This is a genomic window from Longivirga aurantiaca (genome assembly GCF_042660085.1).
Classification (GTDB): Bacteria; Actinomycetota; Actinomycetes; order S36-B12; family CAIYMF01; genus Longivirga; species Longivirga aurantiaca.
The window spans coordinates 1,657,808-1,702,375 of sequence record NZ_JBHSTI010000008.1; the positions used below are offsets into that span (position 1 = coordinate 1,657,808).

Here is a 44,568-nt window from a genome sequence, read left to right on the forward strand (position 1 = left end):
TCGGTGCCGCGGGTGGGGGAAGCACATCGCGAGAGTTACACCGGGGACGTTCTGGATCGAACGCTAGGACCGCGCGGGTGCCGGGTCAACGCAGGACGCCGCGACACGCCGGTAGGACCTGTCCCAGACCGCAACCCTCACGTGGAGGTCGAGGGTTTGCCAGGCTCCCGCGCGGGTTCAGCCCTGCTCGGGAGCCGCGTTGCCGCCGAGGAAGTCGTCCGGCGAGATCTCGTCGAGGAAGGCCCGGAACTTCTCGACCTCGTCCTCCTGCTCGTCCGGCACGGCGATGCCGGCGGCCTCCAGCACGGCCTCGGCGCCGTAGATCGGCGTCCCCGTGCGCAGCGCCAGGGCGATCGCGTCGGACGGGCGGGCGCTCACCTCGACCCCGCCCTCGAAGGCGAGGACCGCGAAGAAGACGCCGTCGGTGAGCTCGGTGATGCGCACCTCGGAGAGGGTGTGGCCGAGCGACGACACGACGTCCCGCAGCAGGTCGTGGGTCAGCGGCCGGGCGGGCACGACCCCCTGCTGGGCGAACGCGATGGCAGTGGCCTCGACCGCGCCGATCCAGATGGGCAGGTAGCGCTCGCCCTCGACCTCGCGCAGCAGCACGATCGGCTGGTTCGACGGCATCTCGACCCGGACACCCACGACGTCCATCTGGCGCATGGAGCCAGCCTAGCCGCGGCAGGGGCTGACGCGACCCGGCCGTCCGAGTGGGCGTGCCGGCAGGCTAGCGGCGGAGCTCGGTCGCGAGACCGGCCTTGACCAGCGAGGCGTGCAGCCGCACCGAGAGGGCGGCGAGCTCGCGGATGGCGTCGTCGGCGCGCTGCTGGCTCTCCGGGTCGCGCTGGCGCAGCATGGGCGTGACGACCTGCTCGACCAGGCCCACCTCGCGGTCGGCCGCCACCTTGAACGTGCGCAGGTGCCGCGGCTCGATGCCGAACGCCGCCATCTCGGCCACGGTGCTCGCGATCACGAGGGTGTCGCCGTCGTAGTGCTGGCCGCGCTTGGTGATGAGGCCGTAGCCCTCGAGCTGCTCGAGCAGGGAGTCGGTCAGGCCGCTCGCCTCGAGCAGCTCGCCGCGCGAGAGGCGCACATCGGCGTTGCCCCGGAACGAGTCGGCGTTCGGCATGCCGTCGGTCGACACCAGCGCCCGCGGCACGCGCGGACCGTCGGCGCTCGACGCCGGCGGCTCGAGGCCGCGGTCGATCGCCTCGAGGTGCTCGCGGATGACCTTCAGCGGCAGGTACTGGTCGCGCTGGCAGGCGAGGACGTAGCGCAGCCGCTCGACGTCGGCATGGCTGAACTTGCGGTAGCCGCTCGCGGTGCGCTGCGGCGCGATGAGCCCCTCGCCCTCGAGGAAGCGGATCTTGGAGATCGTGACGTCGGGGAAGTCCGGGCGCAGCACCTCGAGGACGTCGCCGATGCCCATGAGGCCGCGCGAGACCGCGCTGGGGACCGCGCTCATGACGACTCCCCCGCCGCCTCGAGGAAGACGAAGCGGTACTTGCCGATCTGCACCTCGTCGCCGCCCGAGAGCAGCTGGCGGTCGATGCGTCGTCGGTTGACGTAGCTGCCGTTCAGGGAGCCGGAGTCGGCGAGCTCCCACGTGCCGTCGACGGCGTGCAGCTCGGCGTGCCGGCGCGAGACGGTGACGTCGTCGAGGAACAGGTCGCAGTCGGGCGCACGGCCGAGCACCACGGTGCCCAGAGCCGGGTCGAGATCGAAGCGGGCGCCCTCCTGGGGGCCGCGCAGGACGACGAGGACCGCGTGCCCGCGGCCGAGGCCGCCGACGCTGGTGGGGTCGACGGTGGGCAGGGGTGCGCTGTCGCCCTCGGAGGCGACGCGGACGCCGAGGACTCCGGTCTGGAACGCGGCCTCGGGGCCCGGGGCCAGCTCTGCTCCGCACGAGGCGCAGAAGTGGTCGAGGTCCTCCGCCAGGTGACCGCACCTGGGGCACTGCCGGCTCATAGCCCGCCTCCACTCGACCGCACTGCCGAACGAGAAGCCCTCGACATCGCGTCGAGGGTCGGGAGCGAGACTACGGACCCGCGTGCAGCAGGGTCAACAGGCCGAACCCTCGACCTCAGGTCAAGGGTTCGGCCTGGACGGTGCTGAGCGGACGGCTCCGGTCAGGAGCCGGTGAGGGCGACGTACCCGGCGGCGTCGAGCAGGTCGTCGAGCGAGGTCCCCTCGGCGACCCGGACCTCGGCGAGCCATCCGGCGCCGTAGGGGTCGGAGTTGATGGTCTCGGGGCTGGTCTCGACGGCGTCGTTGCATGCCACGACGGTGCCCGAGACCGGTGCGTAGATGTCCGAGACGCTCTTGGTCGACTCGACCTCGCCGCACGGCTCCCCCGCGCTGACGTCGGCGCCGACGGTGGGCAACGTGACGAAGACGATGTCGCCGAGCGCGTCCTGCGCGTGGTCGGTGATGCCGAAGCGCACGGTGCCGTCCGCGGTCAGGTCGACCCACTCGTGCTCGCGGGTGTAGCGCAGGTTCTCGGGGGTCTGGCCGGCCATGCGGGGGGCTCCTTCGGTGAGGTCACGAGCCGCTGGGGCTCGGTGCGGGGCGAGCGTATTGCGGGGTCGAGACGGGCTGCAACGCGCGGACCACGACCTCGGTCTCCTGGACCACGTCGATGCTGCCGCCGGCGGTGCGCACGGTGTCGGCCACACCACCCGGGATCTCGAGCGCCGTGGCGAGGGTCGCGGCGTCACCGATCACCTGCAGCCGGTACGGCGAGGTCAGCACCGTGCCGGACACGGACACCCCGGACGGGTCGTCCTCGAACCAGGTCGAGGCCACCACGCGGACGTCGCCGATCTGGATCGCCTCGGCGCCCGCGTCGCGCAGCTCCTGCACGGCGTCGAGCAGGACCGCCGAGGTGATCGCCCCCCCGCCGTCCTGCAACGTCACCCGGATGCCCGTGCCGACCGCGGGCACCGTGCCCGCCAGGATCGCGAGGGCGTCCGCCCGCGCCCGCGAGGCAGCGAGGCGCTGCTCCTCGCTGCCCGACAGCAGCCGGTCGCGGGCGGCCTCGAGGGCTCGCTGCTCGGCCTGCAGCCGGATCTGCCGCTCGGTGAGGTCGTCGAGCACGCGGACGACCTCGTCCTCGCGAGCCGTGGCCAGCAGACCGGTCTGGGCGGAGGCCTGGGTGGCCGCGACGCCGGCGAAGCCGAGACCGACGAACAGGAGGCCGATGACGAGCTGCTGCACCGTCGCACGCGGGGCCAGCGCGGTGCGCAGCCGTGCGCGGGCGGTCTGCTCCTCCCGGCCTTCGGCGTCGGTCGCGGGCGGGGTGCTCTCGTCGCTCATCCGGTGTCAGGCCTTCAGCAGACGGCGGCGGATGGCGGCAACGTTGGCGAAGATGCGCATCGCCAGGACGACCACGACTCCCGTCGAGATCTGCGCACCGACGCCGAGCTGGTCGCCGAGGAAGACCAGGAGCGCCGCCACCACGACGTTCGACAGGAACGAGATCACGAACACCCGGTCGTCGAACACGCCGTCGAGGAGGGCGCGCGCGGCGCCGAAGACGGCGTCGAGCGCCGCGACGACGGCGATGGGCAGGTACGGCTGCATCCAGAGCGGCACGTCCGGCTGGAGGATCACGCCGAGGATGATGCCGACGAGCAGACCGACTGCGGCGATCACGATCCTGCCTCCTTGCTCGTGCCGGCGTCCGGGTCGGCCCCGGCGCTCGCCGACGACCCTGCCACGGTATCCGCGCCGAGGCTCGGCACCCGCGCACGCACCGGGAGCAGCGCCGTCGAGGCGGGCAGGGTCAGGGACGTCGCCTGCTCGAACGAGAGCTTGACCCCGAACTGCTGCACGACGTCGTCGAGCTCGTTCCCCGACGTGGTCCGCGGGAACGCGACGGCGAGCGCGGCGCCGTCCCCGATCGCCTCGACCCGGTACGGCGGCAGCAGCGGGCGGAAGTCGACCAGGATCGCCGCGCCGGCCGAGCGGATGGCGGTGGTCGAGGTGAGCCTCACCCCGTTGACGGCGATCGCCTCGGCGCCCGAGGCCCACAGCGCGTTCACGGCGTTCTGCACGTCCGTGTCGAGGACGCGACCTGGGTCGTCGGTGGCGGCAGGATCCGTGCCGTCCGCGGAGTCGAGGACGACGACGAGCCCGGGGCCCTGGACGGCGGTGTACCCCGTCGCTGCCTCCAGCGAGCCGATCCGCTCGGCCAGGGCCGCGCCCTCGTCGGACTGCGCGAGGAGCACCTCCTGGGCCGCCGCGAGATCAGCACGCGTCCTTGCGATGTCCGCCTCGAGGGCTGCGATCTCCTCCTGGGTGCGGGCGACTCGGTCCACGAGGACCTGACGCGCCTTCTCCGCCTCGGGGGCAACGGCCTGACGCTGGACGACCGCGAGGGCGAGGACGCCCGCGACCGCTGCGCAGGTGAGGACGAACGCCACCCGCGTGGTCCTGGCCGGTCGGGCGCCGCGGTGCCGACGCGCGGCCTCGGCGTACTCCTCCGCGGCGTCGTCCCTGACCAGCTCGGTCAGGAGCGCCATCGAGGCTGCGGGGTCGCGCGGTGCCGGCATCAGCGATGCCGCAGGATGCGCCGCGCCTGCTCGATGTAGAGCAGGCCCGCCCACCAGTAGAGGACGGTGCCCCAGATCGCGAACGCCCAACCGGCGACGCGGGCGACGTCGTGGAAGTCGATGCCGGCGGCGTCCGCTCCGTCCCCGAGCAGGAGCAGCGGGAAGGCGTAGAGCAGGTTGAACGTGGCCGCCTTGCCCAGGAAGTGCACGGGCAGACCGGTGATGCCCCGGCGCTTCAACGCCGCGAGGTACAGCCCGACGACCAGGTCGCGCGACAGCAGCAGGATCACGAGCCACCACGGCACGATGCCGCGGATGGCGAGCCCGATGAGCGTCGCGGCGATGTACAGACGGTCGGCGAGCGGGTCGAGCAGCTGGCCGAGGCGGCTGATCGAGTGGGTGGCGCGGGCGATCTTGCCGTCGAGCCAGTCGGTGAAGCCGGCGACCAGGAGGACGACCAGCGCCCACCCGTCGGCCTGCGGCACCAGGATCAGCCAGAGGAACAGCGGGACACCGAGGAGCCGTAGGAACGACAAGGCGTTGGGCACGGTGAGGATCCGGTCGGTCTGGACCTCCGTCTCCTGCACGTCCATGCCGCGACCCTAACCGCCCGAGGGGTCGCCCGGAGCCGCCGCGCCCGGCAGCACCGTGTCGCCCGCCGGGGCCGCGTGCGCACCGACGGGACCGGGTGCCCGGCTGCGGCGGGCCGCGAGCATCAGGCCCACTGCAAGGCAGAGCAGCACGATGCCGGCACCGCCGAGGACGAGCGCCGCAGGCCAGGCGCGGTCGACCTCGAGCGTCACATTGAGGTCCACGTCCACCCCCGGTGTCGCGTCGGCGCGCATGAGCACGACCGTCGCGCCCTCAGGGATGCGCGCCGTGAGCACCGCTGGCGCGCCCTCGTCCTGTCGCAGCCAGAACTGCTGGGAGGACGGCGGTGGCGGCTGCTGGGTCCCCGGAACCTGGCGGGTCGTGGTCGCTCCCCCGCTGGTCAGCTCCGCAACCACGTCGTACGGGGCACCGGCCAGGTAGATGTCGAGATCGGTGCCGGCCGCGGCACCGAGGAAGACAGGTGAGCCGTCGGCGGACCGGGCGGAGAGGGTGAGCACCCCTACCCCCTCGGGCACCGGGAGCCCCACCGCGTCGATCTGGAGGCCGTCCACGAGGAGGGCCACACCCGTCGCGCTGGCGCGGGTGGGCGTGGTGGACACGGTGCCGTCCGGGCCGAACGCCATCCCGACGACGATCCCGCCTGCGAGCAGTGCGCCACCCACGACGGCGGCCGCGACCCCCGACACGACGAACCCTGCACGTGCCACGTCGTCACGGTATCCCCGACGGGGCGACGACGACCCCGCGCCACGACGCGGACCGCCCGCGCGCACCGGGGACGCGGCATGATCGGCACGTGACCGACCAGGAGCCGCTGACCCTCGCGGCGCTCAAGCTGCAATGGATCGACGTGCTCTACGACCTAGAGGCGAACCACCGCACAGCCTGGCTGGCGCTGTTCGACGGCCGGCTCGCCTCGCTGGAGGACGACGTGCTGGTGCTCGACTTCGTCGATGCCACGAAGATGGCCGGCGTCCACGGGTACGAGCGCGGCTCCAAGCCCTCGTTCCTCGAGGCGATGAGCGATTCGATCGAACGTGTCACCGGCCGCCGCATCACCGTGACCACCACGCGCGACGTGTGAGCCGGGACGCCGGCGGGGGGAAGGTCCGGCGTCGAGGCAACCTCGGGCGCCCTCCGCACCGTCTCTGCTGCGAAGGCGGATCTCACCGGAGGCAGGGATGACGACGGACCACGACGCGGAGTTCACCGCGTGGGTGGAGCGCACGGCCGCGTCGTTGCGCGGCACGGCGTACCTGATGTGCGGCGACTGGCACGCGGCTGACGACGTGGTGCAGGACGCGCTCGTGCGGGTGTACGAGCGTTGGCACCGGATCAGGCCGGAGGCCGCGACGTCGTACGCACGACGGGTCGTCGCGACAGCCACGATCGACCGCGCCCGGCGGCCGTGGCGGCGCGAGGTGTCCAGCGACGTCCTGCCCGAGGTGACCGCGCTGCGGGAGGACGAGACGCCGTACGACGTCGTCGGCGCCCTCGCGCAGCTGCCGCCGCGCCAGCGCGCCGTGCTGGTGCTGCGGTTCTTCGACGATCTCGACGTGACCGAGACCGCACGGCTGCTCGGGATCACGCCCGGCACCGTCAAGAGCGCGACATCGCGCGGGCTCGACAGCCTGCGAATTCTGATGCGAACGCCCGTGCACGCGGGCCTGTCCGAGGAGACACCATGAGCGAGAACGACATCCGCACCCTGATGGGTTCGGCCGCGAGCGATGCCCCCGCCCGCGACTTCAGCACGCCCGTGATCGCCTCCGCCGCGGCGGCGCGCACCCGTCGCCGCCGTGCCTGGTACGGCGTCGGCGCCCTCGGTGCCGCGGCGACCGTGACCGTCGTCGCCACGGTCTCGATGGGGCTGCTGGGCAACGACGGCCCGGGAGCGCCGGTCGCGATCGGCACGCCGTCGTCGTCCGCCCCGGCCATCGACCCCGGTGCGATCTCGCTGCCGACGAGCCTGCCGCTCGGCGAGCTCGTCGGTGTCGTCGACAGCGAGCTGCCGTCAGGAACGGCCGTCGGCGAGCTCGGCGTCGACGCCGCGTTCACTCCCGACGGTGCGATCACGCTGCCCCTGACCACGGGCTCCGGCGCTGCAGAGCTCGCGATCACCGCGACCGCAGCGGGATGCAGCGCCGAGTCGGCCGCCCTCGACGCCGCGACGCTGGACGCCATCTCGGCCGCGGTCTGCACCGCGGCGGCGCAGTACCCCAGCCAGCCCGGCACCGTGGTCGACGGCGGGAGCATCGACCCCGCCGCCTGACGAGCTCGCGACGAAGGGCCGGGCGGATTCCAATCCGCCCGGCCCTTCGCTCCGAACGAGGGTTGACCGCACGTCGTCGGGACGCGCGGCAGTCTCACCTCGGAGCCTCCTGTGAGCCCAACCCCCCTGCGCCGTCGTCGGCGCCTGCTCGCCCTGTCCGGCGCTCTCGCCGCCTCCTCGCTCGTGGTGGGTGCAGCAGTCGGACTCGGTTCGTCCACCGCCTCGAGCCACCGCGAGGCCCCCCTGATCTCGGGGACGCCCAAGCTCGACAACACCGACGTCTACGCGTTCGTGAGCCCGGACAAGCCGGACACCGCGACGATCGTCGCCAACTTCAACCCGTTCGAGGACCCCGCCGGCGGCCCGAACTTCTACTCGTTCGACCCGAAGGCCAAGTACTACGTCAACATCGACCTCAACGGCGACTCGAACGCAGACCTCGTCTACAGCTGGCGATTCAAGACCACGGTCCGCAACCCCGGGACGTTCCTCTACAACACGGGCCCGGTCACCCGGCTCGGGGACGCCGACCTGAACGTGGTCCAGAACTACGACCTCGTCGAGTGGAAGCGCGGCGTCGGCACCCGCGTCGTCGCCAAGGGCCTCTACACGGCGCCCGCCAACGTCGGCACCGCGTCGATGCCCGACTACGCCTCGCTGCGCACCCAGGCCGCATACACGCGCAACGGCGTCACCACGTTCGCCGGCCAGGCCGATGACCCGTTCGCCCTCGACCTGCGCGTCTTCAACCTGCTGTACGGCGGCAACCTGAGCGAGGTCGGCAACGACTCGCTCAAGGGCTACAACGTCCAGTCGATCGCCCTCCAGCTGCCGGTGTCCCAGCTCGGTGGCAAGAAGAACATCATCGGCATCTGGTCCTCGACCAAGAAGGCGACCGCGACAGGCACGTACGTCCAGGTGTCGCGCCTCGGCATGCCCCTCGTCAACGAGGTCGTCATCCCGCTCAAGGACAAGGACCGGTTCAACGCGTCCAAGCCGTCGAGCGACGTGCAGTTCCTGCCCTACGTCGTGAAGCCCGAGCTGCCCAAGCTGCTCAACGCCGTGTACGGCCTCCCGGTGCCCAAGGAGCCGCGCAACGACCTCGTGCAGGTGTTCCTGACCGGCGTCCCCGGCCTCAACCAGCCGAAGAACGTGAAGGCCGCGGAGATGCTGCGCCTCAACCTCACGCCCTTCACCGGTCAGACCTTCAGCAGGCTCGGTGTCATCGGCGGCGACCTCAACGGCTTCCCGAACGGTCGACGCCTCGCTGACGACGTCCTCGACATCGGTCTCCAGGTCGTGGCCGGCGAGCTCGTGGGCATGCCGAACGACCTCGGTGACGGCGTCGATGCCAACGACGTGGCGTTCACCAGCACGTTCCCGTACGTCGCCCTCCCCCACAGCGGCTCGACCGTCCGCTGACCAGTGCGGGGCCCCGGCAGCCGCCGGGGCCCCGCGCCGCACCCGTTCCGTACCAGCCCCGGGAGACGCGCCGTGACGACCACCGACCTCCAGCCCCTCGCACCGCCCGAGCCCGCGCGACGCGGCCGTCGGCGCGTCGCCGCCGTGCTCGTGGGCGCCGTCGCCGTCGCCGGTCTCGTCGGCGCCGGCTCGCTGCTGCCTGCACCGTCCGCACCGACCCCGACGGCCCAGGCGCCGTCGGGCCCGACGACCACCGTCGAGGGCCTCGCGGCCTATCTGCAGTCGGTGCCCGCGGACTGGCACGGCTGGTCGAGCCTCGGAGGGCTGCAGCTCGAGCGCGCCCGCTCGACCGGATCGCCGGAGTGGTACGGACGCGCGGAGCAGTCGTTCCGCAGGTCCCTCCAGATCCACCCCGACGACAACCCGCCCGCCCTCGCCGGTCTCGCCGCCGTCGACGCCGCGAGGCATGACTTCGCCGCCGCCGAGTCGGGCGCTCGTGCGGCACTGGCCGTCAATCCGCTCGATGCCACGGCGCAGGCGATCCTCGTCGACTCGCTCACCGAGCTCGGCCGGTACGACGAGTCGCTGGCCGCGGCCCAGCGCCTCGACGGCACGCACCCCGGGCTCTCGTCGTACACACGCCTGGCGTACCAGGAGGAGCTGCGCGGCGATGTGGCAGAGGCGCTCTCGCTCCTCGCCCTCGCTGCTGACGATGCCGCCACCCCGTCGCAGGCCGCCTTCGCCCGCTACCAGGAGGGCCTGCTCGCGCTGCAGACCGGCGACGTCGCGCGCGCCGAGCGTTCGTACGCCGCTGGGGCCGCGGCAGCGCCGGACGACCTGTCCCTTCTGCATCTGCGGGCTCGGATCGCGGCGGCCCAGGGGCGCGGCGCCATGGCCGCCGACCTCTACCGCGCGCTCGTGCAGAGGCGGCCGACCGCGGCGCTCGCGGTCGAGGCGGCCGACGTGCTGACCGGGGCGGCCGACGCCCGGGAGAGGGCCGACCTGATCGCCCTCGCGCAGGCGCAGCTCGCCGTTAACCGTGCGAACGGTGTGGAGCCCGAGCCGTCCGACATCGTGCTGGAGGCGACGTACGGCGATCCTGCCGCTGCCCTGCGGATGGCGGAGTCGCTGTGGTCGAGGCAGCAGGGCGTCTACGCGGCCGACGCCTACGCGGTGGCGCTGCACGCCGTCGGCCGCGACGCCGAGGCGCTGCGGTACGCCGATCGCGCCCTGTCCCTCGGGACGACCACCCCCTCGCTGCATGCGCACCGCGACGCCATCCGCGCAGCGCTGCCCGGCGGTGCGGCATGAGGACCCGTCGCGCCGTGGTCGCCGCGCTGCTCGTCCCCGTGGCCGTCGTGCTCGCTGCGCCCACGGCGTCGGCGCACCCGCTCGGCAACCTGTCGGTCAACACGTACGACGGCGTCGTCGTCGCGCCCGACGGTGTCCGCGTCGATCACGTCGAGGACGTGGCCGAGGTGCCCGCGGTCGCGGCGCTGCGGGCGGCCGACACGGATGTCGATGGGGCCACCTCGCCCACCGAGCTCGGCGCCTGGGCCGGAAGCCGTTGCGCTGCAGCCGCTTCGCGGATCCGCGTGGCCTCCGACGGCACGCCCCTCGTCCTCACCGTCCGCACAGCCTCCGCCACGACTGCGGCCGGCCAGGCCGGGCTCGCCACCGTCCGCGTCGAGTGCGACCTCGGCGCCGACCTCCGCGTGGCCGCACGTACCGCCGTCACCGTGGACGTCGCCCCTCCGACGGATCTCGGGTGGCGCGAGATCACGGTCGCCGGCGACGGCACCACCGTGGTGTCCGCCGACGTCCCGTCGGCCAGCGTGAGCGGGCGGCTGACGTCGTACCCAGGCGACCTCACGACCTCGCCCGACGAGCGCAGCGCGACGGCCAGCGTCGAGCCGGGCGGTCCGCGCCTCGCGGCTCCTGCAGCGACTGGCCCCCTCGGCGTGGTCGCCCGCGGCGTCGACGGAGTCACTGCAGCAGTCGAGGGCCTGGCCACCCGGTCGGGCCCGGTCGCGCTGCTGCTGCTGCTGCTCGGCGGCCTGGTCCTCGGCGCGCTGCACGCGCTCGCCCCCGGCCACGGCAAGACGGTCGTCGCCCTCGCAGCGCTGGCCGGCCGCGGGGCACGTCGGCGCGAGCTGGCTCGGGCGGCGGGGACCCTCGGCGCGAGCATCACGGTCGCGCACACCGGGAGCGTGGTGCTCGTCGGCGTCGCGCTCACCGCCTTCGGGGCGGTCGTACCCGCAGCGCTCTTCCCCGCGCTCGCCGTGGTGGCAGGCATGATCGTCGTGGCGGTCGGCATCGGTCTGCTGCGCGGTCGCAGCGGCGCCCACGTGCACGGTCCCGGCGGCCACACCCACGACCACGACCCCGACCACGAGGCTCACGGTCACGGGTATCACCACGGGCACGACGCCCCGCTGCCGCACTCCCCCGCGCCCCGGCAGGAGGCCGCGCTCTCGCGCACCGCGGTGCTGGCCGTCACCGGCACGGCGCCGGTCGTGACCGCGCACGACCACGACCATGCGCACAGTGACCACGACCACGACCATGCGCACGATCGTGCGCACGACCATGCGCACAGTGACCACGCGGAGCACGACACGGGCACCCGGCGCCGCACGCTCGTGGCCCTCGGCGCGGTCGGCGGTCTCACCCCGAGCCCCACCGCGCTCGTCGTCCTGCTCGGCACCCTCGCCGTGGGGCGGCCCGTGGCGGGCCTGCTCGCGGTCCTCGCCTTCGGGATCGGCATGGCCCTGACGCTGGTCGGTGCCGGGCTGCTGGCCGTCGTGCTGGGCCGGCGCGCTGCGAGCCTCGCGGTCGCGCGCGGGTTGCCGCTCCGGTGGCTGGCGCTGCTGCCGCGGCTCGCGGGCGCGGCCGTCGTCTGCGCCGGAGCGTTCCTCGCGCTCCGCGGCGTCCTCGACCTCCTGGCCTGATCGGTCAGCCGATCCGGAGGACCGTGAGGTTGTCGCGCGCGTCCTTGCGGTCGTCGGCGACGGCGATGAGGCCGTCACCGAGGAAGGCCAGGCCCTCGGGCTTGCGGACCTTCTTCGGCAGGGGAAGCGCAGCGGTCACCGACACCGGTTCGCCCGGCTCGAGGGGCAGCACGAGCTGTGCGAGGCACCGACCCTGGTCCGACAGCACCCACACACCGCCGTCGTGGTCGGGCGCGAGGTCGCTCAGGTCGGTGAGGGCGTCGGTGCCGACGCCGGTCCACGGCCACCAGGCAAGCGCGACCAGGTCGTCGTCATCCGCCGGGGGTGTCCAGCCCTCGTCGTGGGAGAGCAGAGTCCCGGCCGAGACTCCTTGGGGCACATGGCCTCTCGGGCCGAACTCCACGAGCCCGGCAGGCTTCTTCTCCTTCGCGACGAGGAGGTGACCGTCGCGCAGCAGCAGGACGCCCTCCCCGCGAGAAGCGTCCGCCTTCGACCAGCTCGCGTGCAGGTCGACGACCGTGCTCGTGTCGAGGCGGAAGCGCGACACGATCCGGCGCTGTGCGAGATCGACACCGCCGACCATGGACGTCCCCTCGGTGAGCACCCACACACGGCCCGCGCCGTCGAGAGCCAGGGCCTCGAGCTGGGTCGCCCGCTCCTCGTACCCGGGCCGCGCGCCGACGTCGTCCGCAGTCACGACCTCGAACTCGCCGGGCACTCCGTCGACCACCGTCGTGACCGCGAAGGCGACCCGGTCGTCGCCCAGGGCGAGCAGCAGGATGCCGCCGTCGGTACGCCGTGCCGTCAGCCCTGACACCTCGGGCAGGGGCACCGAGTGGGTCGCGATCCGCTCCATGCACGCATCGTGGCCCACCAGGGGGGATCGTGGCGGCCCTCCGGGACGTTGACCCTCCGTGGACCCCTTCGCTGCACCGCACGGAACCCCGCTCCAGCGCTACGAAAGGGCCAGCCGCCGGCCGCTGGTCGCCGCGGCGATCGCCTTCGTGGTCGCGTACGCGCTGCCCGTGCTCCTGCCCGCCATGCCCCGGATGGACGCCGACCTCCTCGACCTGCTGGGTGCGCTCCTGTGGGCGCTGTTCCTCGTCGACCTGGGCGTCCGCGCGGTGCTGTCCGGCCGCCCGGGCCGCTGGCTCCTTCGGCACCCGATCGACGTCGTCCTCGTCCTGCTGCCGGCGCTGCGGCCGCTGCGCGAGCTGCGCGGCCTGACCGCCGACGCGTACACCTCGGGGACTCGTGCCGCGGTCGGGCGCGCGCTCGCCGCCGCGCTCGTGGGTGTCGCCTACCTCATGCTGGTCGGCGCCGTGGCTGTGCTCGACGCCGAGCGGTCGGCCGCGTCGTCGCACATCACGTCCTTCGGCGACGCCCTCTGGTGGGCAGCGGTGACGGTCACGACGGTCGGGTACGGCGACACCTACCCCGTCACGGTCGTCGGACGGCTCGTGGCTTTCGCTCTGATGCTCGTCGGGATAAGCCTGTTGGGCGTGCTCACGGCGTCGGTCGCCGCCTGGTTCGTCGGCCGCACCCGTGAGGTCGAGAACGAGGTGCTGGTCGAGCTCCGCGCTCTGCGCACCGAGGTGGCCGACCTCCGGGCGGCAGTGGACCGCGCCTCATCCGCGAGCTGACGGCGGAGGTCAGAGCGTGTCGAGGGCGTTGGCTGCGATGCGGTCCGCGATCCCGCTACGCATCAGGGCCGCGGCCGCGCTGTCCGGCTTGCGCGCCGCCTCAGCCGCGAAGCACGCCGAGAACTCAGGCCCGATACCGAGCCGCGGGTAGCGCGCGACCACCTCGGTGCGCAGCTCGTCCGGCCACCAGGACGTGTTGCGGCCGCTGATATCGAGGCCGGTGGCGATCTCGAGGAGGTGGCCCTCGGGGTCCGCCTCGGGATCGACCGAGTCCCACATGTGCCGCTCGATGATCTCGGCGGCGCGTACGCCGCGCTCGGGCGCCCACCCGGCTCCGGCCGCGAAGACGCGGGCCACGTCGCCCCCCGCACGCTCGAACGGGACCGCATGGCTGTCGAACGAGGCCACGAGCCCGATGTCGTGCAGCATCGCCGAGACGTAGAGCAGCTCGGCGTCGTAGGCGATGCCGTGCACGTCGCCGTACGCCGCCGCCCAGAGGAACGAGCGAACACTGTGATTCGCGAGCGCGGGCGATGCGAAGGTCGTGACCACCCAGAGGGCACGGTCGGCGGCGTCTGTGGCGGGGCGGGCGAGGTCGTCGAGGCGCATGCCTCGATGCTCGCAGCCCGTGCGGCGCCCTCCCACCCGCATGCGGACATGGACGGAAGGGTTCGCGCCAGGTGCGCATCGGCGGACGATCGTGGCGCCACGTGCTCAGCCCGAGACGCGGCGGAGCCCGACGTCGGTCAGCGCGTGCGAGCTCCGTGCCGATCCCCAGGGCTGACAGGATCCGTCGCAGCGGAGCGCCAGGTGCGACAGCGGGCGCCTTCGGCGCGGCGGTCGAGCCGCGCGCGAAGAACTCCTCCCAAATCAGAGGGAGCCCGACAGACGATGAAGGCCGGCCGCAAGCGGCCGGCCTTCATCGTCTGTCGGGCTGACAGGATTTGAACCTGCGACCCCTTGACCCCCAGTCAAGTGCGCTACCAAGCTGCGCTACAGCCCGAACTCCGACCGCGAGGATCACCCGCGATCGGCCCACGAAGGTTACCCCACGTGGTGCGTGCCGATGAAACCGGCCACGTGCGTGCCGTCAGCTCCGGCGACGCTTCTCGCGGACGCGCAGGTTGACGCGCACCGGGGTCCCGTCGAAACCGAACTCCTCGCGCAGGCGTCGCTCGATGAAGCGGCGGTAGCCGGCCTCGAGGAAGCCCGTCGTGAAGAGCACGAACGTGGGCGGCTTGGTGGTCGCCTGGGTGCCGAAGAGGATGCGCGGCTGCTTGCCCCCGCGCACCGGGTGCGGGTGCGACTGCACGAGGGTCGCGAGGAACGCGTTGAGCCGCGAGGTCGGCACGCGCGTCTCCCAGCCCTCGAGGGCCTTGTGCAGAGCGGGTACGAGCTTGTCGGTGTGGCGTCCGGTCCGGGCGCTGATGTTGACGCGCGGCGCCCACGAGACCTGGTGCAGGTCGCGCTCGATCTCGCGCTCGAGGTACTTCCGGCGCTCGTCGTCCATCAGGTCCCACTTGTTGAACGCGAGCACCAGTGCGCGTCCGCTCTCGACCACCATCGAGAGGATGCGGGTGTCCTGCTCCGCCATGGGCTGGTCCGCCTCGAGGAGGACGACGGCCACCTCGGCCTTGTCGAGCGCCGCCTTCGTACGCAGCGACGCGTAGTACTCGTGACCGCTCGCCTCGTGCACCCGCTTGCGGATGCCGGCGGTGTCGACGAAACGCCATGTGGTGCCGGCGATCTCGACGAGCTCGTCGACGGGGTCGACCGTGGTGCCGGCGACGGAGTCGACCACGACCCGCTGCTCGCCCGCGAGCTGGTTGAGCAGGCTCGACTTGCCCACGTTGGGCTTGCCGAGCAGCGCGATGCGGCGCGGTCCTCGCGGCTCGGCGACGCGTGAGCCCTCATCGGGCAGGATCGCGATGAGGTTGTCGAGCATGTCTCCCATGCCGCGGCCCTGCAGCGAGGAGACAGCCTGCGGCTCGCCCAGCCCGAGCGACCAGAGCATGGCCGCGTCGGCCTCGCCGCGGCTGTCGTCGACCTTGTTCGCGATGAGCAGCACGGGCTTCTTGGTTCCGCGCAGCACCTTCACGACGTCCTCGTCCGCATCGGTCGCGCCGACCGTCGCGTCGAGCACGAACATGACGGCGTCCGCCTCGTTCATGGCGCGCTCCGCCTGCGCGGCTACCTGCGCGGCCATGCCCTTGGCCTCGCGCTCCCAGCCGCCGGTGTCGACGAGGAGGAACCGGTGGCCCGACCACTCCGCCTTGTAGGTCACGCGGTCGCGCGTGACGCCGGGGACGTCCTCCACCACGGCCTCGCGCCGACCGATGATCCGGTTGACCAGGGTCGACTTCCCGACGTTCGGCCGGCCGACGACCGCGACCACGGGCAGGAGCTCGTCGTCCTCGTCGTCGAAGAATCCGTCGTCGTCGAGGTCGAAGCCGAGCGCCGCGAGCGTCTCGGCGCTGATCTGCTCGTCGTCGCCGAGGTCGCCGAGGTCAGGCACGTCGACGCCGTCGAGGTCGTCGACGACGATCACCTCGTCGGAGTCCCAGGCAGCATCGTCGGCGTCGTAGCCGACGCCCTCGTCGAGGGGTCCGGGCTGGTCGTCGGGGGTCACGCGGTGCTCCGGTGGTCTGAGGCGGTGTCGGGCAGGGGTCCGGGGAGGTCCTGCCCCGTACGGCGAACGGCGTTCTGGACGTGGTCGGAGAGCGTCTGCCTGAGGCGCTCCCCGGATCGGGCGAGGACCGCCCGGCGGCGGGCGTCCCCCTCGACGCGGATGTCGACGGGCTCCCCGAAGACGACGTCGAGAGGTGAACGCAGCCGGGGCAGCGCATCCTTCCCGGTTCCGGCGGGCCGTGCCCCGAGGATCGCGACCGGGACGACGAGCGCCCCGGTGCGGGCCGCGAGGTAGGCCGCGCCGTGCTTGAGGTGCCGTGCGTCACCCGCACCGCGGTGCACCTCGGGGAAGACCCCGACGACGCCGGCGTCCGCGAGGACGGCGACCGCCTCGAGCAGCGCCGACCGGTCGGGTCCGTCGTACTCGATGCGGATCTGGCTCGTGGCGCGCATGAGGCGGTCGATCGGTGGCACGAAGATCTCGCTCTTGACCAGGACGTGCACCGGGCGCGGACTCGCCGCTGCCAGCAGCAGTCCGTCGAGGAACGCCGTGTGGTTGGCGGCGAGGATCACGGGACCGTCGACCGGGACGTGGTGCGCACCGGCGACGCGCAGCTTCCACATCCGGGTGACGAGCGCGGCCAGGTTGCGCCCGGTCGCCGCACCCGAGGTCGGGAGCCCCACCGGAGCCCGGTCGGTGGTCATGCGCCCATCCGCTCGCGGGCGAGGCCCACCACGGCGGCGACGACCTCGGCGAGCCCGAGGTGGGTCGCATCCACCACGACCGCGTCCTCCGCCTGGGTGGTCGGCGATGCCGCGCGGCTGGCGTCGGCCGCGTCGCGGCGCGCCAGGTCGGCGGCGATCGATTCGGACGACGTCACGTGCGCGCGGCCCGCAGCTGCGTCCTCGGCCGCGCGTCGGGCGGCTCGGACGCCGGGGTCTGCGACGAGCCACACCTTGAGGTCGGCGTCGGGGAGCACGACCGCGCCGATGTCACGGCCCTCGACCACGATGCCCTGCTCGACGGCGAGCGCGCTGCGCACGGCACCGCGCTGGAGGTCCACCAGCAGCGCACGTACCTCGGGGACCGCTGCCACCGCCGACACTGCCGAGGTGACCGACTGCTCACGGATGGCCCGGGAGACGTCGACGCCGTCGACCCGGATCCAGGACTCGTCCGGGTCGGTCGACCACTCGAGCGAGGCGGAGCAGGCGGCCGAGGCGACCGCAGCGGGGTCCGAGGCCGGCACGCCGTCGCGCAGCACGGCCCAGGTGATCGCGCGGTACATGGCGCCGGTGTCGAGATAGCGCAGGCCGAGCTCGCGGGCGACCCCGCGCGACACGCTGGACTTGCCCGAGCCCGACGGGCCGTCGACCGCGATGACCGCCGTCGCGGTGCTGGGCGTGCGGGGGTCCATGCAGGGTCCTTCGTCCGGGGTGCTCGGCGGGCCGACGAGCAGCAGGTCGAGCCTACGGCCCGCAGAGGCGCACCCCGGCCACGTCGGCGGCTCGGTCGACGTGACCTGCGCCCTCTCCCGTCGATGCGGCGATGTGTCGCCGTGTCGACAATGCAGCCGATCGGCGCGCTCGTCCACGACCCGTGCCGCATGTCGACAAAACCACCTGCCGATACGGCGTCAGGAGAGGCAACAGTGCAGGTCAGAGGCGTGCGACCGCGCTCAGAAGCGGACGTCCCAGCCCGTCGTCCGCAGACCGTCGGCAAGGCTCGACGCCGACTCGGGCGACACCTCGAGCTCCACCAGCCCTGTCGGACGGCCCTGGGCGTGCTCGATCCGCACGTCCTCGAGGTTGACCCCCGTGGCGCCCGCGTCGGCGAACAGCCGCCCGAGCTCGCCCGGGCGGTCGGCGACCGAGACCGCGACGACGGCCCAGGTGACGGGTGCAGCGCCGTGCTTGCCCGGCACGCGCCGGTGACCGACGACGCCTGCCTCGAGGGACGTCCGCACCGCTGCCGCGCCCGCCTCCCCCGCCCGCAGCCCGTCCCGCACCGCCGCCAGGCGGTCGATGAGCGAGTCGAGCGCACCAGCCACCGGCTCGGCGTTGCTGGCGAGGATCTCGGCCCACAGGCCGGGGTCGGAGGCTGCGAGGCGGGTGACATCGCGCAGGCCCTGGCCGGAGAGCCGTACGCCGGTGTCGCCGAGGTCCGCCAGCCCTGCGGCCACCGTGGAGGCGACCACCTGCGGCGTGTGCGAGGTGAGCGCCACCGCACGGTCGTGCTCATCGGGCGAGGTGATCACCGGCACCGCTCCCAGGGACTCCACCAGGGCGGCGACCTGCCGCGTGCGTGTGAGGTCCGTGGCCGCGGACGGCGTCAGCGCCCACACCCGGTCGGCGAACAGATCGGCCCGCGCTGCCGCCGGACCGGACACCTCGCGCCCAGCCATGGGATGCCCAGGGACGAATCGAGCGATCGCGGACGCATCCAGCCCTGAAGTCTCGATCTCCCGCTGAAGTCTAGCCTTGGTGCTCACCACGTCACTCACTGTCGCGTTGACAGTGCTTCGAAGTACCTCGATTACGACTGACGGCGCCGCGGCGGGCGGGACGGCCACGATCACCAGGGCCGGCTCCCCCGCAGCGGGCCGTGGCAGCCCCGCGCCCCGCTCCACGGCGACGCTCAGCGCCTCCGGGTCGCGGTCCTGGAGCCAGACCTCCGTCCCCCGCTCGCGCAGAGCGAGCGCCACCGACGCGCCGATGAGCCCCGTCCCGATCACCAGCACCGGGCCAGCCGTAGAGGTGGGCGCGTCGCCCGGCACCGGGACCACACCGGTCACTGGGCGAGGTCCTGGCGCAGCGCCTCGGCGCCGCGCAGGTAGACGTGGACCACCTCGGACCGCGGCACGTCCATCTCGGCGTGCGCCATCACGCGCACGACCCGGGACAGCGCGCCGGGTACGGCGATCTCCTGGGCGCAGATGAGCGGCACGTCCCCGAGCCCGATCCCCCGCGCTGCGGCCGCCGGGAACATGCAGACCAGGTCCGGCGTGGAGGTGAAGATCACCGAGATCAGATCGGCCCGGTCCAGCCCGTTGCGCTCGAGCAGGGCACTCACCAGCTCGACGACCGCGTCGGTCATCTCGGCCGGGTCGTCGGCAGACAGGCGGGTGGCGCCACGCAGCGCTCGGACGGACACGGTGGACCCCTTTCGGTCGACGGCTCACCTTAGCGATCCAGCGATCACTCTCCTTGATGACTCACCGATGAGCCGCCCCATCGCTTCAGCCATCAGTCGTTGGAGCGACCTGCCATTTTAGCCTTTTGTCGATCTAACGTCTTCTCAGCAATGCGACTTGGCGATCCATCACCAGGAGCCGGATCCAGCACCGCGTGCGCGGAAGCGACTGCTCCCCCGTCGGCATCGCCCTGGTCGTCGGCCGGTGCCGGCCCGTCCTGGCCCACGGGCGCGCTGCTGAGCTCGACCTGGCCCCCTGACCTGGGCAGATAGTGGCAACGCCGGCAGGGAGCTCGGACCCATGCTGAGGGCTGATAGCGTTTTGTCGACATGCTAGGGAATGCGACCGTAGGGGTCACAGTCGACTTGTCGTCAACGGAGAAGATGCCGGGCAGACCGATTTGTCGACGAAGCGTTCTAGCGGTTGCTCGCTCGGTCGATGCAGCGTCGATCGGCCCTCGGGGCCGCTAGAGCCCGACGGCGGCGTAGAGCTCGCCGACCTCCTGGATCGACAGCGTGCGCACCTTGCCCGAGCGCAGATCGCCGAGACCGATCGGACCGACCTTGACCCGGACCAGCCCCTCGACGGGGTGCCCGACCTCCTTGAGGAGGCGTCGGACGATGTGCTTGCGACCCTCGTGCAGCACCAGCTCGACGAGGCTCCGGCCGGGGGCGGAGGTGACGATCCGGAACCGGTCCACGCGCACGATGCCGTCCTCGAGCTCGACTCCGTCGCGGAGCCGACGGCCGAGGTCGCGCGGGATGGTCCCCCGCACCTGGGCGAGGTAGGTCTTGGTGACGCCGTGCGAGGGGTGGGCGAGCCGCTGGGCGAGGTCGCCGTCGTTGGTCAGGAGGAGCAGACCCTCGGTGTCGGCGTCGAGACGGCCGACGTGGAAGAGCCGCTCCTTGCGCCCCTTCAGGTAGTCCCCTACGCAGGGCCGGCCGCGGTCGTCGCTCATGGTGGAGTGCACGCCACGCGGCTTGTTGAGCGCGAGCACGACGTGCCCGGGGGCCGTGGGGATGCGCATCCCGTCGACCTTGATGACCGCGCTCGAGGGGTCCACGCGCAGGCCCTGCTCGAGCACGATCCGGCCGTCGACCTCGACCCGGCCTTCGTCGATCATCTCCTCGCACGCGCGCCGGCTACCGATCCCGGCCGCGGCCAGGACCTTCTGCAGACGGACACCCGTCTCGGACGACGCTTGGGGGCTCACAGTCTCAACCTCAACTTCACATTTCGTCGGCTAGTGCATCAAGTAGTTCAATGTCCGGCAGGTAGTCAGCCACCGGGGGCAACTCTGCCAGGTCGGTGATCCCCAGCCGCTCGAGGAACAGGTCCGTGGTCCGGTACAGGATCGCCTGGCTCGTCGGGTCGTGCCCCGCCTCGCCGATGAGCCCCCGGCTCGTGAGCGTGCGGATGACGCCGTCGACGTTCACCCCGCGCACGGCGGAGATGCGCGCCCGGCTGACGGGCTGCCGGTACGCGACCACGGCGAGGGTCTCCAGGGCGGCCTGGGTGAGCTTGGCCTGCTGCCCGTCACGCACGAACCGCTCCACGACCTCGGAGCAGTCCGCGCGCGTGTAGAACCGCCAGCCGCCGGCGACCTCGCGCAGGTCGAACCCCCGGCCCGCCTCGGCATAGCCGGCGGACAGGCTCCGGACGGCCTCCTCGACCTCGGCGGTGGTGCGCCGGACGATCGTGGCGAGCGTCGGGATGTCCAGGGGCTCGTCGGTCACGAGGAGCACGGCCTCGAGGGCGGCGTCGAGAGTGGGGGCTCCCAGGGTGTCGCTCGGCTGGTCGTCCTCGTCGGTGCCGTCCGGCTCCGACGCCTCGTCGGCGTCCGCCGCGGGGCGCTCGGAGGCGCGTGCGGGCGCCTCTGCGGCCTCCGGGGGCGTCGGGGCGTCCTCGGACGTCGTCGCGGCCTCCAGCGCCTCCACGGGGGGCTGCTGGGCCTGCTCGGTCACGTCGGGGTCGGTCACGCGTCGGCCTCCGGGCTCCTGTGCTGGTCGATCGGGTCCGCGTCCTCGTCGTCGCCGAGCACGACGCCCGAGATGTCTGCGATGTCCTGGTCTGTGACCTCGGCCGCGGCCTCGGGCTCGGGCTCCGCGACCGGGCTGCCCTCGTACTCCTCGGCCGCCACGGCCACCTCGCCGTCGGCGGGCCCCGTCCACCGGATGTGGAGCTCCCCGAGGGGGTCGACCTGGTCGAACGCGACCGATCCCTCGCGATAGAGCTCGAGCAGGGCCAGGAAGCGCGCCACCACGAGCAGCGTGGTGTCGCAGTCGGCGGTGAGGTGCCGGAAGGTCTGCGAGGGGTTCCGGCGCAGCCGGTCCACGAGCACCGCGGCCTGCTCACGCACGCTCACGCGCGGGGCATGGATGTGCGATATGCCAACGGACGCAACCGGTTTCGGTGCAAGCGCCCGAGCCGCAAGCGCAGCGAACTCGGCCGGGCCGAGACCGATCAGCACCTCGGGTAGGAGGTCGGAGTACTCAGGGTCGAGGCCGGCCGTGCGGGGGCGGCGGCGTGCTCCCGTGCGGAGCATCTCCCCCAGCAGCTCGGAGACGTCGCGGAAAGCCCTGTACTGCAGCAGCCGCGCGAAGAGCAGGTCACGGGCCTCGAGCAGGGCGAGGTCCTCCTCGTCCTCGACCTCGCCGGACGGGAGCAGCCGAGCGGCCTTGAGGTCGAGCAGAGTCGCGGCCACGACGAGGAACTCGGTGGCCTCGTCGAGGTCCCACTCGGGCCCACGGGCCCGGATGTGCGCGAGGAAGTCGTCGATCACGGTGTGCAGCGCGAGCACCGTGACGTCGAGCTTGTGCTTGGCGATCAACGAGAGCAGGAGGTCGAACGGGCCCTCGAACTCGTCGAGCCGCACCGAGAAGCTGTCGCTGGGCTCCGCCGGCGGGGCGTCCGGGGGGCCGCTGACCTCGCCGTCGGGGCCCTGGTCCTGCGTCATCACGACGTCGTCGCCGGGCACCGCACCCGTGGCGGGGGCGGCCCCGGTCGGGTCGGAGGCGAGGACGTCGATCACGCGCGGAAACCTACCTTCCGCAGCGCAGCGCGGCTGCTCGCCCGACGGTGACCGTCCGGCGCGTCGCTCCGGGACGACGGCCGCCCGGCCGGTCAGCGGGTTCCCGCACTCCGGCCGATGAATCGCTGTGTCGACAGATCGATGACCTCTGACCTGCGACGACGCAGGTCAGAGGTCATCGGGGTCGCGTTCAGAGACCGCGCAGGCGACGGACGAGGATGCTCTCGTCGCCCTTGGCCTCCAGGTCGGCGATCACCACGGCCACCGCCTCCCGCACGATCCGGCCGCGGTCCACGGCCATGCCGTGCTGGGCTCGCAGGGCGAGCTTGGCCTGCTCGAGGGCGACGAGCTCCTCCGGCGAGACGTAGACGGTGATCTTCTCCTCGTGCCGCTCGCGACCCGTCGGGCGCAGATCGCCCGGACGCTGGCGGCGCTTGGGCGTCGTGCGCACCCGGGTCGGGGTGCCGGCGACCGTCGCGCCGGCAGGTGCGACCTCAGCGGCCTGCGACCGGGTCTCGGCGGGCGTCGGCGCCAGGGCCACGACGGCAGGTGCCGGGTCGGCCGAGGAGTCGGTGTCCGGCTCGGGCGCCGGTGCGTCCGACGTACGGCGGAACAGCTCGTCCGCCCCGGGCAGCGTCGCGCGTCGGCTCATGGTGCCAGCACCTCCCTCGCGAGCTGGCGGTACGCCGCGGCGCCCGTCGAGCTCGATGCGTACGTCGTGATGGGCTCGCCCGCGACGGTCGTCTCGGGGAATCGGACCGTGCGGGCGATGACCGTGTGGAACACCTTGTCGTCGAACGCCTCGACAACCCGGGCCAGGACCTCGCGGCTGTGCAAGGTGCGGCTGTCGTACATCGTGGCTAGAATTCCCTCAACCTCAAGTCGAGGGTTAATCCGTTCCTGGACGCGGTAGATGGTGTCCATGAGCAGGGCTACACCGCGCAGGGCGAAGAACTCGCACTCCAGCGGGATGATCACGCCGTCGGCCGCGGCCAGCGCGTTGACCGTCAGCAGGCCCAGGGAGGGCTGGCAGTCGATCAGGACGATGTCGTACTCCCCCAGCACCGGCGCGAGCACGCGGGCGAGGGTCTGCTCCCGGGCGACCTCCGAGACCAGCTGCACCTCGGCGGCGGACAGGTCGATGTTGCCCGGCAGCAGGTCCAGGCCGGCGACGGAGGTCTTGAGCAGGACGTCCTCGATGGCCACGTCGCGCTGCATGAGCAGGTTGTAGACGGTGAGGTCGAGCTCGTGCGGGTTGACCCCGAGCCCGACCGAGAGCGCCCCCTGCGGGTCGAAGTCGACGACCAGGACCCGACGGCCCGCCTCGGCGAGCGCGGCCCCGAGGTTGATCGTGGTGGTGGTCTTGCCCACGCCGCCCTTCTGGTTGCACAGGGCGATGACGCGTGCGGGTCCGTGCGACTCCAGCACCGGCGGCTCGGGGAACACCTGCTTGGGCCGCAGCGTCGCGTCGAGCTCGACGGGCTCGGTGCCGGCGGCCGGGAGACCTGGCGTCGGGCTGTCGTCCGCGGGAGCCGGGTCCGGCTCGGCCGCGTTTGTCGACATAGTCACAAGCAGACTCGTCTCTGTCGCGATAGAAATCCTGATCGCCTTGGCGATGGAGCGTCACCCTAGGCGCGTCCGCGCGCCGGAGGCAAGACGCGGGCGTGACCGGTCAGCCGTCCGGGGGCATCCGGGCGCGGGCGAGCGCCGCGAAACCGCAGGTCAGAGGCCTGTCAGGACCGAGCGCGGGGATGCGCGAGCGCGTAGACCTCGCGCAGCCTGTCGACCGTCACCAGGGTGTAGATCTGGGTCGTCGTCACCGAGGCGTGCCCCAGGAGCTCCTGCACCACGCGCACGTCGGCCCCGCCGTCGAGCAGGTGCGTGGCGAAGCTGTGCCGCAGCGTGTGCGGCGAGACGTCCGCGGTGACCCCCGCGCGCTCGACCGCCGCGGCGAGCACCGTCCAGGCGCTCTGCCGCGTGAGCCGGCCCCCGCGGGCGTTGAGGAACAGCGCCGGGCTGCCCGTGCCGGCAGCCACGAGCACCGGACGGCCGCGCACGAGATAGGCCTCCACGGCTGCGACCGCCATCCGCCCGACGGGCACGAGGCGCTCCTTGGAGCCCTTCCCGCGCAGCAGCACAGAGGCGGAGTCGAGGTCGAGGTCGTCGACGTCGAGGCCGATCGCCTCGGAGATGCGCGCACCGGTGCCGTACAGCACCTCGAGCAGCGCCCGGTCGCGCAGCTCGCGGGCCGCGCCCTCTCCCCCGGCGGCGGCGAGGATGGCCTCGATCTCGGCGACCGAGATGGCCTTGGGCAGCTTGCGGGTCTGGCTGGGCGGCCGCACCTCCTTGCCCGGGTCCGAGGTGGTGAGGCCCTCCCGCGCGGCGAACCGGTGGAAGCCGCGCACGGCAACCACCGTGCGGCCCGCGCTCGAGGCGGCCAGGGGCCTGTGCTCGGCGTCGCCGGCTCGGAGCGCGAGGAGGAAGTCGCTGATGTCGGTCTCGGTCACCTGGTCGGGCTCGGTGATCCCGCGGGACGACGTCCAGGCGAGGTAGCGGGCGAGGTCGCGGCGGTAGGCGACCAGCGAGTTGGGGGCGAGACCGCGCTCCACCGCCAGGTGGTCGAGGTAGAGGGTGACGGCGCGGGCGAGGGCGGACGGCCGGGCCGGGGCCGCCTCGGTGACGTCGCCGACGGACTCACCGCCGTCCTGCTGGTCGCTCACATCACGACCGTACCTGACATAACGGACGACGGGCCGCGACCACCCGTCCCCAGTGCGCGGCGGTGCGCGTGTCGTCCACATCGCGAACGGGCCCGAGCGTGGCCCGGTCGCAGCCTCCGGTCACGGTCCTCGCCACACCCCGACCCGAGGAGACCCCGTGAGCGACGCCCCTACACCGGACTCACCCGCCTGCCGTGCACCCCGACGACTGCGGCGCCCGCTGCTGATCGCCTCGGCCCTCGCCGCCGCCTTCCTCGTCACCATCGACGCGGCGTCGTTCGCCGCGACCGGCTCGGGCCTCGTCCTCGGCAGGGTCAACACCGCGTCTGCACCCACGACCATCAGCAACGACGGCGCCGGCCCCGCCCTGCGGCTGACGACGTCGAGCAGCACCTCGGCGCCGTTCGCCACCAACGCCACCGGCAAGGTCGTCAACCTCCACGCGGACAAGCTCGACGGCATGGACGCCGCCGCCCTCGTCGCCGCCGCTCGGACGGCGGTGGACGCCGCGAAGCTCCAGGGCCGCACCGCGGCCGAGATCGCCGCTTTGGCGCCGGTGCCGCGCTTCACCTTCGTGCGCACCAGCATCCGCCAGACCTCGAACCCGGGATGGCTGCCCGGAGCGCTGTCGTCGGACGGTGCTGCTCCGGGCACGTACCGCCTCACCGGAACGCTCATGGTGCCGTGCTCCCCCAGCAGCGCCTCGGGCTACCTGCTGGCACTTGCGGTCGTACGAAGCGCGATCGACGTGGACCCGGTCATCCTGCAGCGTCCGGTTGCCGCGACGCTCTGCGGCAAGCCCATCCCGATCGCCGAGACCGTCACGATGGACTCGGGCGCGCGGCTGCTGCTGCGGGTGCACGACATCGACGCCGGCGACCTCGTGAGCCTGCCGCTCTCCTTCGATCTGCGCGCCGTGCCCATCGGAGCAGCGCTCTGAGCGGCGATGCGCGACGGGCCGGCTCCCGTGAGGGAGCCGGCCCGTCGTCGGGCGTGATGCGGGTCAGGCGAGGACCGACTCCAGCGTGGTGGCGGGGAGGTCGGGGAACGCCTCGGCCACGGCGCCGTAGGTGATCTGGCCGGCGTGGGTGTTGAGGCCGAGCGCGAGCGACGTGTCGTCCGCCAGCGCCTTCTTCCAGCCCTTGTTCGCGAGCGCCACGGCGTACGGCAGCGTCACGTTGGTGAGCGCGTACGTCGAGGTGTTCGGCACCGCACCCGGCATGTTCGCGACGCAGTAGAAGACCGAGTTGTGCACGGCGTACGTCGGGTCCGCGTGCGTGGTGGGGCGCGAGTCCTCGAAGCAGCCGCCCTGGTCGATGGCGATGTCGACGAGGACCGATCCCGGCTTCATCCGCGACACGAGCTCGTTGCTGATGAGCTTGGGGGCCTTGGCGCCGGGGACGAGCACCGCGCCGATGACCAGGTCGGCGTCGAGGACGGCGCGCTCGATCTCGAACGAGTTCGACGCGATCGTCTGCACGTGACCCTGGTAGATCGCGTCCATCTGGCGGAGGCGGGCGATGTTGAGGTCGAGCAGGAGCACCTCGGCCTGCATGCCGAGCGCGATCGCCGCGGCGTTCTGGCCGGAGACGCCACCACCGAGGACGACGACCTTCGCGGCGTAGGTGCCGGACACGCCGCCCATGAGCACGCCACGGCCGCCGTTGGCGCGCATGAGCGCGTGGGCACCGACCTGCGGGGCGAGCCGGCCGGCCACCTCGGACATCGGCGCGAGCAGCGGCAGCGAGCGGTCGGGCAGCTCGACGGTCTCGTAGGCGATCGCGGTGACGCCGTTGTTGATGAGCGCCTCGGTGCAGGCGCGGCCCGCGGCGAGGTGCAGGTAGGTGAAGAGGGTCTGGCCCGAGCGCATGCGGTGGTACTCCTCCGCGACGGGCTCCTTCACCTTGAGGATGAGGTCGCCGGTCGCCCAGACGTCGTCCGCCGTGGGGAGGATGGTCGCGCCCGCGGCGACGTACTCGTCGTCGGTGATCGAGGAGCCGACACCTGCGTCGTGCTCGATGTAGACCTCGTGGCCGTTCTTCACGAGCTCGAACACGCCGGCCGGGGTGATGGCCACGCGGTACTCGTGGTTCTTGACCTCGCGGGGGATTCCGACCTTCACGACATGCCTCCGATGCGCTGATTGCTCCTGCGGAGGATGATGAAGCCAGAGCCGCAACTCGGGTAGTTCGGGTGCAGTTCGTTCGGTACATTACGTCCATGCCCGAACCACGTTCGAAGAAGCCGGTCAAGCGCCCCACACCCTCGAATCCGGTGCAGAAGCCTCTCGACGCCGTCGACCGGGAGATCCTCTCCGAGCTCGTCCGCGAGGGGCGCCTGCCCAACAACGTGCTCGCCGAGCGCCTCGGCATCGCGCCCTCGACCTGCCTCATGCGCACCCAGAACCTCGTGAAGAGGGGCGTGATCCGCGGTTTCCGGGCCGACGTCGACCACGCGAAGGTCGGCGCGGGTCTGCAGGCGATGGTGTCGGTTCGGGTGCGACCCGGCGCGCGGGGGGCGCTGCTCGAGTTCGGCAAGCGCCTCGCGCACGAGCCCGGCGTGCTCAACGTCTACTTCGTCGCCGGGGCGTTCGACTTCCTCGTGCACGTGGCAGCGTCGGACTCCGAGGGCCTGCGCGACTTCGTCACCCAGAACCTGTCGGCGCGGCCGGAGACGGAGTCGACCCAGACCAGCCTGGTGTTCGAGCACTTCCCCGGCGCGGGGATCCCGCTGTAGCTCAGGAGGAGCGGTAGATCCGGGCGCGGCCTGATCCGGCGACCCGCTCCCGCGCGGGCCACGCGGCGTCGGCCGCGCGCAGCGTCGACCAGCCGGCCGAGCGCGCCGCGAGCGCGGCAAGGGTGGCCGCGACCGTCAGCGGTGCGGTGAGCCGACCGGCGAGCACCGCGAGCACAGCCTCCTCGAGCGGCACCCACGCGACCGGCAGGTCGCGCTCCTCGCCGTCCCCCGGCGGTCGGCCGCCCGGCGCGGGCGCGAGGTCGCGCGCGAGGTAGCACCGGATCGTCTCGCTCGATCCGCCCGGCGAGTTCTCCAGATCCACGAGCACGTCCCAGCGCGCGGCGACGAGCCCCGCCTCCTCGACGAGCTCTCGGGCGGCGCCCGCCTGCGGCGACTCGTCGGCGACGTCGAGCAGCCCGGCGACCGGCTCCCACAGCGACATGCCGACGGGGTGGCGGTACTGCCGGATGAGGAGCACGCGGTCGTGGTCGTCGAGGGCGAGGACGCCGACGGCGCCCGGGTGCTGCACGAACTCGCGACGGACGGTCTGCCCGTCACCGAGGTCGACGGTGTCGCGGCGCAGGTCCCACACCATCCCGGCGTGGATCAGCTCGGTCTCGAGGAGGGCGCGCTCGTCGACCTCGTCGGTCAGCGACGACGGGTCGCCCGGCCACGTCGGCGGCAGGACGTACGGGGCCTCGCTCACGCCGTCAGACGTTGACGTCGGTGAGCGACACCGTGACGCCGCGACGTGCGTTCGCCGCAGCGATGAGTCCGCGGAACAGCGGGTGCGCCTTGGTCGGGCGCGAACGCAGCTCGGGGTGGGCCTGGGTCGCGACGTAGTACGGGTGCGCCTCGCGCGGGAGCTCGACGAACTCCACGAGGCGCCCATCGGGCGAGGTGCCGGAGAACCAGAGCCCGGCCTCCTCGAGCTGGCCGCGGAAGTCGTTGTTGACCTCGTACCGGTGCCGATGGCGCTCGTCGATGTACGGCTCGCCGTACACCTCGCGCACGATCGATCCGTCCGCGAGCTTGGCCGGGTAGAGACCGAGGCGCATCGTGCCGCCCATATCGCGCTCGCCGGCCACGACGTCGCGCTGGTCGGCCATCGTGGAGATCACCGGGTACGGCGTGGCCTCGTCGAACTCGGTCGAGCCGGCGTTCTCGAGGCCGCACATCGTGCGCGCGTACTCGATCACCATGCACTGCAGGCCGAGGCAGAGGCCGAGGGTCGGGATGCCGCGCTCGCGCGTGAAGCGCAGCGCCGCGAGCTTGCCCTCGATGCCGCGCACTCCGAAGCCGCCCGGCACGCACACGGCGTCGACGTCGCCGAGCAGGCGCTCGGCGCCTTCCGGGGTGACGCAGTCGTCCGAGGTGACCCAGCGGATGTTCACGCGGGTGTCGTTGGCGAAGCCGCCGGCGCGCAGCGCCTCGGTGACCGAGAGGTAGGCGTCCGGCAGGTCGACGTACTTGCCGACGAGCGCGACCGTCACCTCGTGAGCGGGGTGGTGCACGCGGCGCAGCAGCTGGTCCCACGCGGTCCAGTCGACGTCGCGGAACGGCAGGTCGAGGCGGCGCACGACGTAGGCGTCGAGTCCCTCGCTGTGCAGCACCTTCGGGATGTCGTAGATGCTCGGCGCGTCGACCGCGGCCACGACGGCCTCGACGTCGACGTCGCACATGAGCGAGATCTTGCGCTTGATGCTCGCCGGCACCTCGCGGTCGGCGCGCAGCACGATCGCGTCGGGCTGGATACCGATGTTGCGCAGCGCGGCGACGGAGTGCTGGGTCGGCTTGGTCTTCAGCTCGCCCGACGGCCCGATGTAGGGCAGCAGCGAGACGTGCAGGAAGAAGACGTTGTCGCGGCCGATCTCGTGCCGGATCTGACGGATCGCCTCGAGGAACGGAAGCGACTCGATGTCGCCGACCGTGCCGCCGACCTCGGTGATGACGACGTCGACCTCGGGCCCGGCCATCCGGCGGATGCGCGACTTGATCTCGTTGGTGATGTGCGGGATCACCTGCACCGTGTCGCCGAGGTACTCGCCGCGGCGCTCCTTGGCGATGACCTGCGAGTAGACCTGGCCCGTCGTCACGTTGGCCGACCCGTGCAGGTCGACGTCGAGGAAGCGCTCGTAGTGGCCGACGTCCAGGTCGGTCTCGGCGCCGTCGTTCGTGACGAACACCTCGCCGTGCTGGAACGGGTTCATCGTGCCCGGATCGACGTTGAGGTACGGATCCAGCTTCTGCATCGTCACGCGGAGACCGCGCGACTTCAGAAGGTTCCCGAGCGAGGAGGCCGTGAGGCCCTTGCCGAGAGAGGAGGCGACGCCGCCGGTGACGAAGAGGTGCTTAGTCGTGTGGCCCACGGGGGTCCAGGCTATCAGGGGGCCGCCGACGGTCCGACCGTCTCCGGGACCGACGGCGTGTCTGCGCCCGGAACGGTCGCGGGGAGCGCGTCGGGGGCCGGGGTGGACGTGCCCGTTGGGGTCGGTGTGACGGATGTGCCGGTCGGAGCGGGTGACGCGGAGGTCGTCGTCGGACCGGGCGTCGGCGAGTCGGCGTGTCGGCGTGTCGGCGAGCATCCCGCCGACCTGCAGCGTCGCCCGCGCGCAGTACCGCGCCATGTACGGCGTGACGGTCCGCGGCATGCGACGAGCGCGCGGGCGGGACGACCGAGCATCCGCCGAGCTACGAGACGGCGGGGCGGTCGGTCATGCGCCGTCCGGTGCATGGTGGGGCTAGACCCGGGCGAGCTCCTCGCGCAGGACCGAGAGGCCCACCGATCCCAGCGCCAGCGCCCGCATGTGCCAGGCCTTGAGGTCGAACGACTCCCCTGCTGCGGCCTGGGCGTCTGCGCGCGCGGCGAGCCACTCACGCTCCCCGACCTTGTAGCAGATGGCCTGGCCGGGCAGCCCGAGATAGCGGTCGATCTCGCTGGCCGCGAAGGCCGGCGTCTGCAGGCCGCGCACCCGCAGGAAGTCGCGTGCGATGTCGGCGTCCCAGACCCGGCCGCGCGGATCGGCGGCCAGGCCCTCGACGAGCACCGGGTCGATGTCGGCGGGGATCGCGAGGCCCAGGTGCAGGCCGATGTCGATCACCACGCGGGCGGCGCGCAGCGCCTGGTTGGAGAGGTAGCCCAGCTCGGTCGCGGCCTCGGAGAAGTAGCCGAGCTCGTCCATGAGCCGCTCGGCGTACAGCGCCCAGCCCTCGCCGTTGCCGGAGATGAACTCCATCCGCTGGAACCGCGAGAGCCGGTCGGTCTGGGTCTTCACGTAGCCGAGCTGCAGGTGGTGGCCCGGAACGGCCTCGTGGTACCAGACCGACAGGAGCCACCACTTCCGGAACGAGGTGTCGACCACCGGCAGCCAGGTGCGGCCAGGGCGGCTGAAGTCCTCGCTCGGTGCGGTGTAGTACGGCGCTGCCGCGGCGCCGGCGGGCGCCAGCATCGCCTCGCACCGCAGCATCTGGTCGGGGATGTCGAAGTACGTGCCGTTGAACGACGCGGTCGTCCCGTCGGTGACCTGCTGCAGCCAGGCGCGGGCGTCCTCGGCGCCCTCGATCGTCCACTCGGGGTCGGCGTCGAGGCGTTCCATCGCCTCGAACGGGGTCACCCCGCCGTAGAGGCGGGCGGCGCAGTCGTTCATGCGCCGGGTGATCTCGGCGAGGTCGGCCCAGCCCCAGGCGTACGTCTCCTGCGGGTCGATGTCGGTGCCGCTGTAGACGCGCGCCATCGTGCGGTAGACGTCGGCACCGACGCCGTCCTCGTCGACCGCGGCGTCGGCGTACGTGCCGCGCATCCAGTCGGCGAGGTCGGCGTACGCCGCCGTGGCGGCGGCTGCGGACGCCTCGAGCCGCGCGCGCAGCGCGTCGTCGTCGCCGGCGTAGCCCGCGACGTAGGTGCCGAACCAGGGCGTGGGCTCCGTGCCGGCCGAGGCCTCCCTCCCGGCGCACACCGCCGCCATCTGCGCCGCCCCGAGCACCTGCCGGCGCGCGGGCAGCACGCCCTCGGCGATCCCCGCCTCGTACGCCTCGCGCAGGCCGGCGAGCGCGCCCGGCACCTGCTCGAGGCGGGCGGCGATGACGGCCCAGTCGGCGTCGTCCGCCGTCGGCATCATCGTGAACACGTTGCGGTTGTGCTGCACCGGGCAGCCGAGCACGTTGACGTCGCGCAGGTGCAGCCGCAGGTCGTGGACCGCGAGCCGCGACTCGAGCCGCTCGCGCATCACGGCGACCGCGAGCCGGTCGTCGTCGTTCTCGACCGGCAGCGTGTCGAGCTCGGCCAGCCAGCCGCGCGCCTGCTCGGCGCGGGCGTCGTACGCCGCGGGCGACTGATCGGTGAGCAGGTGGTCGAACCCGGGCACGCCCATGTACGTGGCGAAGATCGGGTGCCCTGCGGCCGTCCCGTCGACGATGCGGGACGCGAGGTCGAACACCTGGCTCATGCGGTGGCCTTCTTCCGGGACGACGGGCGGGCTGGGCTCGCGATCTGCGCCGCGCGTTCGGCGGCGGCGAGGTCGAGCAGCTCCTGGGCGTGGGCGGCGGCGGACGCCGACCCCTCGAGACCCGCGAGCATCCGGCCGAGCTCGCGCACGCGCTCGGCATCGTCGAGCACGGTGAGACCCGAGGTGGTGACGCTGCCGTCGTCGCTCTTGACGACCACGACGTGCCTGTCGGCGAACGCCGCGACCTGCGGCAGATGCGTGACGACGACGACCTGCGCGGAGCGGGCGAGCCGCGCGAGGCGGCGTCCGACCTCGACCGCGGCGCGGCCACCGACACCGGCGTCGACCTCGTCGAACACCAGCGTCGGCACCGACTCCGATCCTGCGAACACGACCTCGACGCCGAGCATCACGCGGGAGAGCTCGCCGCCGCTCGCGCCCTTCGCGATCGGTCGGGCCGGCGCGCCGGTGTGCGGACACAGCAGCAGCTCGACCTCGTCGACGCCGGAGGGCCCGAAGGCCAGCCGTCGGGTGGCGCCGCCGATCTCGACGTCGATGCCGTCCGGGTGCTCGAGGTGCCGCACGTCGACCGAGAGCACCGCGTGCGGCATCGCGAGCTCGGCGAGCTCGGAGGTCACCAGCGCCGAGAACCGCACCGCGGCCTCCGACCGCGCCGCCGACACGGCGGCGGCGAGCCGTCCGAGCTCTGCGCGCAGCCGATCGCGCTCCGCGGTCAGAGCCCCGACCTGCTCGTCGTCCGCATCGAGCGTGAGCAGGCGGCCCGCGGCCTCCTCGGCCCAGGCCAGCACGTCGTCGACCGTGGCGCCGTACTTGCGGGTCAGCCCGCCCAGCGCGGCCCGCCGGTCCTCCACCGCAGCGAGGCGCAGCGGATCGCTCTCGACCCCTGCGGCGTACGACGCCAGCTCGGCGGCGACGTCGGCGAGCGCGGCCGAGGCGTCGGCGAGGCGGTCGGCGAGCGAGCCGAGCTCGGAGTCGTGCTCGCGCTGCGCGTCGAGCGCGCGCCGCGCGGCGGACACGAGCGCGATGGCGTCGACCTCCGACGCGGCGCCGTCCTCGGACCGCAGCGCCGCATGGGCCTCCGACGCCGCCTCGCGCAACGACTCGGCGTGCCCCAGACGTGACGACTCGGCAGCGAGCGACTCCCCCTCGGCGGGCTGCGGGGCCACCGACTCGATCTCGGCGAGACCGTGCCGCAGCAGATCGGCCTCCTGCGCGCGCTCCCGGGCGTGCGCGGTGATCTCGGCCAGCTCGGCCTCGACCGCGCGCAGCCGGTCGTACGCGGCCCGGTACTGCCCGCGCGGCACCAGCACGGCGTCGCCGGCGAACCGGTCGAGCGCGCCGCGCTGGCGCGCCGGGGCCAGCAGCCGCTGCTGGTCGCTCTGCCCGTGCACGGCCACGAGGTCGTCGGCGAGCTCGGCCAGGACCGACGCCGGCACCGATCGGCCGCCGAGGAACGCTCGGCTGCGACCCTCGCCCGCCACGGTGCGGGCGATGACCAGCGCGCCGTCGTCGAGGTCTCCCCCGGCGTCGGCGACGCGGTCGACGACGCGCTGCTCGCGCACCCGGAACCGGCCCTCGACCTCGGCTCGCTCGGTGCCCGGCCGGACGACGCCGGCATCGGCCTTGCCGCCGAGCAGCAGGCCGAGCCCGCTGAGCACCAACGTCTTGCCCGCCCCCGTCTCACCGGTGAGCGCGGTGAAGCCGGCGTGCGGCTCCACCACGGCGTCGTCGATGACGCCGAGGCCGCGGATCCGGATCTCCTCGATCACCCGCGCGTGCCTCGCCAGCCGTCGACGGGGAGGGCGAACTTCGCGACGAGCCGGTCGGTGAACGGCTTGGTGTGCAGCCGTGCGAAGCGCACCGGCGACGGGTGGCGCGTGATCTCGACGCGCGAGCCGGTGGGCAGCTCGACGAGGCGCCGGCCGTCGCACCACATGACCCCGCCGCCCTGGCCCGAGAGCACCTCGACCGCGATCGTGCTGCGCGGCGACACCACGAGGGGGCGCGCGAAGAGCGCGTGCGCGCTGATGGGGACGACGAGCAGCGCCTCGACCTCGGGCCACACCACCGGGCCGCCGGCGGAGAACGCGTACGCCGTGGAGCCCGTCGGCGTCGCGGCGACGACGCCGTCGGCGCCCCAGCGCGAGAGCGGACGGCCGTCCACCTCGACGAGGATCTCGATCATGCGCTCGCGCGAGTCCTTCTCGACCGACGCCTCGTTCAGGGCCCACGTGCGCGCCACCTCGACGCCGTCGCGGGTGACGACGACCTCGAGGGTCGTGCGCTCCTCGACCGTCCAGGTGCGGTCGACCACGGCCGCCACCACCGTGGTGGTCTCGTCGCGCTCGGCCTCGGCGAGGAAGCCGACATGGCCGAGGTTCATGCCGAGGATGGGGACGTCGTACGGGCGGGCGAGCTCGGTGCCGCGCAGCATCGTGCCGTCGCCGCCGATGACCACGACGAGCTCGCACCCCTCGGCTGCGCCGTCCATGCCCACGATCTCGACGTGCGGCAGGTCGATGTCGACCTCGCTCTGCGCGCGCACCTCGATCCCTGCGGCGACGAACGCGTGCGCGATCTCGTGCGCAACCGAGACGGCCTCGGCACGCACCCCGTGGACGGCCAGCAGCACGCGCCGGGTCGAGCCCTCGGGCTGCTCGGTCACTGGGGACCCTCCTCGATCGCGCGTGCGAGGTCGACGTCGTCGAGCGGCTCGGCCCCACGACGCAGGTGCAGGAAGTACTCGACGTTGCCGCTCGGGCCCGGGAGGGGCGAGGCGACGACGCCGGCGGTGCCGAGACCGAGGTCCCACGCCGCCACCGCGATCCTACGGACCGCGTCGGACCGGAGGGCGGGGTCGCGCACGACGCCACCCGCTCCGACGAGGTCCTTGCCGACCTCGAACTGCGGCTTGACCATGAGCGCGAGGTCGGCGTCGGGCGTGGCGACCGCCGCCAGCGGCGGGAGCACGAGGCGCAGCGAGATGAACGAGAGGTCGCCCACCACGAGGTCCGGGGCGAAGGGGAGCATCTCGGCGGTGAGGTCGCGCACGTTGGTGCGCTCGAGCACCGTGACACGCGGATCGCTGCGCACCGGCCAGGCGAGCTGGCCGTACCCGACGTCGACGGCGACGACCGCCGCGATCCCGCGGCGCAGCAGCACGTCGCAGAAGCCGCCGGTGCTGGCACCCGCGTCGAGGGCGTGCCGCCCCGCGACGTCGAGGCCGAAGGCGTCGAGAGCGCCGATGAGCTTGTGCGCCCCGCGGGAGACGTAGTCCGGGCCGTCCTCGGCCCCGGTCACCTTGAGGCTCGCCGTGGCGTCGACCTGCGTGGCCGGCTTGGTCGCCACCACGTTCGCGAGCAGCACCCGTCCGTCCTCGATGAGGGCGCGGGCCTGCTCGCGCGAGCGCGCGAGACCACGATGGACGAGCTCGGCGTCGAGCCGCCTCCGGGCCTGGGCCACCGTGCTCAGCGCACCTCGGCGTCGGCGAGGGCGTCCTGCAGCCGGCGGTGCACGTCGTCGTAGACCGCGACGTGGTCGGCGGTGGGCAGCTCGGCGAGGTCGCCGAGGCGTGCGGTGGCCGCGTCGATGCGCGGGTCGCCGGTGACCTCGGGCTCGGGCAGGGCGGCGAGCTGCTCCCGGGCGGACAGCGCGAAGGCCAGCGTGCCGCTCGGCTGCTGCTCGTGCGCGGCGCCCGGGCCGACGGCGTCCGAGCCGTCGTCGATCGCGTCGATCGGGTCGGCCGCCACGGCGTCGGCAGCAGCAGCGCCCTCGGCGACGACGTCCCCGACGACGGTGTCGGCCTCGATCACCGTGTCCGCCACGACCTCGGTGGTCGCAGCGCCGTCGTCGTACGGAGTCGAGTCCCAGGTCTCGCTCACGCCTGGCCGTCCTCGGGCGCCACGACGACCTTCTTCTTGCGCGGACGCGGTGCTGCCGCTGCCGCTGCCTCGGGCTCGGGCTCGGCCTCGGCCTCCGCTGCAGGCTCGGCGTCAGCGGCGGCCGCGGGGGCGGCCGCGGCACCGACCTGGGCGCGGACCTCGGCGAGCGAGGACTCCAGGCGCGAGACGTGCCGGCGGACGGCGGCGAGCTCCTCCTCGCGGACGAAGCCCATGCGGCCCGCCGCGCGGTCGACCTCGGTGCGCACGAGCCCGACGAGCAGCTCGCGGTTCTGCTCGCTCGTCTCGACGAGGTCGTCGGCGAGCTTGGCGACCTGGCCCGCAGCTGCGGTCGCGGCCGAGGCGGCCTGGTCCTTGCCGGGCACGGGCACCGCACCGGTGACCTCGAGGCCCTGGCTGACCAGCGCGCTCGCGACCTCGCGGGCCTTGGCCACGGTCACCTCGGTGAGGCCCGTCGCCAGCTGGACATAACCCTTGAGAGCCTCGAGCACGTCGCTCACCCCATCGTCGGTCTGCAGGATCGGGCCACCCCGGGTGACCCGGCGCCCACGCTATCGCGCGGTGCTGCGATAGCGTCGCCGACGGGCGGCTGCTCGGCATCTCGAGCCTCGCCTCCCTGCCCGACAACCCGACGACTGCGGAGCGTGCACCCCGATGGCCACCGTCGAGTCGGTCCGCGCCGGGCTCGAGGCTCTCGTCGCCTCCATGGACGACCTCGACCCCGACACGCGGCGCAAGATCCCGGACCGCGCGCTGTCGGCCTACTTCACTGACCTCGACACGGCGTTCGCCGGACGGCTGCAGTCCGGGTCGCTCGTCGACGTCGTCGAGATCGACCCCGCTGCGCGCAAGGACGCGCACCTGCGCCTCGCGCTCGACTCGGACACGTTCCTGTCGATCGTGGAGGGCCGCCTGGACTTCGCGCATGCGTGGGGCCACGGCAAGGTCAGGGTGGACGCCCGGATCCGCGACATCTGGGAGCTCCGGAAGTTCCTCTGAGAGGTGCTGCGGACGCTCCGCCGCTCAGCGACCCAGCGCTGTCGCGACGTCGGACAGCAGCGACGCCTCGTCGACGGGCGGCCGTGGCGCACCGGCGTCGGCGGCCGACCACGCCGCCCGGCAGGCCGCGCGCAGCCGGGCGAGCCCGTCGTCCGACCCCGGCGCCCCGGGCGGGACGGCGACCGACACCGTCGCCAGCGGTAGCGCGAGCCCGCGCAGATCCGCGGCGATGAACGTGGGGCGGCGGATCGGCGGCGCAGCCAGCAGGGCGGCGACCCCGGTCACGCCGGTCAGGACGAGCAGGCTGGGGATCCCGCTGCGGTGGCCTGCCTCGATGTCGGTGTCGAGCCGGTCGCCGACCATGAGCGGCCGCAGCGCACCGACGCGCTCGATCGACTCGCGCACGAGGGGCTCGAAAGGTTTTCCCGCCACGACCGCCGGGGCGATCCCCGTGGCGGCCACGACGGCCCCCACGAGGGTGCCGTTGCCGGGGGCGATGCCGCGATCGGTGGGGATGCTGAGGTCGAGGTTGGTGGCCACGAGCAGGGCGCCCGCCCCCACCGCGTACGACGCCTCGGCCAGCTCGCGCCACGAGACATCCGGGCCGTAGCCCATGAGCACGGCGACGGGTGCATCCGCGGCCGAGGTCACGGGCACCAGCCCGCGGGCCTGCAGGGACTGCGCGACACCGGGGCCGCCGACGGCGAGGACCCTGCTGCCCGCCGCGACGCGGGCGGCGACCTCGCGGGCACCGGCCTGCGCCGAGGTGACGACGCCGTGCTCGGCCACCTCCAGCCCGAAGGACCGCAGGTGCTCGGCCACGACCGAGGCAGGGCGCGCCGCGTTGTTCGTGACGTACGCCGTCGTCACGCCGGCAGCGCCCGCGGCGTGCAGCGCGTCGACGGCGTGCCGCACAGGGTGCGGGCCCACGTACACCACGCCGTCCAGGTCGAGCAGGAGGGCGTCGTGCACGTCGAGCAGGGTCGGTCCGGGAGCGCCCGGCGCGTCAGTGGTCACGTGAGTCCCTCGTCCGCGGATCCCACCGGATCCATGCCCGCCTCGACCCGGGCGGCGATCGTCGCCCGCACCTGGCCGAGCGCCCGCGCGTACTCCGTGCGGTCCGGGCGCAAGACCGTGGCCATCGCCAGGTGCTCGGCCGCCTCCGGGAACATCCGGAGCCGCCAGAGGGCGAGACCGAGCCCGAACCGCGCGTAGTCGTCGTCGGGCACGAGATCGACGAGCACCCGGAACTCCCGCTCGGCCTCGGCGAAGCGACGGGAGTCGAACAGCGCGCGGGCCCAGGCCTCGCGGATCGATGCCGCGCCGGGCTCGGCGCGCGCCGCCCAGGCCAAGAGCTCGGCCGCCGCTGCCGCGTTCCCCTGCTCGAGCAGCGCCCTGCCCCGGCGGTACCAGTCGTAGGCCTCGCCCGCCGGGGCGAGCACACCGTGCGGCATCCGCAGCACCGGGACACCGTCGCCCGGCAGGAGCGGCACCACCTCGCCGGGGACGACGGACGGCCGCTCGTCCGCGGGCTCGACGGGGCGCTCGCTCACCCGGTCATGGTGCCACGCCCCGCGCCGTGCCCGTGGCCACGCGTCGTGCCGCCGCCACCTCCACCTCGTAACGGGACATGGGCCCTGCACCCGCCCGGAAGAACCGTCGGTGCAGCGAACCGCGCACCTCCACGACATCGCCGTGCCGCCAGCGCAGGAGGCTCCGTCGGACGCCGCTGGCGTAGGCGGCGCAGTCGAGGGTGTCGTGGCTCGCCCGGGCCCCCGGCGGCCGGTCGACGACCAGCCGCACCACCACGACCCGGTCGCCGGAGGGCAGCTCGCGGTCCTCCGGGTCGCCCGAGAGCCGCCCTCGGAGCACCACCTCGTTGACCGGCTCCCCCGCCGCGTCCCCCGAGCCGCTCCGGGGCTTCGTCGCTGCAGACATCTGTGCCTCCTTCGCCCGCCGCGCCCATCCGGCGCGGTCACGCGGCCGTACGCTGCGCGGGACCGCCCACGGGCCGGGACCTCGCGCCGGGACCGGCTGGGGACGACGCGCCAGGAGGACGAGCTGTGGACGACGACGCGGCCGGCACCACCGACCCGGTCGACCTCGGGGACGAGGTCTGGCTCATCGACACCCGGATGGGCGGGTACGACGGCATCACGGCGGGCTACCTGATCCGGGGAGAGCGCCCGGCGCTGGTCGAGACGGGAGCCGCCCGCTCGGCCGGCGAGGTGGTACGCGCACTCGCCGGTCTCGGCGTGGGACCCGCGGACCTCGCCACCATCGTCGTGACCCATATCCACCTCGACCATGCGGGCGGCGTCGGCGACCTCGCCGCGGCCTTCCCGAACGCCGAGGTGGTCGTCCACCCGGCCGGGGCTCGCCACCTCGTCGACCCGAGCCGTCTGCTCGCCAGTGCCGCCCGCGTGTTCGGACCGGTGCTCGACGAGCTGTTCGGGCCCCTGCTGCCGACCGACGCCGGCCGCGTACGCGCTCTCGGCGACGGCGACGCGGTCGACCTCGGGGGTGGCCGGCGGCTCGAGTCGTTCGACTCCCCCGGCCACGCCCGGCACCACGTCGGCCTGCTCGACAGCCTCACCGGCGACCTCTACACGGGCGACGCCGCCGGCGTGTGGACGCCCGAGACCGAGGACCTGCGCCCGGCCACGCCGCCGCCCGAGTTCGACCTCGGGACCGCCATCGCCTCGCTCGAGAAGATGCGCGAGCGCCGACCGACCCGCCTGCTGTTCAGCCACTTCGGCCCGGTCTCGGACGTCGGCACCACGCTCGACCGCTCGGTCGAGGAGCTGCGGCTCTGGGTCGAGCTCGTGCGCGAGGCGCGGGCCGACGGTCTCGACGTCGACCACGCCGTCTCCCGTGTGCGCGAGCGCACCCTCGAGCGGTACGCCGTGCGCGCGCTGCCCGAGGTCGAGGCCAAGCTCGAGCTGCTGAGCAGCACCGAGGCCGACGTCCACGGCATCTGGCGCTATCTCGACCAGCAGGCAGCGCTCGAGAACGACTGAGCCGCAGCCGTTCGCGGGCTCACCTGCAGACGCGCGAAGGGCGCCGCTGCCACCACCGTGAGGTGGGGCAGCGGCGCCCTTCGGCGTGGTGCTGGTCAGGCTAGGCGCGGTCCTCGTCGGACTCGCCGAGGAGCTCGGCGACCTCGTCCTCCGGATCGACCGACGCGTCGTCGACCGCAGGGGCGAGGAACGCCACGTCGGTTCCGGCGTCCTCGTCGAGCTCGGACTCGAGCGGCTCTGAGCCGTCATCGAGACCCTCGCCGCCGACGAGCTCCTCGAGGGCCTCGACCCGCTCCTCGAGCTGCTCGACCTCGGCCTCGAGGACCTCGATCTCGTCCTCGTCGTCCCCGTCGTAGCCGTCGACCAGGGCGTCGTCCTCATCGTCGGTGTCGTCGTCCTCGCCGTCGAGCGTGTCCACCCACACGATGCCGTCGAGATCGGCGAGGCGCTCGGCCGCGTCGGTCTCGTCGGCGACGTCGGCCTCCATGGCCTTGGCGAACCACTCGCGCGCCTCGTCCTCCCGACCGGCAGCGAGCAGCGCGTCGGCGTACGCGAACTTGATGCGCGCGGACCACGACTCGGTGCTGGTGCTGCTCAGCTCCGGGCACTGCAGCGTGACGACGGCCGCGTCGAGCTGACCGAGGTCGCGACGGGCGCCTGACGCGACGATGCGCATCTCGACCCGACCGTCGCGGTCGAGACGGTCGACCTCCGGAGCACCGGCCATCGTGATCGCCCGCTCCGGACGCCCGAGGCCGCGCTCGCAGTCGGCCATGATCGGCCAGTAGCTGTCCGAGCCGGAGATCCGGCGGGCCGCACGGAACTGGGCGAGGGCATCGGCGTACTCGCCCGCCGTGTACGCCGCGACACCGGCGGCCTCACGGACGACGGCGAGCCGGCCGCCGCGGGCCACGGCCGCCTTGGCGTGCTCCCACGCGCGGTCGGGACGGTCCTCGAGCAGACGCTGGGTCATGACGAGGTGACGGCTCACGATCTCGGCGGCCTCGACCGACAGGCCGCGCAGGTCGCCACGGATCGCCTTGTCGAGCTCCTGACCGGTCACGTCGTCCGGGATCGCCGGACCTTCGACCCGGGCGGGGCGCTGGTCGCGTCCCTGGTAGCCGCCCTGGCCACCCCGGTCGTCGCGGCGCGGGCCACGGTTGCCGCCCTGGTAACCACCCGGGCCGCCACGACCCTGGTAGCCGCCCTGGCCACCCCGGTCGTCCCGACGCGGGCCACGGTCGCCCTGCGGGCGGTCGCCGTACGAACGCTGCGGACGGTCGCCCTGGGGGCGGTCGCCGTACGAACGCTGGGGACGGTCGCCCTGCGGACGGTCGCCGTAGGAACGCTGCGGACGGTCGCCCTGGGGACGGTCGCCGTAGGAACGGGGCGCGCGGTCGTCGCGCTGCTGGTAGCCACCACCGGACGGGCGGTCGCCGTAGGAACGCTGGGGACGGTCGCCCTGGGGGCGGTCGCCGTAGGAACGGGGAGCGCGGTCGTCGCGCTGCTGGTAGCCACCACCGGACGGGCGGTCGCCGGCCGGCCGCTGGGGACGGTCGCCCTGCGGACGGTCGCCGTACGAACGCTGCGGACGGTCGCCGTAGGAACGCTGCGGACGGTCGCCCTGGGGACGGTCGCCGTAGGAACGGGGCGCGCGGTCGTCGCGCTGCTGGTAGCCACCGCCGGTCGGGCGGTCGCCGGCCGGCCGCTGGGGACGGTCGCCCTGGGGGCGGTCGCCGTAGGAACGGGGAGCGCGGTCGTCGCGCTGCTGATAGCCACCACCGGACGGGCGGTCGCCGTACGAGCGCTGGGGACGGTCGCCCTGGGGGCGGTCGCCGTACGAGCGCTGCGGGCGGTCGCCCTGGGGGCGGTCGCCGTACGAGCGCTGGGGACGGTCGCCCTGGGGGCGGTCGCCGTAGGAACGGGGAGCGCGGTCGTCGCGCTGCTGGTAGCCACCGCCGGACGGGCGGTCGCCGGCCGGCCGCTGCGGACGGTCGCCCTGCGGACGGTCGCCGTACGAACGCTGCGGACGGTCGCCCTGGGGGCGGTCTCCGTAGGAACGGGGAGCGCGGTCGTCGCGCTGCTGGTAGCCACCACCGGACGGGCGGTCGCCGTACGAGCGCTGCGGACGGTCGCCCTGGGGGCGGTCGTCGAAGCTGCGGCGCGGTGCGCGCTCGCCGCCCTGAGGGCGGTCGTTGTAGCCGCGGTCGTCGCGCGGGGCGTAGCCGCCACCGCTCTGCCCGCCGCTGCGCGGGTAGCCTCCGCCGGCACCGGCGCCGCTGGGGCGCCCGCCGGAGGTCGGTCGGCCAGAGGTCGGACGACCGCTGCCCTTGCTGTAGCCGCCGCTCGAGGCACCGGGACGGCCCTTGCCGCCCTTGCCCGCCGAGCCGCTACTGCCGCTGCGTGGTCCGTTCGCCATCTGACACTCCTTGTTCGCCGGCAGTTGCTGCCGGACTTCGACATAAACGAAAACGAGGCCGCCCCGATTGGGGCGACCTCGTCTCGAAAGAATGTCCGGCGGCGTCCTACTCTCCCACGCAGTCACCCGCGCAGTACCATCGGCTCTGAAAGGCTTAGCTTCCGGGTTCGGAATGGGACCGGGCGTTTCCCTTTCGACATGGCCGCCGAAACTCTATGGAGATGTTGATCGTTTCCCGACCGTATCTCGGGAACCGCACAGTGGACGCATAATCTAGTTTGTAAAGTGTAGTCAAGCCCTCGGCCTATTAGTACCGGTCAGCTGCATGCATTGCTGCACTTCCACCTCCGGCCTATCAACCCAGTGGTCTAGCTGGGGGCCTTACCCGGTTAACCCGGTGAGAGTCCTCATCTTGAAGCAGGCTTCCCGCTTAGATGCTTTCAGCGGTTATCCCTTCCGAACGTAGCCAACCAGCCGTGCCCTTGGCAGGACAACTGGCACACCAGAGGTTCGTCCGTCCCGGTCCTCTCGTACTAGGGACAGCCCTTCTCAAGACTCTTACGCGCACGGCGGATAGGGACCGAACTGTCTCACGACGTTCTAAACCCAGCTCGCGTACCGCTTTAATGGGCGAACAGCCCAACCCTTGGGACCTACTCCAGCCCCAGGATGCGACGAGCCGACATCGAGGTGCCAAACCATCCCGTCGATATGGACTCTTGGGGAAGATCAGCCTGTTATCCCCGGGGTACCTTTTATCCGTTGAGCGACGTCGCTTCCACATGCCGACGCCGGATCACTAGTTCCGACTTTCGTCCCTGCTCGACCCGTCGGTCTCACAGTCAAGCTCCCTTGTGCACTTGCACTCGACACCTGATTGCCAACCAGGCTGAGGGAACCTTTGAGCGCCTCCGTTACTCTTTAGGAGGCAACCGCCCCAGTTAAACTACCCACCAGGCACTGTCCCTGATCCGGATCACGGACCTAGGTTAGACAGCCAGTACGACCAGAGTGGTATTTCAAGATTGACTCCACAGAAACTGGCGTCCCTGCTTCACAGTCTCCCACCTATCCTACACAAATCGAACCGACCGCCAATACCAAGCTATAGTAAAGGTCCCGGGGTCTTTCCGTCCTGCCGCGCGTAACGAGCATCTTTACTCGTAGTGCAATTTCGCCGAGTCCACGGTTGAGACAGCGCTGAAGTCGTTACGCCATTCGTGCAGGTCGGAACTTACCCGACAAGGAATTTCGCTACCTTAGGATGGTTATAGTTACCACCGCCGTTTACTGGCGCTTAAGTTCTGAGCTTCGCACTTGCGTGCTAACCCGTCCCCTTAACGTTCCAGCACCGGGCAGGCGTCAGTCCATATACATCGTCTTGCGACTTGGCATGGACCTGTGTTTTTAGTAAACAGTCGCTTCAGCCTGGTCTCTGCGGCCGGAGCCAGCTTCAGGTGCAAGACCTGTCACCAGCCCTGGCCCCCCTTCTCCCGAAGTTACGGGGGCATTTTGCCGAGTTCCTTAACCATGGTTCACTCGATCGCCTTGGTATTCTCTACCTGATCACCTGTGTCGGTTTGGGGTACGGGCGGCTATGTCACTCGCTAGAGGCTTTTCTCGGCAGCATAGGATCACTCACTTCGCCTAATCGGCTCGGCATCAGATCTCAGGCACATGAGACGCGGATTTGCCTACGTCTCGCCCTACATCCTTACCCCGGGACTACCATCGCCCGGGTTGAGCTACCTTCCTGCGTCACCCCATCGCTTGCCTACTACTGGTTCGGGTCACCGTCTCCAGCAGGATCAGTCCGAAGACGTCCTCTGCCTTTGAGGGTTTAGCATCACCAGGTTCGGCATGGGCGCGACAAAACCGGTACGGGAATATCAACCCGTTGTCCATCGACTACGCCTGTCGGCCTCGCCTTAGGTCCCGACTTACCCAGGGCAGATTAGCTTGACCCTGGAACCCTTGATCATTCGGCGGAGGAGTTTCTC

General features: G+C 72.6%; 46 protein-coding genes, 1 tRNA gene and 2 rRNA genes (1 of these 49 running past the window's edge). 11 read left to right on the forward strand and 38 right to left on the reverse strand.

Features of this window, described 5'->3' with window-relative positions; all coding sequences use genetic code 11:
- Positions 1-177: 177 nt before the first annotated feature.
- The 9 genes from ACFQGU_RS11800 to ACFQGU_RS11840 form a co-directional block, all read right to left on the reverse strand.
- Positions 178-666, reverse strand: coding sequence for a bifunctional nuclease family protein (locus tag ACFQGU_RS11800; RefSeq protein WP_386766879.1), 489 nt, complete (start codon positions 664-666; stop codon positions 178-180).
- Between the two features lie 64 nt (positions 667-730).
- Positions 731-1,468 (reverse strand): transcriptional regulator FtsR, encoded by a 738-nt coding sequence (gene ftsR / locus ACFQGU_RS11805; protein WP_386766880.1) that lies wholly within the window; start codon positions 1,466-1,468, stop codon positions 731-733.
- Complete coding sequence (locus ACFQGU_RS11810) at positions 1,465-1,971, reverse strand: FHA domain-containing protein (RefSeq protein WP_386766882.1); 507 nt, start codon at positions 1,969-1,971, stop codon at positions 1,465-1,467. Before ACFQGU_RS11810 ends, ftsR begins: the two co-directional genes overlap by 4 nt.
- A 161-nt stretch (positions 1,972-2,132) precedes the next feature.
- Complete coding sequence (gcvH, locus tag ACFQGU_RS11815) at positions 2,133-2,522, reverse strand: glycine cleavage system protein GcvH (RefSeq protein ID WP_386766884.1); 390 nt, start codon at positions 2,520-2,522, stop codon at positions 2,133-2,135.
- A gap of 22 nt (positions 2,523-2,544) precedes the next feature.
- Complete coding sequence (locus tag ACFQGU_RS11820) at positions 2,545-3,318, reverse strand: DUF881 domain-containing protein (protein WP_386766886.1); 774 nt, start codon at positions 3,316-3,318, stop codon at positions 2,545-2,547.
- Between the two features lie 6 nt (positions 3,319-3,324).
- A complete protein-coding gene (locus tag ACFQGU_RS11825; protein ID WP_386766888.1) occupies positions 3,325-3,657 on the reverse strand; it encodes a small basic family protein in 333 nt (110 codons plus the stop codon).
- Positions 3,654-4,556, reverse strand: a complete 903-nt coding sequence (locus tag ACFQGU_RS11830) for a DUF881 domain-containing protein (RefSeq protein WP_386766890.1) — start codon at positions 4,554-4,556, stop codon at positions 3,654-3,656. Before ACFQGU_RS11830 ends, ACFQGU_RS11825 begins: the two co-directional genes overlap by 4 nt.
- Entirely contained in the window at positions 4,556-5,149 is a 594-nt protein-coding gene (locus ACFQGU_RS11835; RefSeq protein WP_386766892.1) for a CDP-alcohol phosphatidyltransferase family protein, read from the reverse strand. The genes ACFQGU_RS11830 and ACFQGU_RS11835 overlap by 1 nt, the downstream gene beginning before the upstream one ends.
- Before the next feature lie 9 nt (positions 5,150-5,158).
- The gene (locus ACFQGU_RS11840) at positions 5,159-5,875 is read right to left on the reverse strand and encodes a hypothetical protein (protein WP_386766894.1); all 717 of its coding nucleotides are present in this window, start codon (positions 5,873-5,875) and stop codon (positions 5,159-5,161) included.
- An 89-nt stretch (positions 5,876-5,964) separates the two neighbouring features.
- Between ACFQGU_RS11840 and ACFQGU_RS11845 the strand changes: the two genes are divergently transcribed.
- From ACFQGU_RS11845 to ACFQGU_RS11870, 6 genes are all read left to right on the forward strand, one after another.
- Positions 5,965-6,252, forward strand: a complete 288-nt coding sequence (locus tag ACFQGU_RS11845; RefSeq protein WP_386766896.1) for a hypothetical protein — start codon at positions 5,965-5,967, stop codon at positions 6,250-6,252.
- A gap of 97 nt (positions 6,253-6,349) precedes the next feature.
- Complete coding sequence (locus ACFQGU_RS11850) at positions 6,350-6,856, forward strand: SigE family RNA polymerase sigma factor (protein ID WP_386766898.1); 507 nt, start codon at positions 6,350-6,352, stop codon at positions 6,854-6,856.
- On the forward strand, positions 6,853-7,440 hold the full coding sequence (locus tag ACFQGU_RS11855) for a hypothetical protein (protein WP_386766899.1): 588 nt from the start codon (positions 6,853-6,855) through the stop codon (positions 7,438-7,440). The genes ACFQGU_RS11850 and ACFQGU_RS11855 overlap by 4 nt, the downstream gene beginning before the upstream one ends.
- 111 nt (positions 7,441-7,551) lie before the next feature.
- Positions 7,552-8,862 carry a DUF4331 domain-containing protein gene (locus ACFQGU_RS11860; protein WP_386766901.1) on the forward strand — a complete coding sequence of 437 codons (1,311 nt, stop codon included), beginning with the start codon at positions 7,552-7,554 and terminating at the stop codon, positions 8,860-8,862.
- A 72-nt stretch (positions 8,863-8,934) separates the two neighbouring features.
- A complete protein-coding gene (locus ACFQGU_RS11865) occupies positions 8,935-10,173 on the forward strand; it encodes a tetratricopeptide repeat protein (protein ID WP_386766903.1) in 1,239 nt (412 codons plus the stop codon).
- On the forward strand, positions 10,170-11,813 hold the full coding sequence (locus ACFQGU_RS11870) for an urease accessory protein UreH domain-containing protein (RefSeq protein ID WP_386766905.1): 1,644 nt from the start codon (positions 10,170-10,172) through the stop codon (positions 11,811-11,813). Before ACFQGU_RS11865 ends, ACFQGU_RS11870 begins: the two co-directional genes overlap by 4 nt.
- A gap of 4 nt (positions 11,814-11,817) precedes the next feature.
- On the opposite strand, the gene ACFQGU_RS11875 is transcribed toward ACFQGU_RS11870, so the two are convergent.
- Positions 11,818-12,669: a hypothetical protein gene (locus ACFQGU_RS11875; protein ID WP_386766907.1), complete on the reverse strand. Its 852-nt coding sequence runs from the start codon at positions 12,667-12,669 to the stop codon at positions 11,818-11,820.
- A gap of 58 nt (positions 12,670-12,727) precedes the next feature.
- Between ACFQGU_RS11875 and ACFQGU_RS11880 the strand changes: the two genes are divergently transcribed.
- A complete protein-coding gene (locus ACFQGU_RS11880) occupies positions 12,728-13,456 on the forward strand; it encodes a potassium channel family protein (protein WP_386766909.1) in 729 nt (242 codons plus the stop codon).
- A gap of 9 nt (positions 13,457-13,465) precedes the next feature.
- Here the strand turns inward: ACFQGU_RS11880 and ACFQGU_RS11885 are convergent, their stop codons facing one another.
- The 13 genes from ACFQGU_RS11885 to xerD form a co-directional block, all read right to left on the reverse strand.
- Positions 13,466-14,065: an HD domain-containing protein gene (locus tag ACFQGU_RS11885; RefSeq protein WP_386766911.1), complete on the reverse strand. Its 600-nt coding sequence runs from the start codon at positions 14,063-14,065 to the stop codon at positions 13,466-13,468.
- 320 nt (positions 14,066-14,385) lie between these two features.
- Positions 14,386-14,459, reverse strand: a tRNA-Pro gene (locus tag ACFQGU_RS11890).
- A gap of 87 nt (positions 14,460-14,546) precedes the next feature.
- Entirely contained in the window at positions 14,547-16,004 is a 1,458-nt protein-coding gene (gene der / locus ACFQGU_RS11895) for a ribosome biogenesis GTPase Der (RefSeq protein WP_386768265.1), read from the reverse strand.
- 77 nt (positions 16,005-16,081) lie between these two features.
- The gene (locus tag ACFQGU_RS11900; protein WP_386766913.1) at positions 16,082-16,789 is read right to left on the reverse strand and encodes a lysophospholipid acyltransferase family protein; all 708 of its coding nucleotides are present in this window, start codon (positions 16,787-16,789) and stop codon (positions 16,082-16,084) included.
- The gene (gene cmk, locus ACFQGU_RS11905; RefSeq protein WP_386766915.1) at positions 16,786-17,502 is read right to left on the reverse strand and encodes a (d)CMP kinase; all 717 of its coding nucleotides are present in this window, start codon (positions 17,500-17,502) and stop codon (positions 16,786-16,788) included. The genes ACFQGU_RS11900 and cmk overlap by 4 nt, the downstream gene beginning before the upstream one ends.
- 261 nt (positions 17,503-17,763) lie before the next feature.
- Positions 17,764-18,879: a prephenate dehydrogenase gene (locus tag ACFQGU_RS11910; protein ID WP_386766917.1), complete on the reverse strand. Its 1,116-nt coding sequence runs from the start codon at positions 18,877-18,879 to the stop codon at positions 17,764-17,766.
- A complete protein-coding gene (aroH, locus tag ACFQGU_RS11915; protein WP_386766919.1) occupies positions 18,876-19,238 on the reverse strand; it encodes a chorismate mutase in 363 nt (120 codons plus the stop codon). The genes ACFQGU_RS11910 and aroH overlap by 4 nt, the downstream gene beginning before the upstream one ends.
- Before the next feature lie 506 nt (positions 19,239-19,744).
- Positions 19,745-20,491: a pseudouridine synthase gene (locus ACFQGU_RS11920; protein ID WP_386766921.1), complete on the reverse strand. Its 747-nt coding sequence runs from the start codon at positions 20,489-20,491 to the stop codon at positions 19,745-19,747.
- 16 nt (positions 20,492-20,507) lie between these two features.
- Positions 20,508-21,257 (reverse strand): SMC-Scp complex subunit ScpB, encoded by a 750-nt coding sequence (gene scpB, locus ACFQGU_RS11925; protein WP_386766923.1) that lies wholly within the window; start codon positions 21,255-21,257, stop codon positions 20,508-20,510.
- A complete protein-coding gene (locus ACFQGU_RS11930; RefSeq protein WP_386766925.1) occupies positions 21,254-22,309 on the reverse strand; it encodes a segregation and condensation protein A in 1,056 nt (351 codons plus the stop codon). The genes scpB and ACFQGU_RS11930 overlap by 4 nt, the downstream gene beginning before the upstream one ends.
- A 190-nt stretch (positions 22,310-22,499) precedes the next feature.
- A complete protein-coding gene (locus ACFQGU_RS11935) occupies positions 22,500-22,961 on the reverse strand; it encodes a hypothetical protein (RefSeq protein ID WP_386766927.1) in 462 nt (153 codons plus the stop codon).
- A complete protein-coding gene (locus tag ACFQGU_RS11940) occupies positions 22,958-23,872 on the reverse strand; it encodes a ParA family protein (protein WP_386768267.1) in 915 nt (304 codons plus the stop codon). Before ACFQGU_RS11940 ends, ACFQGU_RS11935 begins: the two co-directional genes overlap by 4 nt.
- 170 nt (positions 23,873-24,042) lie before the next feature.
- Positions 24,043-25,029, reverse strand: a complete 987-nt coding sequence (gene xerD, locus ACFQGU_RS11945; RefSeq protein WP_386766929.1) for a site-specific tyrosine recombinase XerD — start codon at positions 25,027-25,029, stop codon at positions 24,043-24,045.
- 157 nt (positions 25,030-25,186) lie between these two features.
- Here xerD and ACFQGU_RS11950 point away from each other — a divergent pair, with 157 nt between their 5' ends.
- Positions 25,187-25,969: a hypothetical protein gene (locus ACFQGU_RS11950; protein WP_386766931.1), complete on the forward strand. Its 783-nt coding sequence runs from the start codon at positions 25,187-25,189 to the stop codon at positions 25,967-25,969.
- A gap of 63 nt (positions 25,970-26,032) precedes the next feature.
- On the opposite strand, the gene ald is transcribed toward ACFQGU_RS11950, so the two are convergent.
- Positions 26,033-27,151, reverse strand: a complete 1,119-nt coding sequence (gene ald, locus ACFQGU_RS11955) for an alanine dehydrogenase (protein WP_386766933.1) — start codon at positions 27,149-27,151, stop codon at positions 26,033-26,035.
- Between the two features lie 98 nt (positions 27,152-27,249).
- On the opposite strand from ald, the gene ACFQGU_RS11960 reads away from it, so the two are divergent.
- The gene (locus ACFQGU_RS11960) at positions 27,250-27,765 is read left to right on the forward strand and encodes an Lrp/AsnC family transcriptional regulator (RefSeq protein ID WP_386766935.1); all 516 of its coding nucleotides are present in this window, start codon (positions 27,250-27,252) and stop codon (positions 27,763-27,765) included.
- A 1-nt stretch (position 27,766) separates the two neighbouring features.
- On the opposite strand, the gene ACFQGU_RS11965 is transcribed toward ACFQGU_RS11960, so the two are convergent.
- From ACFQGU_RS11965 to ACFQGU_RS12000, 8 genes are all read right to left on the reverse strand, one after another.
- Positions 27,767-28,471 (reverse strand): NUDIX domain-containing protein, encoded by a 705-nt coding sequence (locus tag ACFQGU_RS11965; RefSeq protein WP_386766937.1) that lies wholly within the window; start codon positions 28,469-28,471, stop codon positions 27,767-27,769.
- A 4-nt stretch (positions 28,472-28,475) separates the two neighbouring features.
- Complete coding sequence (locus ACFQGU_RS11970) at positions 28,476-30,134, reverse strand: CTP synthase (protein ID WP_386766939.1); 1,659 nt, start codon at positions 30,132-30,134, stop codon at positions 28,476-28,478.
- 372 nt (positions 30,135-30,506) lie between these two features.
- Complete coding sequence (locus ACFQGU_RS11975; protein ID WP_386766941.1) at positions 30,507-32,210, reverse strand: DUF885 domain-containing protein; 1,704 nt, start codon at positions 32,208-32,210, stop codon at positions 30,507-30,509.
- Positions 32,207-34,000 carry a DNA repair protein RecN gene (recN, locus tag ACFQGU_RS11980; RefSeq protein ID WP_386766943.1) on the reverse strand — a complete coding sequence of 598 codons (1,794 nt, stop codon included), beginning with the start codon at positions 33,998-34,000 and terminating at the stop codon, positions 32,207-32,209. Before recN ends, ACFQGU_RS11975 begins: the two co-directional genes overlap by 4 nt.
- On the reverse strand, positions 33,997-34,896 hold the full coding sequence (locus ACFQGU_RS11985; RefSeq protein WP_386766945.1) for an NAD kinase: 900 nt from the start codon (positions 34,894-34,896) through the stop codon (positions 33,997-33,999). The genes recN and ACFQGU_RS11985 overlap by 4 nt, the downstream gene beginning before the upstream one ends.
- A complete protein-coding gene (locus ACFQGU_RS11990; protein WP_386766947.1) occupies positions 34,893-35,693 on the reverse strand; it encodes a TlyA family RNA methyltransferase in 801 nt (266 codons plus the stop codon). The genes ACFQGU_RS11985 and ACFQGU_RS11990 overlap by 4 nt, the downstream gene beginning before the upstream one ends.
- Before the next feature lie 5 nt (positions 35,694-35,698).
- Positions 35,699-36,112, reverse strand: a complete 414-nt coding sequence (locus ACFQGU_RS11995) for a hypothetical protein (protein WP_386766949.1) — start codon at positions 36,110-36,112, stop codon at positions 35,699-35,701.
- Positions 36,109-36,630, reverse strand: a complete 522-nt coding sequence (locus tag ACFQGU_RS12000; protein ID WP_386766951.1) for a polyhydroxyalkanoate synthesis protein PhaF — start codon at positions 36,628-36,630, stop codon at positions 36,109-36,111. Before ACFQGU_RS12000 ends, ACFQGU_RS11995 begins: the two co-directional genes overlap by 4 nt.
- 154 nt (positions 36,631-36,784) lie before the next feature.
- Between ACFQGU_RS12000 and ACFQGU_RS12005 the strand changes: the two genes are divergently transcribed.
- Positions 36,785-37,129: a sterol-binding protein gene (locus tag ACFQGU_RS12005; protein ID WP_386766953.1), complete on the forward strand. Its 345-nt coding sequence runs from the start codon at positions 36,785-36,787 to the stop codon at positions 37,127-37,129.
- A 24-nt stretch (positions 37,130-37,153) separates the two neighbouring features.
- On the opposite strand, the gene ACFQGU_RS12010 is transcribed toward ACFQGU_RS12005, so the two are convergent.
- The 3 genes from ACFQGU_RS12010 to ACFQGU_RS12020 are packed head-to-tail and all read right to left on the reverse strand — an operon-like array spanning position 37,154 to position 39,067.
- A complete protein-coding gene (locus ACFQGU_RS12010) occupies positions 37,154-38,146 on the reverse strand; it encodes an HAD-IIA family hydrolase (RefSeq protein WP_386766954.1) in 993 nt (330 codons plus the stop codon).
- Positions 38,143-38,682 (reverse strand): tetratricopeptide repeat protein, encoded by a 540-nt coding sequence (locus tag ACFQGU_RS12015; RefSeq protein ID WP_386766956.1) that lies wholly within the window; start codon positions 38,680-38,682, stop codon positions 38,143-38,145. The genes ACFQGU_RS12010 and ACFQGU_RS12015 overlap by 4 nt, the downstream gene beginning before the upstream one ends.
- Positions 38,683-38,686: 4 nt before the next feature.
- Positions 38,687-39,067 carry a single-stranded DNA-binding protein gene (locus ACFQGU_RS12020; RefSeq protein ID WP_386766958.1) on the reverse strand — a complete coding sequence of 127 codons (381 nt, stop codon included), beginning with the start codon at positions 39,065-39,067 and terminating at the stop codon, positions 38,687-38,689.
- A 197-nt stretch (positions 39,068-39,264) separates the two neighbouring features.
- Here ACFQGU_RS12020 and ACFQGU_RS12025 point away from each other — a divergent pair, with 197 nt between their 5' ends.
- On the forward strand, positions 39,265-40,149 hold the full coding sequence (locus ACFQGU_RS12025) for an MBL fold metallo-hydrolase (RefSeq protein WP_386768269.1): 885 nt from the start codon (positions 39,265-39,267) through the stop codon (positions 40,147-40,149).
- 100 nt (positions 40,150-40,249) lie between these two features.
- Here ACFQGU_RS12025 and ACFQGU_RS12030 read toward each other — a convergent pair whose 3' ends face one another.
- From ACFQGU_RS12030 to ACFQGU_RS12040, 3 genes are all read right to left on the reverse strand, one after another.
- Positions 40,250-42,568: a tetratricopeptide repeat protein gene (locus ACFQGU_RS12030; protein ID WP_386766960.1), complete on the reverse strand. Its 2,319-nt coding sequence runs from the start codon at positions 42,566-42,568 to the stop codon at positions 40,250-40,252.
- Between the two features lie 93 nt (positions 42,569-42,661).
- Positions 42,662-42,778: ribosomal RNA gene (gene rrf, locus ACFQGU_RS12035) — 5S ribosomal RNA — on the reverse strand.
- A 77-nt stretch (positions 42,779-42,855) separates the two neighbouring features.
- Positions 42,856-44,568: ribosomal RNA gene (locus ACFQGU_RS12040) — 23S ribosomal RNA — on the reverse strand; it runs 1,403 nt beyond the window's last position.

Bases quoted from the DNA above. Each gene is read 5' to 3' on its own strand.
- ACFQGU_RS11800 (WP_386766879.1), bottom strand. From the start codon at position 666: ATGCGCCAGATGGACGTCGTGGGTGTCCGGGTCGAGATGCCGTCGAAC.
- ftsR (WP_386766880.1), bottom strand. From the start codon at position 1,468: ATGAGCGCGGTCCCCAGCGCGGTCTCGCGCGGCCTCATGGGCATCGGC.
- ACFQGU_RS11810 (WP_386766882.1), bottom strand. From the start codon at position 1,971: ATGAGCCGGCAGTGCCCCAGGTGCGGTCACCTGGCGGAGGACCTCGAC.
- gcvH (WP_386766884.1), bottom strand. From the start codon at position 2,522: ATGGCCGGCCAGACCCCCGAGAACCTGCGCTACACCCGCGAGCACGAG.
- ACFQGU_RS11820 (WP_386766886.1), bottom strand. From the start codon at position 3,318: ATGAGCGACGAGAGCACCCCGCCCGCGACCGACGCCGAAGGCCGGGAG.
- ACFQGU_RS11830 (WP_386766890.1), bottom strand. From the start codon at position 4,556: ATGCCGGCACCGCGCGACCCCGCAGCCTCGATGGCGCTCCTGACCGAG.
- ACFQGU_RS11835 (WP_386766892.1), bottom strand. From the start codon at position 5,149: ATGGACGTGCAGGAGACGGAGGTCCAGACCGACCGGATCCTCACCGTG.
- ACFQGU_RS11850 (WP_386766898.1), top strand. From the start codon at position 6,350: ATGACGACGGACCACGACGCGGAGTTCACCGCGTGGGTGGAGCGCACG.
- ACFQGU_RS11855 (WP_386766899.1), top strand. From the start codon at position 6,853: ATGAGCGAGAACGACATCCGCACCCTGATGGGTTCGGCCGCGAGCGAT.
- ACFQGU_RS11870 (WP_386766905.1), top strand. From the start codon at position 10,170: ATGAGGACCCGTCGCGCCGTGGTCGCCGCGCTGCTCGTCCCCGTGGCC.
- ACFQGU_RS11875 (WP_386766907.1), bottom strand. From the start codon at position 12,669: ATGGAGCGGATCGCGACCCACTCGGTGCCCCTGCCCGAGGTGTCAGGG.
- ACFQGU_RS11885 (WP_386766911.1), bottom strand. From the start codon at position 14,065: ATGCGCCTCGACGACCTCGCCCGCCCCGCCACAGACGCCGCCGACCGT.
- ACFQGU_RS11900 (WP_386766913.1), bottom strand. From the start codon at position 16,789: ATGACCACCGACCGGGCTCCGGTGGGGCTCCCGACCTCGGGTGCGGCG.
- cmk (WP_386766915.1), bottom strand. From the start codon at position 17,502: ATGGACCCCCGCACGCCCAGCACCGCGACGGCGGTCATCGCGGTCGAC.
- ACFQGU_RS11935 (WP_386766927.1), bottom strand. From the start codon at position 22,961: ATGAGCCGACGCGCGACGCTGCCCGGGGCGGACGAGCTGTTCCGCCGT.
- ACFQGU_RS11940 (WP_386768267.1), bottom strand. From the start codon at position 23,872: ATGTCGACAAACGCGGCCGAGCCGGACCCGGCTCCCGCGGACGACAGC.
- ACFQGU_RS11960 (WP_386766935.1), top strand. From the start codon at position 27,250: ATGCCCGAACCACGTTCGAAGAAGCCGGTCAAGCGCCCCACACCCTCG.
- ACFQGU_RS11975 (WP_386766941.1), bottom strand. From the start codon at position 32,210: ATGAGCCAGGTGTTCGACCTCGCGTCCCGCATCGTCGACGGGACGGCC.
- ACFQGU_RS12005 (WP_386766953.1), top strand. From the start codon at position 36,785: ATGGCCACCGTCGAGTCGGTCCGCGCCGGGCTCGAGGCTCTCGTCGCC.
- ACFQGU_RS12020 (WP_386766958.1), bottom strand. From the start codon at position 39,067: ATGTCTGCAGCGACGAAGCCCCGGAGCGGCTCGGGGGACGCGGCGGGG.
- ACFQGU_RS12025 (WP_386768269.1), top strand. From the start codon at position 39,265: ATGGGCGGGTACGACGGCATCACGGCGGGCTACCTGATCCGGGGAGAG.
- ACFQGU_RS12030 (WP_386766960.1), bottom strand. From the start codon at position 42,568: ATGGCGAACGGACCACGCAGCGGCAGTAGCGGCTCGGCGGGCAAGGGC.